This window comes from Pseudomonas abyssi (genome assembly GCF_002307495.1).
Taxonomy (GTDB): domain Bacteria; phylum Pseudomonadota; class Gammaproteobacteria; order Pseudomonadales; family Pseudomonadaceae; genus Halopseudomonas; species Halopseudomonas abyssi.
In genome coordinates, this window is the sequence record NZ_NTMR01000002.1 from 280722 (window position 1) to 337929 (window position 57208).

Below are 57208 nucleotides of genomic sequence, written 5' to 3' on the forward strand. Positions count from 1 at the left end.
AGCGCCGAGAGCAGCCCAAGCCGCGAATGCGGGGGATACCCCGAACCGGGGATAATCCCTCAGGCTTCGTTGTCCATGGGTGAGTTGGCGAAGACAAACCGCTATACTTGCCGGCTCAGCGACCACCGACAGACATTCCATGGCCGATTTTGACTACATAGCCTCTGCCCGCCGCACCATCAGCATGGAACGCGACGCCGTCGATTCCCTGCTGCAGCGCCTGGGTGCCCCCTTCAGTACCGCCTGTGACACCCTGCTCGCCTGCCGCGGCCGCGTAGTGGTGACCGGCATGGGCAAATCCGGCCATGTCGGGCGCAAGCTGGCCGCCACGCTGGCCAGTACCGGCACACCGGCATTCTTTGTTCACCCCGGTGAAGCCAGCCACGGCGACATGGGGATGATTACCGCCGAGGACGTGGTCATTGCGCTGTCCAACTCCGGCAATACCGCCGAAGTGGTCACCCTGCTGCCCTTGATCAAGCGTCTGGGCGCGCCCTTGATCAGCCTGACCGGCAATGCCGAGTCAACCCTGGCGCTGGCCGCCGTGGCCAATCTGGACACCGGCGTCGAGCAGGAAGCCTGCCCGCTCAACCTGGCCCCCACGTCCAGCACCACCACCGCCCTGGTCATGGGCGATGCACTTGCCATCGCCCTGCTTGAGGCCCGCGGCTTCAGCGCCGAAGACTTTGCCTTCTCGCACCCCGGTGGCAGCCTCGGCCGCCGCCTGTTGCTGCTGGTCGACGACATCATGCACAGTGGCGACAGCATGCCGCTGGTACGCCCGGACGTGCCGCTGCGCGACGCGCTGCTGGAGATGACCCGCAAGGGCCTGGGCCTGACCGGCATTGAGGACGAGCAGGGCGAGCTGGTTGGCATCTTTACCGACGGCGACCTGCGCCGCACCCTGGATCAAAACATCGACTTTCAGCGTGTCAGCATCGGCGAACTGATGACCCGTGGCAGCAAGACTGCCCGTGCCGGCATGCTGGCCGCCGAAGCCCTGAAGATAATGGAAGACGCGCGCATCAACGGCCTGTTTGTGATCGACAGCAACGGCCGCCCGGTGGGCGCCCTGAATATGCATGACCTGCTGCGCGCGGGGGTAGTGTGAGCCAGAACATGGACAAACTGCATGAACGTGCCCGGGCAATCCGCCTGGCCATCTTTGACGTTGACGGCGTACTGACCGACGGCCGTCTGTATTTCATGCCCGATGGCACCGAGTTCAAGTCTTTCAATACCCTCGACGGCCACGGTATCAAGATGCTGATGGCCTCAGGCGTGGAGACAGCCATCATCAGCGGGCGCAAATCGCCGCTGGTCGAGCGCCGCGCCGCCAACCTGGGCATCAAGCACCTGATCCAGGGCCGCGAGGACAAACTCACCGCACTGAACGAGCTGCGCCAGATCATCCCGGTTGAGATGCATCAGATCGCGCACCTGGGCGACGACCTGCCAGACCTGCCGGTCATGCGTCGGGTCGGCCTGGGGATGGCCGTCGCCAGCGCCGATGGTTTTGTGCGCGAACACGCCCACGGCGTTACCCGTGCCGTCGGCGGCGCAGGTGCCGCGCGCGAGTTCTGCGAGCTGATCATGCACGCCCAGGGCACGCTCGAACAGGCACAGGCAGCCTACCTGTGAAGCTGGGGCTGCCGCGCTACCTGACCCTTGGCCTGCTGCTGGCTGCCGGCGCCGCGCTGGCGCTGGCCGTGGGCTACTGGAACATCAGCCCGGGCAGCTTTGCGCCGGCGGACGTCGAGCAAAGCAACGCCCGCCCCGACTTTTATATCGACAACGCACGCATCCAGATGCTGGACGAGCAAGGCAAGATTGCCTACCAGTTGACCGCCGCACATGCGGTGCACCAGATCGAAGACGGCAGCACCCGTCTGCAGCAGCCTGAACTGCTGTTCTTCCGCGGCGAGAACCCGACGCCCTGGCTACTCAAAGCCGACCAGGGACTGGTTACGCAAAAGGGAGACCGGGTAGACCTCGAAACCGACGTACTGCTGCAACAACAACCCGATGGTCAGCCGCAGCGACAGCTGACCACCTCGGCGCTCACCCTGTATCCACGTCGTGACTACGCCGAAACCGATCAACGCGTTAGAATCGAGGCCGCTCGCAGTGTGACCACTGCCGAGGGCATGCAACTATTTCTCAATGACGGCCGCTTGCAGCTGCTGTCCACAGTAAGAGGCCAATATGAGGTGCGTTAACTCCCTCCTTGCCCTGACCCTGCTGGCTGGCTGCGCCACCCACGCCCTCGCGCTGCCGAGCGACAGCAGTCAGCCGATTCGTATCCAGGCTGACTCAGCCACCCTGGACGACAAGCGCAACACCGCCGTATATACCGGCAACGTGATCATCACCCAGGGCAGCATGCGCCTGACTGGCGGTCGCGTCACGCTGAGCACCAATGCCAACGGCGAGCTGAACAGCATGGTCACCCACGGCAGCCCGGCGACCTATCAGCAGACACCGGAAGCAGAAAAGCCACCGGTCAAGGCGCGCGCGCAAACCATCGAGTATCACGCTGATCGCGAGACCATCATCCTGATTCAGGAGGCCTTTCTGGAGCAGTCAGGCAATACCTTCCAGGGCGACTATGTCAGCTATGACATACCGCGCCAAGTGGTCGATGCCGGCCGTGGCGGCGAAAGCGCCAACGGCGGCCAGAGCGGCGGCGGACGCATCGAGATCGTCATCCAGCCGCGCAGCCGTGGCAACGACAGCAGCAACGAAGAGCCGGCCACACCATGACCACCCTGCACGCCCAACACCTGGCCAAGGCCTACAAGGCACGCAAGGTCGTGCGCGACGTGTCAGTCTCCATCGACAGCGGCCAGGTGGTCGGCCTGCTTGGCCCTAACGGCGCCGGCAAGACTACCTGTTTCTACATGATTGTCGGGCTGGTCAAGGCAGACCAGGGCACGGTCACCATCAACGGTAAAGACGTCACCCGTCTGCCCATGCACGGTCGCGCCCGCGAGGGCATCGGCTACCTCCCGCAGGAAGCCTCGATCTTTCGCAAGCTGACGGTGGCCGACAACATCATGGCCATCCTCGAAACCCGCAAGGACCTGAACCGCCAGGCCCGAGAAGGCAAGCTGGAATCGCTGCTGCGCGAATTTCACATTCACCACCTGAGCGACAGCCTCGGCATGAGCCTGTCCGGTGGCGAGCGACGGCGCGCCGAGATCGCCCGCGCCCTGGCCACCGACCCCAGCTTTATCCTGCTCGACGAGCCCTTTGCGGGCGTCGACCCGATCTCCGTCGGCGACATCAAACAGATCATCCAGCACCTCAAGGACAAGGGCATCGGCGTACTGATCACCGATCACAATGTGCGCGAAACCCTGGATATCTGTGACAAGGCGTACATCGTCAACGATGGCCACATCATCGCCGAAGGGGATGCCGAGACCGTGCTGGCTGACCAGACGGTGAAAGATGTATACCTGGGCCATGCCTTCCGGCTATAAAAGCCCCCGTATTTCAGGCATGCTACCGGCAAATGGACATCAGCATGTCCAAACCAACGGTTTGAACCAGCGCACAAGGTATTTCGCAACACAATGAAACCCTCGCTCGTCCTCAAGATGGGGCAGCAGCTGACCATGACACCTCAGCTGCAGCAGGCCATCCGACTGCTTCAGCTGTCCAGTCTCGACCTCCAGCAGGAGGTACAGGAGGCCTTGGAAGCCAACCCCATGCTGGAAATGGCCGATGAGGGTGACGACGACTACAGCAGCAACGCCAGCGCCGATAGCGGCGACGATGATGCACCGGCGGTGACTCTGCCCGAGCCGGTCTCGATGGACTCCATCGACCAGCACACCCAGGGTGATCAGGAAGGCAACTGGAACGAAGCCATCCCCAACGAGCTGCCGGTCGACACCCAGTGGGAAGACGTTTACCAGACCTCCGCCAGCTCCCTGCCCAGCCAGGATGACGAAGACTGGGACTACACCTCGCGCACTGGCACCGGCGAGACGCTGCAGAGCCACCTGGAGTGGCAGCTCAATCTGCTGCCCATGTCCGAGACCGACTACCAGATCGCTACCGCGCTGATCGACGGCATCAACGCCGACGGTTACCTCGAAGAGTCACTCGAGGATATCCTCGCCTCCCTGCCCGAAGAGCTGGAAGCCGAGCTCGATGAAGTGGAGATGGTGCTGCACCGCATCCAGCAGTTCGAACCGGTTGGTGTAGGCGCCCGTGACCTGCGCGAATGCCTGTTGCTGCAGATCCGCCAGCTGCCGGACGACACACCGATGCTGGAGCAAGCTACCCGGGTGATCCGCGATCATCTGGAACTGCTCGGCAACCGCGACTTCACCCAGCTGATGCGCCGCAGCAAGCTGAAGGAAGAGCAGCTCAGAGACGCCATCAGCCTGATCCAGACACTCAACCCCCGCCCCGGCTCGGAAATCGCCTCGGGCGAGGCGGAGTACGTCATTCCCGACGTCATCGTGCGCCGCGACAGCCACCGCTGGGTGGTCGAGCTGAACCAGGACGCGGTACCCAAGGTGCGCGTCAACGGTCACTATGCGTCCATGGTCCGCCGCGCCGACTCCAGCGAAGACAACACCTACCTGCGCAACAATTTGCAGGAGGCGCGCTGGTTCATCAAAAGCCTGCAAAGCCGCAACGAAACCCTGATGAAGGTGGCCACCCAGATCGTCGAGCACCAGCGCGGCTTTCTGGAGCACGGCGAAGAAGCCATGAAACCACTGGTGCTGCATGACATTGCCGAGGCCGTCGGCATGCATGAGTCGACCATCTCGCGGGTCACCACGCAAAAGTACATGCACACTCCGCGCGGTATCTTTGAGCTCAAGTACTTCTTCTCCAGTCACGTCGGGACCAGCGAAGGTGGAGAATTCTCCTCCACAGCAATCCGCGCACTGATCAAAAAGCTGGTTGCAGCAGAAAACCCAAAGAAACCATTGAGTGACAGCAAGATCGCTGGTTTACTGGAAGAGCAGGGCATCGAAGTGGCCCGCCGGACCATCGCAAAGTACCGCGAGTCGCTCAATATCGCGCCATCGAGCGAACGCAAGAGACTGGTCTAGCGCCTGCCGACCGGTTGTCGGTCAAGGCAAAGATCCAGTTCAGGGATCATGCAGTGGCACCACCGGGTGACGGAAGATCACCCTGCAACAACAAGCCAATCAGGAGACGCCGTATGCAACTGAACATTAGCGGTCACCAACTCGACATCACTGACGCACTGCGCGATTACGTCACTGAGAAAATGGCCCGTCTGGAGCGGCATTTCGACAAGATCACCAACGTCCAGGTCACCCTCGAAGTTGAGAAACTCCGGCAAAAGGCCGAAGCCACACTGCACATCGCCGGTGGCGAGGTAGTAGCCCTGGCTGAGCACACCGATATGTACGCCGCCATCGACATGCTGACCGACAAGCTTGATCGCCAACTGATCAAGCACAAGGAAAAGCACATTGACCGCCAACAAGGCGCAAACGTCCGATAACACTGCGCCAACATGCAAATTGACCATATCCTGACCCCTGAACGCACCTTCTCCGGCGTTCAGGGGGGATCCAAAAAACGTGTGCTGGAGCTGATCGGCAAACTGGTTGCCCAGCACACCAACCTGGATCCTGACGCCATCTATGAAAACCTGATTGCCCGCGAGAAGCTCGGCTCAACCGGCTTCGGCAACGGCATCGCCATTCCCCACTGTCGTCTCGAAGACTGTCACCAGGCCATCGGCGCGCTGTTGCAGCTGGACGGCAAGATTGACTTCGATGCCCTGGACGGCCAGCCCGTGGACCTGATCTTCGTCCTGCTGGTCCCCCAAGAGGCCACTGAACAACATTTGCAGATCCTCAAGATGCTGGCCGGCAAGCTGGACCGGGCCGATCTCCGCGACGCCCTGCGTGCTGCGCCGGACGCCGACGCGCTGTACCACGTCATGGTCAACGACGGCGACGGAGGCTGACCATGCGCTTGATTGTCGTCAGCGGCCGTTCCGGCTCGGGTAAAAGTACCGCCCTGCACCTGCTGGAAGACAACGGTTTCTACTGCATCGACAATCTTCCCGCCGGCCTGCTACCGGAGTTGGCCCGCCAGGCCAGCCTCAATGACTTCAGCGTGCCCGACGTTGCTATCAGCATCGATGCCCGTAACCTGCCCAACGACCTGGCGCGCTTCCCTCAGCTGCTGAAGGAAGTACGCGATGCCGGTGTGCAGTGCGACATCCTGTTTCTCGCGGCCAGAGACGAAGTGCTGATCAAGCGCTTTTCCGAAACCCGCCGCAAGCATCCGCTGACCGACGACCAGCTGTCATTGGGCGAGGCACTGGCTCAGGAACTGAAAATACTTGAGCCGATCATCGATTTGGCCACGCTCAAGGTCGATACCAGCCACCTCAACCTTTACCAGCTGCGCGACCAGCTGAAGCAGCGCCTGCTGGGTGCCCAGGGTAGTCAGCCGTCGGTGCTGATTCAGTCCTTCGGTTTCAAACGAGGGGTACCGACCGACGCCGACCTGGTGTTCGATGTACGCTGCCTGCCCAACCCCTACTGGATGCCTGATCTGCGCGCCTACTCTGGCCGCGACCAGCCCGTGCGCGACTATCTGGCCGCTCAGCCCGAGGTCGAGGACATGTTTCAGGATATCGTCTACTATCTGCGCAAGTGGCTGCCGCGCTATGCTGCCAGCGAGCGCAGCTACATGACGATCGCTGTTGGTTGCACCGGCGGCCATCACCGCTCTGTCTATATTGCCGAGCGCCTGGTCGAGGCCCTCGGCCGCACAACACCGAACCTTCTGATCCGTCACCGCGACCTGCCCTGATGCCCAACACCCGCGTCCTCATCATCAACAAGCTCGGCTTGCACGCCCGCGCCGCCGCCAAATTTGTTGGCGTTGCCAATCAATATGGTTGCAAGGTCGGCATCGGGCTGGATGAGAACGATCAGGTGGACGGCAAAAGTATCATGCAGGTAATGATGCTGGCCGCCAGCAAAGGCACCGAGGTCTGTATCAGCTGCGAGGGCGACCAGGCCGACGAAGCCATGGCCGCCCTGCTGGCGCTGATCAACGATTATTTCGGGGAAGGGGAATAGGGCAAACGGCAAACGGCAAACGGCAAACGGCAAACGGCAAACGGCAAACGTAATCAGAGTGTGTTCGGCGGCTAGGCCGTCAAGTGCTTCTCAGTTTTTTTGCTGCCATGCGCAGCCAAAAGAAAACCCGCGCAACTCAAAGCCCCGCGGGTTTTACTTGCAGCTTGAAGCTTGCGGCTAGACAGTAGGGGGCGCTACGCGCCCCCTACTGTCATCCCATCCACCAACCAACTACCCGTCAGATAGTTACCGCGGCGCTCGACGTCGGAGCCGACGCAGCGCAGATTGGCGTACATGTCGCGCAGGTTACCGGCAATGGTGACTTCGCTGACCGGGTACTGGATTTCGCCGTTCTCGACCCAGAAGCCACCGGCGCCGCGGGAGTAATCGCCGGTGACGCCATTCACGCCCTGCCCCATCAACTCGGTCACCAGCAGGCCGGTGCCCATTTCCTTGAGCAGCACATCCAGGTCGCCAGCATTGCTGCTGACCTGCAGGTTGTGTACGCCACCCGCGTTGGCGGTACTGGGCAAGCCCAGCTTGCGACCGGAGTAGGTGCTCAATAGCCAGCTGGTCAGGCGGCCCTGATCGATAAACGCCTGTTCACGGGTTTGCAGTCCATCGCCATCAAAGGCTGAGCTACCCAGCCCCTGAAGAAGATAGGGCGTTTCGTGCATGCGCATCCAGTCAGGGAAGACCGGCTGCCCCATGGCATCCAGCAGGAAAGTAGACTCACGATAGACTGCGCCGCCGGAGATGGCGCCAAACAAATGACCAACCAGACCGGCGGCCTGATCGGCGGCGAACAGCACTGGCACCTTGGCGGTTTTCACCGAGCGTGGCTGCAGACGCGCGAGCGTGCGCTGGGCGGCTTTATGACCGACCGACTGCTCGCTGGCCAGCCGCTCGGGCACGCGATCCACGGCATACCAGTAGTCGCGCTGCATGCCCTGCTCTGACGAGGCAATGAGAATGGCGGCACTGCTGTGTCGGCTGCTCAACGCGCTACCGATGAAGCCATGACTGTTGCCGTATACCCGACAGCCCTGCTGAGTGCTGATCTGCGCGCTGTCGCTTACCAGGCGCGGATCGACATCCAGCGCCGCCGCTTCCAGCCGCAATGCACGCTCGATGGCGTCCTCGGCGCTCAGCTGCCAAGGGTGGAACAGATCCAGATCGGGCAGCTCGGCAGCCATCAGCTCGGCATCCGCCAGCCCGGCGCAGGGATCCTCGCTCGCGTGGCGGGCAATCACCAGGGCCGTCTCCACCGCCTTGATAATGGCTTCATCCGAGGTATCGGAGGTGCTCACGCTGCCCTTGCGCTGGCCCGCATAGAGTGTGATGGCAAAGCCCTGATCGCGATTGAACTCGACCGTTTCCACTTCACGGTTGCGCACACTGACCGATAGGCCGGTGTTCTGACTGACGCCGACTTCGCTGGCAGTCGCCCCCTGGCGCCGAGCTTCCTCGACAATAAAGGCCACCCGCTGCTCCAGCATCTCGCGCAGCGCCTGCGGACTTTCGGCTACGCTGGTTGTATTCGCGCTCATATCACCTCCAAAACAGAGGGCCATTGTAGCGAGCTTACCGGCAGACGCCACCACGCATTGGTCTCGCAACACCACAAAGGAGTATCATGTGCGGCCCGAAAGCCAGCTGTGCGGCACCGCCGACAGGAACACCATGACCGAATTTCACGAAGACGACGCGCTCGAACCCGAAGACGAGGGTAAAAGCAAAACCCAGATAAAGCGGGAAATGGATGCCCTGCAGGATCTGGGCAAGCGCCTGATCGCCCTCAAACCCGACCAGTTGGCCAAGCTGGAACTGACCGACAAGCTGCGTCTGGCGCTGGCCGAAGCACATCGGCATACCGCCCGGGGCGCACTCAAGCGTCACATGAGCTACGTCGGCAAGCTCATGCGTGACCAGGATGTGGAGCGTATCCAGCAATACGTTGATCTGCTCGACAGCGGCAGCCAGGCGCACAATCAGCACTTCCACCAGATTGAGCGCTGGCGTGACCGCCTGCTGACCGGCCGTGCGGACGAGCTGGAATTATTCATGCTCGCCTATCCCGACGCCGATCGTCAGCATCTGCGCCAACTGGTACGCCAGGCCAATCGAGAAGCCGAACAGAACAAGCCGCCAGCCGCAGCCCGCAAGCTGTTCAAGGCCATTCGCCTGCTGGCTGACGACGCTAAGGGGCTCTGAAGCGGCCGGTACTGGATCACAGCTCAGGGACACGCGCCCCACTCATCTTGGCGCTACGCGCCGACCGCTGCTAGGTTTTAACTTTAACCTGCAGAGGATGATGCTACGTGAGCCTTGCCCTTGATCTGCCGCGACTCGAGACCACCCTGCGCTTGCCGGCTCAGGATGAACTGCAAAACCTTCTGCAGGGCCTGCTGCAGCCAACCGCCCGCATCGACTCAAAGTACTTTTACGATGACCGTGGCTGCGCGCTGTTCACCAACATCTGTCGCCTCGACGAGTATTATCCGACACGCACCGAGGCACAGATTTTCTCTGATTACCGCGAGGCTATCAGCGCGCAACTGCCGGACGCCCCGCAGTGGGTTGATCTCGGCTGCGGCGACTGCAGCAAGACGCAGCAGTGGCTGAATGCCGTGCAGCCGGCGCGCGTGATCGGCGTCGACATCGCCGGAGAGTTTCTGCACAGCTCCATGGCCGCCGTCGCCAGGGAGAACCCGGATATCGAGTGTGTCGGTGTGGTCTGCGACTTCACCCAACAGCTTGAGCTGGAGCATGTGCTAGCCGAGCGCCCGGGTCACCCCCCGGTCTTCTTCTACCCCGGGTCGTCCATCGGCAATTTCGAGCCCCGCGATGCCATGCGCTTTCTCAGGCGCATACGCGCCCACTGCGGGGAACACGGACGCCTGCTGATTGGCGCCGACCTGCTCAAGCCTCGCGACATACTGGAGGCCGCCTACGACGATGCCAGCGGCGTCACTGCCGCGTTCAACCTGAATATTCTCAACGTCGTCAACCGAGAGCTGGATGCCGATTTCCAACCCGAGCTGTTCCGTCATCATGTCCGCTTCGACGAAGCCCATCGGCGCATCGAGATGCAGCTGGTTGCCCGCGAGCGGCACAGTGTGCGACTGGCCCGCCACACCCGCCGCTACTTTGGCGCCGGCGAGCACATAGTGACGGAGTACTCCCATAAATACAGTGTCGACGAATTTCGCGCCCTGCTCGCCGCCAGTGGGATGCGCTGCAGCCACTACTGGACCGACCCGCAAAACTGGTTCGGCGTTTTCCTGGCGGAACCGGCATGAACCGTTTGGCCCAGCAAGCGGCGAGCGGCGGCCTGCCATTCGACTACGCTCAGGTGCGTGCACGGTCGCTGGACCTGATTCGCGGACTCAGTGCCGAGGATTGCCAACTGCAATCCATGGCCGACGCCAGCCCGTTGAAATGGCATCTGGCGCATACCACCTGGTTTTTTGAAACCTTTGTGCTCGCCGCATTACCGCAGCCGCCCAAGGTGATCGATCCAAGCTACACAGTGCTGTTCAACTCCTACTACGTGGGCATTGGCGAACGTCATTTGCGCGCCGAGCGTGGCCTGCTATCACGGCCAACCCTGGAGGAGGTGCTCTCCTACCGCAAGCAGATTGACCAGCAGCTGCAGCAGGTGCTGGCTGACACACCGCAAGACAGCGCCCTCGCTAGCCTGGTGACCCTCGGCCTACAGCATGAACAGCAGCATCAGGAGCTAATGCTGACCGACCTGAAGCACCACTTTTCCTGCAATCCGCTGCAGCCCGCCTGGCGAGCAGCAGCGCCTGAACAGGCGTGCGCTGCGGGCATCGCTCAAGCATCTGCCTATCGAGCCATACCGGGCGGGCTGTGTGAAATAGGCGCGTACGACGACGGCTTCAGCTATGACAACGAAGGCCCGCGTCATCGGGTCTGGCTGGAACCCTTCCTACTCGGCGAGCGCAACGTCAGCAATGGCGACTTTATCGCCTTTATCGCGGACGGCGGGTACCAACGCCCCGAACTGTGGCTGTCCGACGGCTGGGAGTGGGTCAGCCAGCGGCAGGCACAGGCTCCCCTCTACTGGCAGCAGGATGCCGATCAACACTGGCTTGCCTTCACCCTGGCGGGCTTGCACCCGCTAAACCGCGACGCGCCCGTGTGTCATATCAACCTGTACGAAGCGGACGCCTATGCGCGCTGGGCAGGTGCGCGACTGCCAACCGAAGCCGAGTGGGAGCATGCGGCACGCGCCGAGCCCAACCTTGCCGGGCTGTTCGGCGAGGTCTGGCAATGGACCAACAGCGCCTATTTACCGTACCCCGGCTACCAGCCGGCCGCTGGTGCCGTGGGCGAGTATAACGGCAAATTCATGATCAACCAGATGGTCCTGCGCGGCAGTTCCTGTGCCACCCCGGCGGGTCACAGCAGACCCTCCTACCGCAATTTCTTCCCGCCCGCGGCGCAGTGGCAATTCAGCGGACTGCGCCTGGCGCGCAATCTTTGAACCTCAGACATTAAAAAAGGCCGCCCCGTTACCGGGGCGGCCTTCTTACTGGCACTAACGCGTCGCTGAATCAGTAGCCCAGCGCGAAGTTGTCAGCATCCATGTCCATCAGGTTGTCCGCACCGGACAGGATCGCCTCAACGTGAGTGCGAACGCGCGGCAGGATGCGCTGATAGTAGAAACGGGCAGTCTGCAGCTTGGCCTTGTAGAAGCCCTCTTCCGCGGTACCGGCAGCCAGCTTCTCGGCAGCAAGACGTGCCATGTCAGCCCAGAAGTAGGCCAGGCAGGCGTAACCGCTGTACATCAGATAGTCCACAGACGCAGCGCCGACCATTTCGCGGTCTTTCATCGCGGCCATGCCGATCTTCATGGTCAGCTCGCCCCACTCCTTGTTCAGCGCAGCCAGCGGTGCGACAAACTCAGAGATGGCTTCGTTGCCCTCGTTGTTCTGGCAGAACTTGTGCACGATCTTGGTGAAGCCCTTCAGCGCTTCGCCCTGGGTCATCAGAACCTTGCGACCCAGCAGGTCGAGGGCCTGAATACCGGTGGTGCCTTCGTACAGCATGGAGATACGAGCGTCACGCACGTTCTGCTCCATGCCCCACTCGGCGATAAAGCCGTGGCCACCGTAGATCTGTACACCGTGGTTGGCCGCTTCAAAACCGACTTCGGTCATGAACGCCTTGGCGATCGGCGTCAGGAACGCCAGCATGGCGTCAGCCTGCTTCTTCTGCTCGGCATCCTGGCTGTTCTTCAGAATGTCGACCTGCTTGGCAGTGAAGTACACCATGGCGCGGTTGCCTTCGGTGAACGCCTTCATGGTCAGCAGCATGCGACGCACGTCCGGATGAACGATGATCGGATCAGCCGGCTTTTCCGGTGCCTTGTTGCCGGTCAGCGAACGCATCTGCAGACGCTCACGGGCGTACTGGATACCGCCCTGGAAGGCGATTTCGCTGTGTGCCAGACCCTGCAGTGCAGTACCCAGACGCGCAGTGTTCATGAAAGTGAACATGGCGTTCAGACCCTTGTTCGGCTCGCCGATCAGGTAGCCGGTAGCACCGTCGAAGTTCATCACGCAGGTCGCGTTGCCGTGGATGCCCATCTTGTGCTCGAGCGAGCCACAGGTGACACCGTTGCGCTCACCCTTCTCGCCATCGGCGTTCACCAGGAACTTGGGCACGATGAACAGGGAAATGCCCTTGGTGCCGGCCGGTGCATCGGGCAGGCGAGCCAGCACGATGTGGATGATGTTCTCCGACATGTCGTGCTCGCCGGAAGAGATGAAAATCTTGGTGCCAGACACCTGGTAAGTACCATCAGCCTGCGGCTCGGCCTTGGTGCGCAGCATGCCCAGGTCGGTACCACAGTGCGGCTCGGTCAGACACATGGTGCCAGTCCATTCGCCAGAGACCAGCTTGGGCAGGTAGGTGTGCTTCTGCTCGTCGGTACCGTGGGCATCCAGAGTGTTCATGCAGCCATGGGACAGGCCCGGGTACATGCCCCAGGACCAGTTGGCCTGACCAACCATCTCGCTGATGGCCAGACCCAGCGACTCGGGCAGACCCTGACCGCCGTGATCCACGTTGTGGGCCAGGCTCGGCCAGCCGCCTTCAACGTACTGCTGGTAGGCTTCCTTGAAGCCGGTCGGGGTAGTCACACCCTCAGGGCTCCAGGTACAGCCTTCGGTGTCACCCACGCGGTTCAGCGGGGCAATCACCTGCTCACAGAATTTAGCGCCTTCTTCCAGAATGGCATTGACCATATCCGGCGTGGCTTCTTCGCAGCCGGGCAGGCTCTGATAGTGTTCTTCATAACCCAGAAGTTCATCGCGGACGAAGCGAATGTCACGCAGGGGAGCCTTGTATTCGGGCATGGTACTGGACCTCAAGTGTTGTATCAGTATGCACGGGCAGCCGAGGCTGCGGTTGTGGTGGCTGCGCGGCAGCCGATTCAAACAGACGTTTGAAACATACGTTTACGCCAAGGCGTTGTCAACCCCGGCATGAATGCCAAGACATCATTGAAATTGAGAGTAGCAGGAGGTAGTCAGGCAGAGGCCTGAAGTGACGGAGCGCCGGAATCAGCAGCAATATTGCGATACAAACTAAGGTCGGCGACGGCAGCCTCTGCGCCCTCGCTGTCAGCGCTGGACTGATCATCCACCGGGTCTTGGTCACCCGCGCGGGATGCAGCCGCAGGCCGTTCACCCTCGTCGGTCTCGGCGGTGGCCAGCTCAACCCGGGCCTGAGCAATCAGCTGTGCGGCCTGGGCAGCAATGGCGCGATCAGCTGAAGAGGGTTCAGCCGGTGCCAGGGCGGCGCGACGCACCTGCTCCATTTTGTCGATAGTCGCCTGCGGATCACCCGCCACAGGCGACGTAGAGATAGGTACCTCGCCACCCACGGCGTACTGCCGCCCGTCCGGGCCTCGTTCGTAGGTATAGCTGGCGGTGCCAGCGTACTGCCCGCCAACGGCAACGTGCGCCTGTTCGTGCGCCCGCACCTCTCGGTCGCGGGCAGCCAACTCGGCAATCTCCTGCTGCTCAATCAGCGCCAGCTCGGCTTCAGCCTTGCTCAGCTGCTCGCGCTTGCTTTGCTCGGCAGCCGCCGCCTGCTCGCCCTCGGTACCGGGTGCGGCAGCGGAATCTGACTCGTCAACAGGTGGGAAACGCGTGGCCGCCTGGCCGGGGGGCATTGGCTCGCTGATCGAAATGCTACGAGCCGTGAACGTGGTCAGCGCCGAAGGCTGGTATGCGGGGGGCAGACTGCTACCGACACTGACCATGACAGGTGTCCGGGGGGTGGCCTAGACAGTAACGTCCAGCAAGGTGCCAAGCACCTCGTCAGCGGTGTCGATTACCGACGCGCCAACTTCTGCTTCCTGACGGCCCTGCTGCAGCTCAACCAGGCTGTCGACCAGATTGACCGGACGATTGGTTTCTACAGCCGTAGAGGCTGCTGCCTGGCCGGTAGCCGGCTGGGCAGGTTGGGCCGCATTGAGCGCGGGATCAGCGGACAGCCCGGCGCTGGCGATCTCGGAAGCCGCCGCATTGATACGGTTCTGACCCTGGCGTACCGAGGTCAGACCAGATGAGATAAGGTCAAGGGTAGGCATGGGCACCACCTCTCACATTAGGTTTCCCGTCATTCAAGCACAAATGGGCAAACGGCCCAACACCGCTGGTCGCATCAGACCAGTGGCGACACCTCCAGATGGGCCGCCACGGCCGCTGCGTCAGCCTTTGCCAACCGGGGCACCACGCCCAGACAGGGCGCCTGGATCCGTTGCCGCAGAGTCGCCAGGTTCTCGGCCTGCCGGTCCATATCCGGATCAACATGGTTGGCCACCCAGCCGGCCAGCTGCAGCCCGTCTGCTGCAATCGCGCGGCAACTGAGCAGCGCGTGATTGATGCACCCCAGACGCATGCCGACCACCAGAACCACCGGCAGTTTCAGCGCTATTGCCACCTCACTGAGCAGTTCCTGGTCGTTGAGCGGCACACACCAGCCACCGGCTCCTTCGACCAGGGTCAGATCCGCCTGTCGGTCAAACACCTGCCGGCAGGCGCCCGCCAGCGCCTGCGCCGTCAGCGGTACATTTTCCTCACGCGCAGCGATATGCGGCGCGATAGCGGCTTCCAACGTCACCGGGTTAATCAGATCGTAGGCCAGCGGTGGTTCGCACTCGGCCTGCAGCGCCAGGGCATCTTCATTGCGCAGCCCGTCGGGAGTGCGCTCGCAGCCCGCTGCTACCGGTTTGACGCCCGCGGTCGTCAGGCCGCGCAGGCGCGCGGCGTGCAGCAGGCCGGCGGCCACAGTAGTCTTGCCAATCTCGGTATCGGTACCAGTAATGAAGTACTGCTTGCTCATGACGAATTACCTACTTGTGCAGAATGATCTGGGCCACCTGATAGGTCGCCGGCAAACCGGCAACCTGACGATAGGTTTCATAGGCGGCAGTCAAGGCCCTCAGGCGCGCGCGTCCGGTCAAGCCGCCTGGACGACCGGCATTCAGATTATGGGCGCCGAGGGCCTTCAGCTCATGGGTCAAGGCACTGAGCTGCGGGTAATGCAGCACATGGGTTTCCACTTCACAGTGCCAACGCGCAAAACCGGCTTCCGCCAGCACGGCCTGCAGCTGCGCCAGCGGCATGAAACGATTGACATGGACATAGCCGTCCACCTGCTCCCAGGCACCACGCAACTCGCCAAGCGTGCCCTCGACCAGCGTGTTGAAGGCCATGCAGCCACCCGGCAACAAGACTCTTCTGGCCTCACTCAGCGCACGCCCAAGATCAGGGCACCACTGCAACGCCAAACTGGAAAACAGCAGGTGTTGTGAGTCGCCCCGCAACGGCAGCGCCTCTGCATCGGCAGCAATCCAGGCCGCGCGTTCGGGCCCCTTGGTGCGCGCAAAACACAGCATGCCCTCGGCGATGTCCAGCCCCAGCACCGGGCGCTCAAATCGAGCGTTCAGGGCTCGGGTGAAGTAGCCCGTACCGCAGCCAAGATCGACCAGCGAGTGCGGCTGCAGATCATCTGGCAGGCGCGCCAGCAGGTTGCTGCCGACCTGCCGCTGCAGCTCGGCCACCTGGTCGTAGGTGCTGGCTGCGCGACTGAAGGAGGCAGCAACCGCCCGCTTGTCGATGGCAACGGCGTTCATTGCCGCTCCAGCCAGTTGCCGATCTCGCCGGCCAGCCAGATGGGAGCCTCCAGCGGCAGCGCGTGACTGGCCTGGGGCAGCACACAGATCTCGGCTTGCTCGTTTAGCTGCGCCAGCGCCTGCGCTGCACCGGCCGGCACCAGCGCATCGGCGCCGGCGAGACAGTGCAGCACCGGCTGCTGGCAGCGCTGCAGCGCAACACGGTTGTCCAGCACACCCAACAGCGCGAGATGGTTGACCCGCTGCAGCGGGTCCAGACCACTCCAAACCAGTTGCCGACTCAGCTCGCGCGCGCGGTCAGCGCCTTGGGTGACCAGCAGACCAAAACGCCTGAGTGCACGTTCGGGCTGCTCTCGGGCATCGCTGATAAACCCCTTGAAGGTCTCCGGCGCCATCGCTTCGGGCCAGCCCTCGCGCGCGGAAAAACAGGCATTGCTGGCAATGGTCACCACGCCCGGGAAGCGCTCGGGAAAGCGTCGCTGCAGCTGCACCGCCAGCACGCCACCCAGCGACCAGCCACCCAGCCAGCCAGCCGGCAAGGCTTCGGCCAACGCAGTCAGGTCTGGCTCCAGGGTCGACATCTGCAAGCCGGGCGGCAGCTCTGCTACCTGAATGTTCAGCGCGGGTAGGCGCTCCTGCAGGGCCTGCTGCAAAGGCAGCAAATTATTCGCCGCCAGTGCCCAGCCAGGCAGCAGGGTAAAATTACTCATGAATCAGCTCCTGTTGCGCCTGCGCCAGTGTCTCAAGCAGACGATCAACCTGTTGTTCGGTATGGATGGCACTCAGCGTTACCCGCAAGCGCGCGGTCCCCTTGGGCACCGTGGGCGGGCGAATCGCGGTGACCAGTATGCCGCGTTGCCGCAGCGCCGCCGAGAGCGCCAGGGCACGTTTACTGCTGCCGACCAGAATCGGCTGAATCGGCGTCGGGCTGTCCATCAGCTCCAGCCCCAACGCCTCAACGCCTGCGCGAAAGCGGCGTATCAGGGCAGCAAGGTGGCCGCGGCGCCAGCGCTCGTCACGCAGTAAACGCAAACTGGTAAGCGTGGCATGCGCCACAGCCGGCGGCTGGCTGGTGGTGTAGATGTAGGGTCGGGCAAACTGGATCAGGGTTTCGATCAGCTCGTCGCTGCCGGCGACAAAGGCCCCTGCCGTGCCAAAGGCCTTGCCGAGAGTCCCCACCAGCACCGGCACCTGCTCCATCGACAGGCCAAAATGCTCGACGATGCCGCCACCCTGCTCGCCCAGGCAGCCAAAGCCATGGGCATCATCGACCATCACCCAGGCCCCGGCACTGGCGGCCTCGGCGCACACGGCCGGCAGATCGGCCAGGTCGCCATCCATGCTGAACACGCCGTCCGTCACTACCAGCGTATTGCCCTGCGCCTTGCCCAGACGACTACGCAGGCTCGCCGCATCATTGTGCAGGTAGCGCGAGAAACGCGCGCCGGCAAGCAACCCGGCATCCAGGAGCGACGCATGATTGAGCCGGTCCTGCAGGACGGTATCGCCCTGCCCTACCAGCGCCGTCACGGCGCCCATATTGGCCATGTACCCACTGGACAGCAGCAAGGCCCGAGGCCGGCCGGTAAACTCGGCCAGCGCCTCTTCCAGCGCATGGTGGGCGCCACTGTGGCCGGTCACCAGGTGCGATGCACCACCGCCCGTGCCCCAGCGCCGCACGCCCTCGACAAAGGCATCATTGACGCGCGGATCGTTGGCCAGGCCGAGATAGTCATTGCTGCAAAAGCTCAGCAATCGCTCGCCATCGACCAGCACCTCGACGCCCTGCGGCGTTTGCAGCAGCGGACGCTGACGATACAGGTGCGCAGCACGGCGCTCGGCGAGGCGGGAGGAGAGATTGAAGGACATCAGAAAGCTCCAAGCGACAAGCAGCAAGCTTCAAGCCACAGCAGACCAGCTTGCGGCTTGCAGCTTATGGCTTGAGGCTGCCGTCGTCAGACGGCCGAATAAAACAGTTTGCTATCGCGCTGCTCAATAAGCGCCTGTTCGATCGCCGCCTGGTGCACTTCGTCGGCGTGCTCTTCCCGGGCCTCGGGCTGAATGCCGAGGCGCTCGAACAGACGCATGTCCTTGTCCGCCTGCGGATTGCCGGTGGTCAGCAGTTTCTCACCGTAGAAGATGGAGTTGGCACCGGCCAGAAAGGCCAGGGCCTGCATCTGCTCGTTCATTTGTTCGCGGCCGGCGGACAGGCGCACATGGGACTCGGGCATCATGATGCGGGCCACTGCGAGCATGCGAATAAAGTCGAAGGGGTCCACGTCCTCTTCTTCGGCCAGGGGCGTGCCCTTGACCTTCACCAGCATGTTGATCGGCACGCTCTCCGGGTGCTCCGGCAGGTTGGCCAGCTGAATCAGCAGGCCCGCACGGTCCTCCAGGGACTCGCCCATACCCAGAATGCCGCCAGAGCAGATTTTCATCCCGGCGTCGCGCACGTAGGCCAGCGTTTGCAGACGCTCGCTGTAGGTGCGAGTGGTGATGATGTTGCCGTAAAACTCGGGCGAGGTATCCAGGTTATGGTTGTAGTAATCCAGTCCGGCCTGCGCCAGCGCCTCCGTCTGCTCCTGGGTGAGCTTGCCCAGCGTCATGCAGGTTTCCAGGCCAAGCGCCTTGACGCCCTCGACCATCTTCAGCACGTACGGCATATCCTTGGCAGACGGATGCTTCCAGGCCGCGCCCATGCAAAAGCGGGTGGAACCAATAGCTTTGGCGTCTGCTGCGGCCTGGAGCACCTTTTCCACTTCCATCAGTTTTTCTTTGTCCAGGCCGGTGTTGTAATGGCCCGATTGCGGACAGTACTTGCAGTCCTCCGGGCAGGCACCGGTCTTGATGGACAGCAGGGTCGAAACCTGCACACGGTTAGGGTCGAAATACTGGCGGTGTACGCTCTGGGCCTGAAACAGCAAGTCGTTGAACGGCAGCTTGAACAGCGCCAGCACCTCGGCCGGGGTCCAATCGTGGCGGGTCACGGAAGCGATCATGGGTATTGTCCCTGTTATCTGTCTGAGAACCGCGTGGCGGTCCTAGGGTCTGTTGACGTTTCGTTCACCCGCCTGCCGGAGGCCATTTTTCGGCCAGGCGAGGCGGAGGGAGCGCAGTGTGGTCATTCCACATAAGCGACCGACAACGCAGCATGGCCGAAAAATGGCCCCGGCCCTGCGGGTTGCGCCTGTAAAGCCGCCACTCGTCGTCGCTCGTCGCTCACGTGGAATGACCACGCTACGCTTCTCGCTCCTTGATTGGCGGCTTTACAGGCAGCAACAGGCGGATGAACGAAACATCAACAGACCCTAACTCTGCAGGGAATCATAACGGCAGCACGGAGGCTGTCAACCATTGAAAAACACACCGGTTTACATATGGATAAAAAACAACCTATCAGACACCTGCCTGCTCTGCCTGGCATCGCCGGATGGGACACAGGACGATATTTGCCACGCCTGCCTGGCTGACCTGCCCTGGCAGCATGCCTGCTGTGCACGCTGCGCAATGCCGCTGCCACACGCCAGCGCTCGCTGCGGTCGTTGCCTGGCCAAACCACCAGCCTTCTGTCACGCGGTAGTGCCACTGCTCTACCGCTTTCCGCTGGATGCGCTGATCACTGCGTTTAAATATCACCGCCACAACCGTTATGGTCTGCTGCTGGCTCGCTTGTTGGCAGATTATCTGGAGCAGCACCTCGCGGAACCCGGGGCCCTGGTACCTGAGCTGCTGCTGCCCATCCCGATGCACCCTAAAAGACAGGCGCAGCGTGGCTACAACCAGGCATTTGAGCTGACGCGCGACCTTGCCAATGCATTGCAACTGCCCTGTCGCGCCGGCCTGCTGCAGCGAGTGCGTCAGACGGCCCCCCAGGAAGGACTGGATGCCGCCGCACGTCGGCGCAATCTGCGTGGCGCCTTCGCCTGTCCGCAGCCCGAGCAGGTGGAGGGTCGCCACCTGGCGCTGATCGACGATGTGATGACCACCGGCGCCACCCTCAACGAAGCCAGCCGCACCTTGCTGGCAGCCGGCGCAGCCTCAGTGCAGGTCTGGTGTGTTGCGCGCACACCCTGAGCGGTACTGCGCGGGCGGCCCGGCTCCTGCTACCCTTGTCGGCTCAAACGCCAATATCGAGCCCCCACCATGTCCAGCCACCCGTTTTCCACCCTCACCCCCGACACCGTGCTGGACGCGGTCGAGTCGCTTGGCTATCTGTCCGACGCCCGCATCCTGACGCTGAATAGCTATGAAAACCGGGTATTCCAGGTTGGCATCGAAGACGCTCAACCGCTGATCGCCAAATTCTATCGCCCGGGTCGCTGGAGCGACGCCGCCATCATCGAGGAGCACACTTTCAGTCTGGAGCTGGCCGAGCGGGATATTCCGGTAATCGCGCCGGAGCAGATTGACGGCCAAACGCTGTTCGAGCATGCCGGCTTTCGTTTCAGTCTGTTCCGTCGCTTTGGCGGCCATGCGCCCGAACTGGACGACCCGGACCACCTGCTGATGCTCGGCCGCCTGGTCGGCCGCCTGCACGCGGTCGGTTCCATGCATCCGTTCAAGCATCGCCCGACGCTGGATTGGCAGAGTTTCGGGCGCGACAGTGTGGACTTCCTGCGCAGTGCAGAGGTGGTTCCCAGCAGCCTGCAGCCGGCCTATTTTTCCGTTGCCGAAGATCTGCTGCAGGTTGTCAATGAACGGCTGCAGGCCTACCCGGCCAAGCAGATCCGCCTGCACGGCGACCTGCACGTCGGCAACCTGCTGTGGCGCGACGACAGCCTGTATATGGTCGACCTGGATGACTGCCGCATGGGGCCGGCGGTGCAGGATCTGTGGATGATGCTGTCGGGGGAACGCGACCAGCGACAGGCCCAGCTGTCCGAGCTGATTGACGGCTACAACGAGTTCCACGACTTCAATCCGGCCGAACTCGCTCTGGTTGAGCCGCTGCGCAGCCTGCGCCTGGTGCACTACAGCGCCTGGTTGGCTCGGCGCTGGGACGACCCGGCGTTTCCGATGCACTTCCCCTGGTTTGCCCAGGAGCGCTACTGGGCCGACCAGATTCTGACCCTGCGCGAGCAGCGCGCCGCATTGGATGAGCCGGCGCTTCGGCTCTTCTGATCTGCGCCTATCAAGCCCATCAATGGCCGTTCCCTGACTGTAAACGACTCAATACACTGCCCCGCGATGACTTCTGAGGTGACCGACATGTCCGAACTGCTGATTGACCAACGTAACCTGGCATTTGAACTCTACGAAGTGCTGGACGCCGAGGCGCTGACCCAGCGCCCGCGCTTTGCCGATCACAACCGCGAAACCTTTGACGCGGCCATCGGCACGGCCCGTACCATCGCGGAAAAACTGTTCGCACCGCACAACCGCAAGAATGACGAGAACGAGCCGAAGTACGTCAATGGCGCGGCGGAGCTGATCCCGGAGGTCAAACCGGCGGTCGATGCCTTCCTTGAAGCGGGCTTTCTGAACGCCACCCGCACCTTCGAGCAGGGCGGCATGCAGATGCCGAATCTGCTGTCCCAAGCGTGCTTCGCCCATTTCCAGTCAGCCAACGCCGGCACCTCGTCCTACGCCATGCTGACCATGGGCGCGGCCAATCTGATCGAGAGCTTCGGCACCGAGGAGCAGAAAGAGCGCTACCTGCAGCCGATGATCGAAGGCCGTTTCTTCGGCACCATGGCACTGACCGAGCCCCATGCGGGCTCCTCGCTGTCCGACATTCGCACCAAGGCCGAGCCTGCCGGTGACGGCAGCTATCGTCTGAAGGGCAACAAGATTTTCATCTCCGCTGGCGACCACCCGCTGTCCGAGAACATAGTGCACATGGTGCTTGCCAAGCTGCCCGACGCACCGCCCGGGGTCAAAGGCATCTCGCTGTTCATCGTGCCCAAGTTCCTGGTCAACGACGACGGCAGCCTGGGCGAGCGCAACGACGTCACCCTGGCTGGCCTGTTCCACAAGATGGGCTGGCGCGGCACGACGTCCACCGCGCTGAACTTCGGCGACAAGGACAACTGCGTCGGCTATCTGGTCGGCAAGCCGCACCAAGGGCTGTCCTACATGTTCCAGATGATGAACGAAGCGCGCATCGGCGTTGGCATGGGCGCGGTGATGCTCGGCTACGCCGGTTACCTGTACTCGCTGAACTACGCCCGCGAGCGCCCGCAGGGTCGCCTGCCCGACGGCAAGAACCCGAGCGCGCCGCAGGTATCGATCATCGAGCATGCCGACGTCAAGCGCATGCTGCTGGCACAGAAAGCCTACGTTGAAGGCGCCTTTGACCTCGGCCTGTACGCCTCTCGCCTGTTCGACGACACCGAAACCCTGGAAACCGAAGAGCAGCGCAAGACCGCACTCGAGCTGCTGGATCTGCTGACTCCGATCGTCAAGGCCTGGCCGTCCGACTACTGCCTCAAGGCCAACGAACTGGCGATCCAGATCCTCGGCGGCCACGGCTATACCCGTGAGTACCCGGTTGAGCAGTTCTATCGCGACAACCGGCTGAACCCGATCCACGAGGGCACCAACGGCATCCAGTCGCTCGACCTGCTGGCCCGCAAGGTGACCATGAACGGCGGCGCCGCGCTCAAGCAGCTGTCCAGCCTGATCCAGGACTGCTGCAAGCGCGCAGGTGAGTACAGCGAGCTGAATGACCTGCGCGAACCGCTGGAAAAACTGCACGCGCATATCGGCAAAGTGACCCTGGCACTGCTGGGTGATATGGGCCAGGGCAAGGTCAACGAAGCACTGGCCAACTCCGCACTGTACCTCAAGGCGTTCGGCCACATGGTGATCGGCTGGCGCTGGCTGGAGCAGGCGATCAAGGCTCAGCAGGGTCTGGCCGGCGGCAACGACGCAGACGCCGCGTTCTATCAGGGTAAACTGCAGGCCGCCCGCTACTTCCTGCGCTGGGAAGTGCCGTCCTGCCACCATGATCTGGAGGTGCTGGAAAGCCGCGACCTGACCTGCTTCGACATGCAGGACAGCTGGTTCTGATCAGCGCGTGACCGCCCTGCCGTTCGCGGCATCCCAACAGGCCACCTTCGGGTGGCCTGTTGCGTTTATGGAACCGCTGGCCGGCCATGTGGTCGGCTTTCCAATCCCCGCCGGGACAGCTAACCTTGGGAAGCGCTGACGCACTGCGCTTTCTCTACCTTGTCAGGAACCCCCTTATGCTGCGTTTTTCCGTGCTGTTGTGCTGGCTGCTGTTGTCCTCCTGGGCGCTGGCCCAGCAGACACCCTCAGCAGACGAGCTCGACAAGCGCATTGAGGAGATCAACGCCAACATCGAGAGCGTCAACAACAGCAGTCTGCCGGAGGCAGAAAAGCGCGAACTCAGTGAAACCTACCAAAACACCCTGAGTTTCGCCCGTCAGACCCAGCAGACCGTGCAGGAGCAAGCCGCCCTGCAGGAACAACTGGCCGATGCGCCGCGGCAAACGCAATCCATTCGCGCCGAGTTCAACCGCCTGTCCAAGGCCGACGGCAATGCCAGCCGTGAGCAACTGGAACGTCAGGAACTGGGCCAGCTGGAAACCCGACTGAGCGAGCAGGTCAGTCAGATGTTTACCTGGCAAAACGAGCTGACCGCCGTTAACGGCCAGCTCATCTCCGCGCAGACCCGCCCCGAACGCACCCAGGCCAACGTCTCGGAAAACCAGCGGCGCACCCAGCAGCTGAACGAGCAACTGCGCAGTCTGCAACGCCAATCCCCCAGCCAGGTGACCCGCGCGCGCATCGACCTGCTACAGGCCGAGCTCGACTATCTGACGGCGGACAGCGAACTGATGCGCCAGCGCCTGGCAGGCAACAGCGCACTGCAGGATCTGGCCAGCCAGCAAAAGAACCTGCTGAACCTACAGATTCGGCGGATTGAGGACGAGATACGCCTGCTGCAAAGCGTCGTCAACGAAAAACGACAATCCGCCTCGGAGAAGACGGTCAGCGAGGCCACCCTGCCCGAGGAGCTGGGGCAGAACAAGGTGCTGCAGGCCCAGAGCAGCATCAACCGCCAGTTGAGCGAGGAGCTGCTCGATGCCACCCGTCAGATCGGCATTCTGACGCGCGACAATATCGAGACCAAACAGCAGACCGAGCACCTGACCCAAATCGACAAGGCGCTGGAACAGCAGATTGAAGTACTCGAAGGCAGCCTGCTGCTGTCACGTATTCTGCACCAGCAGAAAAGTGAGCTGCCCCGGGTAGAGACGGACAAGAATCTGGCCGATCAGATTGCCGACCTGCGGTTGCGTCAGTTTGAACTGAACCAGCTCATCCAAAGCCTTGCCAACCCTGACGCCTACCTCAACGACTTGCTGCTGAAACTGCCGGTACGTCAACGCGACACCCTGCGCCCGGCACTGGAGCAGATGGTCAACGCGCGGGTCAACCTGGTCGAGCAGTTGAACAACAACATCAATACGCTGATCAATCTGGGCATCACCCTGCAGATAAACCAGCGCCAGCTGCAGCAACTGAGCAGTGACCTGCGCCGTACCATCGACGATCAACTGTTCTGGGTTGCCAGCAGCCGCCCGATCGACAAGGCCTGGCTGTTGGAGCTGCCGGCAAACGCTGCCAATCAGTTCAATCGGCTGGACCTGCCTCAACAGGCCCGTAACCTGCTGAGCAACCTGAAGAACCATCTGATCTGGTGTCTGATCGGGCTGGTCGCGCTGGCGATCCACCTGTGGCGCCGGCCCATGCTGCTGCGGCGCATCAACACCCTACACGACGAGGTCGGGCACTTTCGCCGTGACACGCCCTGGCATACCCCGCTGGCGTTACTGCTGACGGCTATTCGGGTATGCAACGTGCCGGTGCTGCTGGCCGCCATCGGGCTGGTCATCCAGCTCGACAACGAACGCGGCATGCCCATCCTCAGCGGTGCCCTGTTCAACCTGTCACTGGCCTGGTTTGCCCTGCATCTGATGTACCGGGTGTTTGACCCACGCGGCATCGCAACGCGCCACTTCCATTGGGACGTCGATCTGGTCCAGCGCCTGCGCCGGCTGGTGCGCAACCTGGCCTGGGTGTTGTTGCCACTGGTGCTGGTGCTGGGCCTGCACGGCAGTATGCCGGAGTATGTCGGCAGTGACGCACTGGGGCGCTCGGGCATGCTGGTTGGCATGGCGGCGCTGGCCTTTCTGCTCGGCCGCTTCATGCTGCGCAGCGAGCCGCTGTACAGCTCGCGCATTGTTCACTACCTGGCCAGTGCGCTGCTTATTCTCACCCCGCTGGCGCTGGCGGGCCTGACGCTCTGGGGCTACCACTACACCGCCGTCAAGCTGGCCGAGCGCTTTATCGACAGTCTGTATCTGATCGTGCTGTGGATGCTGGTGGAAGGTACCGTGGTACGTAACCTCAACGTTGCCGGTCGGCGCCTGGCGTATCAGCGCGCCGTGGCCAAGCGCGAAGCGGCTCAGGCGCGCGAGGGCCAGCAGGAGACCGAGGTGGCGGTCGAGATTCCGGAAATGAACCTGCAGCAGATCAACCAGCAGTCCCTGCGCCTGGCCAAGCTGACGCTGCTGATCCTGTTTGCCATCGCGCTCTATTTCACCTGGGCCGACCTGATCAGCGCCACCTCCTATCTGGAGTCGGTCACCCTCTGGCACTACGAAGGCTCCGGGCTGAATGCCGGCGAGGCGGTGCCCATCAGCGTCGGCGACATCCTTGGCGCCCTGGTTACGGTCATTCTGACCCTGACGCTGGCTCGCAACCTGCCGGGCCTGCTGGAAATACTGGTGCTCTCGCGTCTGGAGCTGCGCCAGGGCAGCAGCTATGCCATCACCACTCTGCTCAGCTACGTGATCGTCGGCTTTGGCCTAGTGTCGTCACTGTCGACCCTCGGCGTCAGCTGGGACAAGCTGCAGTGGCTGGTCGCCGCGCTCGGTGTTGGTCTGGGTTTTGGCTTGCAGGAAATCTTTGCCAACTTCATCTCCGGCCTGATCATTCTGTTCGAGCGACCGGTGCGTATTGGCGATGTGGTCACCATTGGCCCGCTGTCGGGCACCATCAACCGCATCCGCATTCGCGCGACCACTATCACCGACTTTGACCGCAAGGAAATCATCGTCCCGAACAAGAACTTCGTAACCGAGCAGATCATCAACTGGTCGCTGCAGGACACCATTACCCGGGTCATCATCAAGGTCGGCGTTGCCTACGGCTCGGATGTCGCCTTGGTGCGCAAGCTGTTGATGCAGATTGCCCAGAACAACCCCCGCGTGCTCAAAGATCCGGAACCGCTGGTGTTCTTCCTCAACTTCGCCGAGAGCACCCTTGACCACGAGCTGCGCATTCACGTCAAGGAACTGGTGGACCGCAACCTGGCGATTGACGAGATCAACCGCGAGATTGAACGCCTGTTCAAGGAAAACGGCATCGAAATCGCCTTCCGTCAGCTGGACGTCAACCTGCGCAGCAGCAAGGGGCTGGAGAAACTGGTGCAAAGCTATCGCATTGACGAAAAAGGCAGCGCCAGCGTCGCTGCCGAACCGGCGCGCCCGGCGGCCGCGCAAGACCCGATTACCCCCGGTGACCAGGGTGACGGCGCCGGTGGTGCAGACGACTTGTCACCGCGCTGAGCAGCACCAGCCGGCGCTTGCCGGCGCTTGCCGGCGCGTCGCAGCGCTGGGCAGAATAGCGCCTCTGCAACCCTGAGAGTGCTGCCATGCCCAAAGCCGCGGACCTGAAAAAAGGCCATATCGTTCAGCTCAACAGCCAGCCGTATATCGTTAGCCAGATCGAGGTCAAAAGCCCGTCCTCGCGCAGCGGCACCACACTGTACAAGGTACGTTTCAATCACGTGCAGACCAAGCAGAAGCTCGACCAGAGCTTTACCGGCGACGACGTGCTGAGCTTTATCGACTTCCAGAAGCGCCCGGTGCAATTTCTCTATCTGGACGCCGACGGCTACACCTTTATGGATAACGAAGACTTCGCCCAGTTCACCCTGACCGCCGACCAACTGGAAGATCAGTTGCCTTACCTGCACGACGGCATCGAGGGCCTGTACGGCCTGCTGGTCGAAGGCAACCTGGTCGGCATCGAGCTGCCGGCAGTGGTGGAAATGGCCATCGAACAAACCCCACCCGCCATCAAGGGCTCGTCCGCCAGCGCGCGCACCAAGACCGCGCGCTTTGCCACCGGCCTGGAAATCCAGATCCCCGAGTATCTGGAAACCGGCGAGGTGCTGCGTATCAACACCGAGTCCGGCAAGTTCATGTCCCGCGCCTGAGCGCCCCAAAGCACCGCGGCCTCGCGGTGCAGCGGTTGCACTGACCCACACACTGAAACAGAATACGACGAATTTTCATTTAAAAAGGACGCTGGCGCGCCCCTCATGAACGTCAAACTCTGGTTTCTGATCCACAAGTGGAGCAGCCTGGTCTGTACCCTCTTCCTGTTGATGCTGTGCATTACCGGGCTGCCGCTGATCTTTCATCATGAGCTGGAGCATTTGCTGGAAGATGAGGTCGAGGCCCCGGCCATGCCAACCGACACCCCGATGGCCAGCCTTGATGTGCTCAGCGAGCGCGCGCGCAGCGCCCGTCCAGGCGATGTTATTCGCTTCATGTTCTGGGACGACGAAGACCACCCGAATCAAACCTTTGTGTCCCTGGCGCCAACTCAAGACGCCAAGGCCGAGGAGGCCCGCACGCTGGTGCTGGACTCTCGGACCGGCGCCCTGCTGGACGAGCCCGGCCCGCCCGGCGGCTTTCTGTACATCATGTTCAAGCTGCACGTAGACCTGTTCGCCGGCCTGCCCGGCATGCTGTTTCTGGGATTCATGGGGCTGCTGTTTGTTGTCGCTATTATCTCCGGCGTGGTGCTCTACGCTCCCTTCATGCGCAAACTGGACTTTGGCACCGTGCGCCGTGAGCGCAGCAGCCGCTTGCAGTGGCTCGACCTGCACAACCTGCTCGGCGTGGTCACGCTGGTCTGGGCCTTGGTCGTAGGGCTGACCGGCGCAATCAACACGCTCAGTCCAATCGTTGTCGGGCTATGGCAGCAGGGTCAGCTGGCGGCAATGACCGCCGACTACGCCGAGCGCCCGGCACCAGAGCAGATCGGCTCGGTACAACAGGCGTTGGATACTGCCAGCGCCAGCGCTGAAGGCATGCACCTGAGCCTGATAGCCTGGCCCGGCAGCCAGTTCAGCAGCCCGCACCACTACGGCGTGTTCTTTCGCGGCGATACCCCGTTAACCTCCAGACTGCTGCAACCGGTGTTGGTGGACGCCAGTGCCGGCCACGCGCTTGAGCCTGAAGCCCTGCCCTGGTACGTGCAGACCCTGCTGCTATCGCAGCCGCTGCACTTTGGCGATTACGGCGGCATGCCGCTGAAAGTCATTTGGGCACTGCTGGATATCATCACTATTGTGGTCCTGATCTCCGGCCTCTATCTGTGGCTGGGGCGTCGCACTAGCGCCGCCCGACGGGTAGAGGAGATCAACAACGGCGGACAGGAGGCGCAACCATGAGCCGCTCTCCCCGAACGCTCTGGCAGGTTTTTCGCGCCCCCCTGCTGCTGGCGGTACTCAGCATGATTGGCCTGGTAGCTGCGCTGATCGGTGACGGCCTGCTGGACCTGCTGTCCTGGCTTGCCCTGGGCAGCACGCTGCTGGTGATTGCGTGGTACTGGAGCAGGCCCAGCGGTTAAACTGGCCGCTTTGACCGACGTCCAAGGAGTTCCCATGTCGCCGCATATCATTGAACCCGTCAGCCCCGCCAGTCGCGCCGTCATCTGGCTGCACGGCCTTGGCGCCGACTGCTACGACTTTGTCCCCGTCGTCGAGGCGTTGCAGCTGCCGGACAACCACGGCATTCGCTTTATCTTCCCGCAGGCGCCAACCCGCCCGGTCACCATCAACGGCGGCTTCCCGATGCCCAGCTGGTACGACATCCTCGGCGTGTCGCCCGCCCGCGCCATCAATCAGGCGCAGCTGGATGAGTCCATCGCCCTGGTACGCCAGCTGATTGATGAGCAATGCGCCCAGGGCATCGCGCTGGAGAATATCGTATTGGCCGGGTTCTCCCAGGGCGGTGCGGTCGTGCTGTGCACCGCAGTCAGCAGCCAATTGCCACTGGCTGGCGTCATGGCGCTGTCGACCTACGGGCCAGATCTGGACAAACTGCTGCAAGATTATCCGGTACTGCAACCGCTGTCCGTGTTCCATGCCCATGGCCGCTTTGACGAGGTGCTGCCTCTGAGCATGGGTCGGCAGGCGCATGACCTAATGCAGGCCGCCGGGCACCAGACCCGCTGGCATGAGTATGCGATGGCGCACGAGGTCTGCATGCCGGAGATTGCCGACATTCGCCAATGGCTGGTCGAACGACTAGGGCTCTAAGCGCGGCAGCACGGCACACCCCGGCCCCTGCTGTTCAAAAAACAACCGCAAGGCTTCGCTATCGCACGGCCTTGCATTACACTGCCTGATCTTCAATTTCCATGTAGTCGAGACATGCCTGTGCTCAAAGCACTGAAAAAGCTGATCAGCAAACCAGAAGAGCCGGCCCAGAAGCCGGTCGAGCAGACACCCCGTCAGGCCCCCGCCAGCGCTGCGGCAAAGCCGGACCATGCACCAACCCAGGCCCGCAAGCCGCGCCAGACAGAGCGCCAGCGACCGGCCAAGCCCAAGCCAGCGCCAGCGCCAGTGCCAGCCAAGCCCTGGAGCATCAACGACTTTCAGGTGCCCCCTGCCGAGGGCAAGAGTCGCTTTCACGACTTTCCGCTGCCAGACAGCCTGATGCGCGCCATTCAGGATCAGGGCTTCAGCTACTGCACGCCGATTCAGGCTGCCGTGCTGGGCAGCACCCTGCGCGGGCACGACGCCATCGGCCGTGCCCAGACCGGCACCGGCAAGACCGCTGCCTTCCTGGTCTCCACCGTCACCCAGCTGCTGGAAACACCGCCACCGGATGAGCGTTTCATGGGCGAGCCACGCGCGCTGATCATCGCGCCCACGCGTGAACTGGTGATGCAGATTGCCAGTGACGCCGAAGGGCTCACCAAACACTGTCCGCTGAACGTCATGACCTTCGTCGGCGGCATGGACCTGGACAAGCAGCTCAAGCAGCTCGAACAGCGCTACTGCGACATTCTGGTCGCCACCCCCGGCCGCCTGCTGGACTTCTGCAACCGCGGCGAAGTGCATCTGGACCTGCTGGAAGTGCTGGTGCTGGACGAAGCCGACCGCATGCTCGACATGGGCTTTATTCCGCAGGTACGCCAGATCATCCGCCAAACCCCGCGCAAGGGCGACCGCCAGACGCTGCTGTTCTCCGCCACCTTCAGCGACGACGTGATGAACCTGGCGCGCCAATGGACAGAGAACCCGGCCGTGGTCGAGATCGAGCCCGAGCGCCCGGCCTCCGAGAACGTCACCCAGAAGGTCTACGCCGTCAGCAGCGCCGACAAGTACAAGGTGCTCTACAACCTGGTCACCCAGCTGGAACTCGACCGCGTCATGGTCTTCGCCAACCGCAAGGACGAAGTGCGCCGTGTACAGGAGCGCCTGATGCGCGACGGTATCAATGCCGCGCAGCTGTCCGGCGACGTGCCCCAGCAAAAGCGCGTACGTACCTTGGAAAACTTCAAGAGCGGCAAGCTGCAGGTGCTGGTCGCGACTGATGTCGCCGGACGCGGCATCCATATCGACGGCATCAGCCACGTGGTGAACTACACCCTGCCGGAAGACCCGGAAGACTACGTACACCGCATCGGCCGCACCGGCCGCGCCGGCGCCAAGGGCACATCCATCAGCCTCGCGGGTGAAGACGACGCCTTTCAGGTGCCGCCTATTGAGGAGCTGCTGGGCAACAAGCTGGAGTGCATTCCGCCGGAGGAACGTTTCCTCAAGCCGGTGCCCAAGCGCCAGCAGAGCGCCGAGGAAAAGGCCGCCACCGACGCCAATGAAGCCGAACAGGCCGCAGCAGCCGCTGCCGCCCGCCGCCGCTCCGCGGGCAGCAACAGCCGCCGTGGTGGCGGTCGTCCCCAAGGGCGTCACTGACCCAGCCGTAGGGACACAGCATGCTGTGTCCGCATGCCCCCTTTGCGGACGCGACATGTCGCGTCCCTACGCGTAGCATCGGCACTACCCGCAGCTAGAAAACCTGACCATTCAGGCAAAAAAACGGCCACTTTCCAGTGACCGGGCTAATGACTATATCCTGCCTTTTTACCCCCTGCCCAGCCCCTTTGGTCAATTTCAGGCTTTTTTTGCCTCAGCGGTTTTTCACGCTTGTGAAGGTCATTCTGTTTACGTTATACGTCGAACAACCGGCCCACGCTGTGGGGTGATCCCTTGATACCCGACGGTGCTGCGAGCCGGTCCAGTGGACTGCCAGGCGCAGCCAATGCTGCCTGATACAGTCGCGTCACCGGCACTGCGAGGTACAGCATATGGAAGCGTGCGGACCGACCGAGCACACCTTCTACGTCCTTGATACCAACGTCCTGATTCACGACCCCAACGCCCTGCTCAACTTTGAAGAGCACCACGTCATCATTCCGATGACCGTTCTGGAAGAACTCGACAAGCTAAAATCCGGCAAATCCAGCACCGCAGCAGACTGTCGTCAGGCCATCCGGCTAATCGACAAGACCCTCGGTGACGCACCACCCGATCAGGTAGAACAGGGCGTGCCCATCGAGCGTGGCAAGCTCGGTCCCAACGGCACCCTCGCCATTCTCATGGACAAGGCCCCCATCCCCGCTCACTGCCTGCCCAACGACCTCAACGACAACAAGATCATCAACCAGCTCTGCCAACTGCAGTCACGCTACCCCGACGGCCGTATCGTGCTGGTGTCCAAGGACATCAACATGCGCCTGAAGGCGCGCGCCTGCGGGATCGACGCCGAGGACTACCACACCGACCAGTTGCTGGACGATATTTCCCTGCTGGCCCGTGGTTACCACGAAATCGAAGGCTCGTTCTGGGAGCGGGTGGCCAAGGTCGAAACCCGTCAGCTGACCGGCCAGACCGTGCACGAAGTGCAGCTGACCGACAACCTTCCGGCGTTGCACCTGAACGACTTCATCATCGACGATCAGGGCTTTATCGGCTGGGTCAAGGGCATCAACGGCAGCAACCTGACCATCCGCGACCTCCATCAGGAACCCATGCTGCATCAGGAGTGCTGGGGGTTGCGCCCGCGCGACGTCTTCCAGGCACTGGCCATGTACGCCCTGATGGACCCGGACATCCACCTGGTCAACCTGACCGGCGCCGCCGGCTCGGGCAAAACCATTCTGGCGCTGGCCGCCGCCATCGAGCAGACCATGGTCAGCAAAACCTACCGCCGGATTATCGCCACCCGCAGCACCCAGGGGCTGGACGAAGACATCGGCTTTTTGCCCGGTACCGAAAAGGAGAAGATGGAGCCCTGGCTCGGCGCGATCACCGACAACCTGGAAGCCCTGCACATGGATGACGAGAGCACCCACGGCAGCGTGGAGTACATCCTCGACCGCGTTCCGCTGCAGTTCAAATCCCTGAACTACATCCGTGGCCGCAGCTTCCAGCAGAGCTTCATCCTGATCGATGAAAGCCAGAACCTGACCCCGCACCAGATCAAGACCATCATCACCCGCGCCGGCAACGGCTCAAAGGTGATCTGCCTGGGCAACCTCGCGCAGATCGATACCCCTTACCTGAACGCCACAAGCTCAGGCCTGACCTATCTGACCGAATGCTTCAAAGACTTTCCCCACGGCGTACACATCCACCTGCAGGGCGTACCGCGCTCGGCACTGGCTGAATACGCAGAAACGCACCTCTGACCGGCCGGCCTTTGGCCGGCAGCTGCAAGCCCCAAGCTTCAAGCTGCAAGAAAACCCGCGTGATGGGACATCGCGCGGTTTTTTCCATAAACAGAGCGACCTCAAAGCACCCGATGGTTCATCCCCGTTTCGCTTTTGGCTTTTGGCTTGCGGCTTGTAGCTTGTAGCTTGTAGCTTGCAGCTGCGAAGCCGCAAAGCGGCGGAGCCCAATAGCCCCTCTCTATACAACCCATTACCCATCGCGCCGCCGGTTTCCGTCATAATGCGCGCTCCACGCTGACAGGAGTACGCCCATGCTGATGGTGATTTCCCCCGCCAAGACCCTTGATTACGACACCCCGCCGGTGATCGAGCAAAGCACCCAGCCGCGCTTTGTAGAGCACAGCGTCGAACTGATCGAGGTGCTGCGTGAAAAATCGCCGCAGGAGATTGCCAAGCTGATGTCGCTGTCGGACAAGCTCGCCAGTCTCAACGTCGCGCGCTACGGCAGCTGGGAGCGCGAGAGTACGCCACAGAACGCCAAGCAAGCGCTGCTGGCGTTCAAGGGCGATGTGTACACCGGCCTCAATGCCGAAGACTTCAGCACTGATGACTTTGCCTTTGCCCAGCAGCACCTGCGCATGCTGTCGGGCCTGTACGGCCTGCTGCGCCCGCTGGACCTGATGCAGCCCTACCGGCTGGAAATGGGCACCAAGCTGGTCAATCCGCGCGGCAAGGATCTGTACACCTTCTGGGGCGAGCGCATCAGCCAGTGGCTGAATGAAGACCTGGAAGCCCAGGGTGATCAGGTACTGCTCAACCTCGCCTCGCAGGAATACTTCGGCGCGGTCAAACCCAAGGCACTGAACGCCCGCGTCATTGATACCGTGTTCAAGGATCAGAAAAACGGGCAATACAAGATCATCAGCTTCTACGCCAAGAAGGCCCGCGGCCTGATGGCGCGCTACGTGATCAAGGAACGGCTGCAGGACCCGGAAGGCCTGAAGGATTTCAATCTGGACGGATATCGCTTTGACGCCGTCAGCAGCAGCGAGAACCAGCTGGTGTTCCTGCGCGACGAGCAGGCCTGAGCAGTCAACAAACAACAACCCCGGCTCAAGCCGGGGTTGTTGTTTCAGCCGGTTGATCCACCCGCTGCTCGCGGAAAGCCAGGTAATGCTCCAGCACCAGCTCCGGCGCCTCCACCTGCGGGTAATGACCGATATGAGGCAACAGCACCGTGTCCGGATCAGGGATCAACTGGCGGTAGCGTTCTACCATGTGTGCGCCAGACACCGGGTCCACCGCGCCATCAATCACCCGCAACGGCAAGCGCGTCGCCTGCATCGCCGCTACCCAGCGGTCACGGTGCACGCGACGATCGGCCATGTAACGAATCAGCAGGTGCATGATCCTGGGCCCCTGATTGAACTCGATCATGCGCCAGAAGGCATCAAGCTCGTGTTCATCCGGTTGCGTCTGCGGACCGAAGATATTGCCAAAGGTACGTGCCATTCGCTCGCGGTTGTAGCGTCTGCCGATCAGCGACCCAATCGGGCTCATCAACAGCTTTTGCAGCAGCACCGGATGATGGGTTTCCGGAAACAGCCCGCCATTGAGGAAGCACATCGAGCGCAAAAAGCCCGCGCCGCCCTCATGCCGCGCCAGCAGCTCCTGTGCAACGCTGTCGCCGTAATCATGCGCCAGCACGTGATAGTCAGCGATCTGCAGGTGCGCCATCAGCGCCTGCTGCAGGTCTGCCTGATCAATCAGGTCATAGGGGTAGCTGCGCGGTTTGTCAGAGAAGGCAAAGCCGATCATGTCCAGCGCTATCACCCGGTAGCGCTTGGCCAGCGCGTCCCAGAGGTAGTGCCAGTCCCATGACCCGGACGGGAAGCCGTGGATCAGCAGGAGCGGCTCACCCGCCCCTGCTTCCCACCAGCGGATCTGATGGCCGCGGTAACTGAAAACCCGCCCCTGGGCGACCCAGTCGTCCAGGGGATTGCCGGTATCAGCCATGATTCAGGCGTCGTAACCCGGATTCACCCGATCCAGCTTGCGCAGCAGTGCCGGCCAGGCGATGCCGGCACCGGCACCGTTGGTTGCCTTCTTCATGGAGGCGGCCGCACCGTCCAGCACCGCTTGTGGAATCGGGATCAGCTCTGCGTTCTGGGCCTGTGCACGCACCTGGATTTCACAGCAGCGCTGCAGCGTGTACATGGTCAGGAAGGCGTCTGCTACGGATTTACCACAGGTCAGCAGACCGTGGTTGCGCAGCACCAGGTTGTTGGCACAGCCCAGATCGGCCTGCAGGCGCGGCTTCTCTTCTTCGTTCAGCGCGACGCCTTCGTAGTCGTGGTAGGCCAGGCTGCTGAGGACAAAGATGGACTGCTGGGAAATCGGCAGAATGCCGTCTTTCTGGGTGGATACCGCGATACCGGCGGCGGTGTGGGTGTGCATCACACAGTTGGCGTCATGACGCACTTCGTGAATGGCGCTGTGAATGGTGAAGCCAGCCGGGTTGACGTCATAGGGGGACTCTTCAACTTTGTTGCCTTGCAGGTCGATCTTGACCAGGTTAGACGCGGTCACCTCTTCAAACATCAGCCCGTAGGGATTGATCAGGAAGTGCTCGGTGCCCGGGATCTTCGCAGAGATGTGGGTAAACACCAGATCGTCCCAACCATACATTGCAATCAACCGATAGGAAGCCGCCAGTTCGACACGGACTTTCCACTCTTCGGCACTGACCTTGTTTTTCAGGCTGATCTCGGACAGCGAATGCACTGCGTTCATCGGGGTAACCCTCTATTGTTGGAATAATGTAATTGACCCAAAGGGTCTGCTGACGCTACAGGACATCCCCACTGCGCTGCGGCATACTGTGGGGCGTTCGGTATGAGGGGAGTCTAGACCGTGACGGCAAAGCGGACTGTCAAACAAATTACAGTGTCCGAGATGGGCAACAGCCCGATGCTGGCCAAACTGCTGCAGAAGAACCGCTGGTTTGGCGAGCTGCCACAGGATGTGCTCGATGAGCTGCTGGCCCTTGGGCGCGTGCGCGCACTGCAGGATGGCGAGTTTGTCTACGCCAAGGATGACCAGCCAGACGGCCTGTATGGCGTCATCAGCGGTAGCGCGCGCATCAGCAATATTGGTCAGGACGGACGCGAGGCGGTACTGGCGATCCTCAGCCCCGGCAGCTGGTTTGGTGAGATATCGCTGTTCGACGGCTTGCCGCGCTCCCATGACACCGTCGCCAGTGGACCGACCGAGTTGCTGATGATCCCCCGCACCGGCTTTCACCAGATGCTGGAGCGCCGTCCCGAGCTGTATCCGCTGTTCATGCGCCTGCTGTGCCGGCGCATACGTATCTCGTTCGCCATGCTCGAAGACAGTGCCCTGCTACCGCTGTCCTCTCGCCTGGCCAAGCGCCTGCTGATGCATGCCCACAACTACGGGCAGACTGACGACGACGGTCGTCGGCCCTGTGTCCAGCTATCGCAGGAATCGCTCGGTCAAATGCTCAACAGCTCGCGTCAGAGCATCAACAAACTGTTGAAACAACTGGAAGCCCTGGGCTGGCTGCAGATTCAGTATGGCCAGATTCTGCTGCTGGACGAGGACGCCCTGACGCAACTGGCCAGCGGCGCCCCCTTGCCACGTGGAACCCGAATAGCGCCCTAGCCGCGCAAGGCAGCAATAAAGTCCTGCAACCAGGGCTCAGCGTCGGTGTCCGGGGTAACAGTTTCACTGGCGTCTAGGCGCAACATCGGCAGCGCCTCGCTACCCTGCAGCTCCAGCAGCAGCTCGCGCATCTGCTCTCCGCCCTGACAGAAGGTATCGCCGTAAGCTGTATCGCCCAACGCAATCACCCCGAAAGGCACACCGGTAAACAGCGGAAAACGGTCGCGCATGGAGTGGAACAGCGGCGCCAGACTGTCAGGCAACTCACCCATGCCGGTGGTCGAGCAGCACACCAGCAGCGCTTCAGGCGCCAACGCCAGCAACGCGTCCAGCTCCAGCGGGCGCAGGCGGCTCACCGTCAGGCCCGCTGCCTGACACATCCCCTGCGCTTCGTCTGCCACCAGGTCCGCTGTACCGAATACTGACCCACTGATGATCACCAGATGCATGCCTACTCCCGCTGTTATTGAACTGGCCGGCCATTATGCCGCAAGGCAAGGGTTCAGGTCGCCTGATAGCTGGACAGCAGACGACGCTGCTATAAAATGTGGCCAGAATCCATTACGCAGGTGTCGAATGATCAACGCCAAGCTGCTGCAACTCGTCGTCAATGCGTCCAACGACGGCATCGTGGTCGCCGAACAGGAAGGCGACGATAATATCCTCATCTACGTCAACCCGGCATTCGAGGCGCTGACCGGCTACTGCGCTGATGAAATTCTCTATCAGGACTGCCGTTTTCTGCAGACTGATGACCGCGATCAGGAAGCGCTTCAGCAACTGCGCGACGCCATCAAGGCGCACCAGCCGTGCCGGGTAACCCTGCGCAACTACCGCAAGGACGGCAGCCTGTTCTGGAACGAACTGTCAGTCACGCCGGTGCTCAACGACGCTGACCAGTTAACTTACTTCATTGGCATTCAAAAGGATGTCACTGCCGAGGTAGAGGCTCGCCAGCGGGCGCTGGCATTGGAAGAAGAGCTGACCGCGCTGCGCAACGCTCAGACGCCAGGCTAGACGATGGCAACGCAGGTCGTTTTTCAACGGCCTGCCAGCGCTTCACGCTCAAGCGTCAAAACGCCCAGCCAGCAGTTGACGAGCCCGATCCATCAGGGCCTGGCCGACCTCGCCGAGTCGCGAAATTCCCAGCGCAGCGAGCTCATCCTCCTGCAACGCGCAGCAACTACCGGCCATGGCGACCGGACAGGCCGCCCCCTGATTCAGGCGCGGCAAGGACTGGCTCAGCAGACGCCGGTCCAGCGCCTGATCACTGAACAGCACCACCGCCGCCGTGGTGCTGTGCTCGACCAGCGGCAGCAGGCTGCCCACATCAGGTGCGTCGCCGAGCAGCAGCAGATTGACGCCGATCTCACGCAGCAGCACGGCCACCATCAGCATGTCGAGCTCGGCCTCACGCCCCTGCAGATTGACCAGCAGCAGGGTCACGTGTCCTGGCTCCAGGTAGCCCGCTCGCTGCGCTAGGCGCCCTCGCAGGAAACTGTCGAGCAGTGCAGCGGATGCCGACCCGCCAATCTGACGGCGGTGCAGCGGCCGCAGCACAGACACCAGGGCAGTCACCAGCGGGACTTCCGTCAGCAACTGCGCATACAGCCGCTCCAGCAACAGCGGATCGCCCTGCAACAGCGCCTGGTCCAATCGCTGTTGCCAGAAGTCGTAACGTGAGAAGACGCCATCATCCAGCGGCGCCTCTGCCTCGTCGACGTCCCCCCGATCCAGAATGCCGGCCACCTTGCTGACCGGGACACCACGCGCAATCCACTGGGTAACGCTGCGCACACGCTCGATATCCTGCAACGAGTACAGGCGGTGACCGCCATCGGTACGATGCGGGACCAACAGCCCGTAGCGCCGCTCCCAGGCGCGCAGGGTGATCGGGTTCACGCCGGTCAGGCGCGACACCTCGCGAATGGGGTACAGCGTCTGACGCGCCGCTTCAGGAGTCTGGTTCATGATCGGGATCCATAGCAGGCCGTAGCCAACACTAAAAACCTGTACAGTGTACAACAATGTTATACATTAATGTTATACATTAGTGGCGACAGCGAGCGCGGCTCGGCGTGCTACCATTGCGCCCTTTTTATTCACAACCGACGGCATTCCAGCGACTCACAGCATGCAGGCAGTCAGGCAAGGCACACCGCACAGCAACCAGAATGGGTCTACCATCGTCATCACCGGCGGTGCGCAGCGCGTCGGATTGTACTGCGCCGAGCGCCTGGCTGCCGACGGTTTTCAGGTACTTATCACCTGCCGGCGTCTGCGCGATGAGTGGCAGCAGCACCCGCTGGCACCGGGCATCGTGCCGATGCTGGCCGATTTTTCGACCGTGCCGGGCATCACACAGTTCATCGACGACCTGAAAGAACGCGCACCGGCGTTGCGGGCGATCATCCACAACGCCTCATTGTGGCTGGACGATGCCGCCGGTGCCGACGCTCTGCAGCAGATGTTCATGGTGCACATGCAGGCGCCCTACCTGATCAACCAGCAGTGCCGTGAGCTGTTCCCCGCTGGCGCACCGGCCGACATCATCCACCTCACCGATGACGTCACCCGCAAGGGCAGCGCCAGGCATATCGGTTACTGCGCGAGCAAAGCCGGGCTGGAGGCGCTGTCGCGCTCCTTCGCCGCGCGGCTGGCACCCCAGATCAAGGTCAACGCCATCGCACCGGCGCTGATCATGTTCAACCCCGAAGACGATGCCGACTACCGCAAGCGTGCGCTAGCCAAATCCGCGCTGGGCATGGAGCCCGGGCCGGAGGTCGTCTACCAGTCCATTCGCTATCTGATGGACAACCCCTATATCACCGGAAGCTGCCTGCCATTGAACGGCGGCCGGCACCTCAAGTAAGCCCACGAGATACTGCCATGAGCCTGGAAAATCTGACCAACAACTACCGCGAGATCCTCACCAACCTGGGTGAGCAGCCGCAGCGCGACGGCCTCAAGGGCACTCCCGAACGCGCCGCCAAAGCCATGCAGTTTCTCTGCCGCGGCTACACCCAGTCACTGGATGAGATCGTCAACGGCGCGCTGTTTGACTCCGACAACGACGAGATGGTGATCGTCAAGGACATCGAGCTGTACTCGCTGTGCGAGCACCACATGCTGCCGTTTATCGGCAAGGCGCACGTTGCCTATATTCCTACCGGCAAGGTCATCGGCCTGTCCAAGGTCGCGCGTATCGTCGACATGTTCGCCCGCCGCCTGCAGATACAGGAAAACCTCACCCGCCAGATCGCTGAGGCGATTCAGCAGGTCACCAACGCCGCCGGTGTCGCCGTGGTGATCGAGGCCAAGCACATGTGCATGATGATGCGCGGCGTCGAGAAGCAAAACTCGTCGATGCACAGCTCGGTGATGCTCGGCGCCTTCCGCGAGTCGGTCAACACCCGCCAGGAATTCCTGCAACTGATCAGCCGGAGCAACTGACCATGAGCCAGCTTGCTCCGGGCCTGGCGCGCATCCGCATCAAGAATTTGCGCCTGCGTACCTTTATCGGTATCAAGGAAGAGGAAATCCTCAACCAACAGGACATCCTGATCAACGCCACCATTCTCTATCCGGCGGACGACGCTGTGAGTGTCAACCAGATTGAACAGGCGCTGAACTACCGCACCATCACCAAGGCCATGATTCGGCATGTCGAGGAGAATCGTTTCGCCCTGCTGGAGCGTCTGACCCAGGAGCTGCTCGACATCGTCATGCAACACCAACAGGTGCACTATGCCGAGGTCGAAGTAGACAAGCCGCATGCCCTGCGCTTTGCCGAGTCCGTTTCCATCACCCTCAGCGCCGCGCGCCACTGAGGCTGATTGACAATACCCGGTAGCCAATTATCCTTGCGCTCAGAGTCGGCGCGCGGCTACCGCGCGCCATGCCCCACAACAGACGCATGAAGGAAAGCCGATCATGACCAAGCAAGAGCGTCTTGAACTGGAAGCTGCGGCCTTCCGCAACCTGGTCAGCCACCTGCGCAGTCGCAAGGATGTGCAGAACATCGACCTGATGACGCTGGCCGGTTTCTGCCGCAACTGCCTGTCCAAATGGTACAAGGCCGCAGCCGATGACATGGACATCGAGCTGAGCATGGACGAAGCCCGCGAAGCGGTCTACGGCATGCCCTACGCCGAGTGGAAGGCTAAATATCAGACCGAAGCGACCCCGCAGCAGCAAGCCGCCTTCGACAAGGCACAGAAACAGGACAAAGCATGACCGCCGAGCAGTTCATCGCCCGCCTGGGCAACCCGGAACACCAATTCGCCGAAACGCTGGCGTTTATCGACTCGACCTACGAACACCAGCCAACGGCCTTCGATAACGGCCCGGTACACAACAGTGCCGAGCAGAATCAGGGCTCATGCAAGGTGCTGGCGATGTCGCTGGACCTGGGCCTGAGCGATGAACAGGCACTGCAGTGCTTTGCCGAGCACTACCGCTCGGTACTGGCGACACCCGAGGGCAGCGACCACGGCAATATCCGCGCACTGATGAAGGGCGGTCTGAGCAAGGTCAGCTTTGCCGGCAGCCCGCTCACCCGACGTCAGGGCTGACCCCATGGCCGTCAAGCAGCTAAGGCCAGTCGGTGATTTCCCACCCACCGGTATTTTCCGCCGCCTGTTCGCCGCTGGTTACGACCTGTTGCTGCTGCTGGCCGCATTGATGGTCACCACCCTGCTCTACCTCGGCGCCCACATCCTGATCAGCGGCGAGCCCGCCGCACATCAGCAAGCAGAAGAGGGTGCCTATGTCGGCGACCCAATCCTCACGCTTATCGTGCTGGTGGTGACCGTCGCCTTCTACACCTGGTTCTGGACCAAGAAAGGTCAATCGCTGGGCATGCAGGCCTGGCGCATTCGCCTGCAACAGCCTGACGGGCAAACCATTACCGGACGTCAGGCGCTGATTCGTCTGGCCGTCGCACAGGCGTCCTGGCTATGCGCCGGCCTGGGCTTTCTCTGGCAGCTGTGGGACCGCCAAGCCCGCACCTGGCACGATATCGCCTCCGGCACACAACTGGTCACTTTGCCGAAGGGCACCTTCAAGGACTGACCAGCCCATACCCAAAACAGGGTACTGTCTCATCCAGTACCCTTTTCAGGGTACGACGCGCGCCAACAGGCTATCCAGAATCCCTTGGGCTACCACGCACATCAAGGGACCTTCTGCATGCATACTTCAAAAAAATGGCCACTGGCCCTCGCAATCTCTTCCGCCCTGACGCTGACTGCCTGCCTCGGCGGCGGCGGCGGTGGAGGCGGGAGCGACGGCGGCGGGAACGCTGGCGCCAGTACCACCCGCTACTCGCTGACCGTGGGCACCCCGACGACCACGGCCGCGACCGCTCTATCTGCGCAGGAGCGCATCGCCCAGGCGATCATCGACTTCCTGATCACCCCGGCACTGGCCGATACTTTTGATGACCTCGACCCATCCACCTTCCGTGTCATCACCATCGAGGCCGACGGGACCCTGGTCGAGCTCGGCCCTGACGAGTTCACTGCCGAAGCCGATGACGAGAGTGACGGCTATATACTCGAGCTGCCCTTCGCTTCGCGTATCAACAGCTATATCGAAATCCCCCTGCCGGCGGGCATCAGCTACACCACGCCAACCACGCGAAGCGACCTGTTCGCCAACCCGCTGACGACGTTTGTCACCCAGCAAATCGCCAGCCGTACCGCCCAGTTCGACGAACTGACGCTGGACGAGGTGGATCAGATTATCGAAGCCGTGCTGGAGATGGCCAACGACCCGGCGGTGCAGGCAGAGTTGGAACAAGCCATCAATAGCAGCGCCAGCACCGAACAACTGCTCGACCAGGTCGGCGCCAGACTATCGGCCTCCATAGAACAGCAGTTCGACGACAAGGCCGCTCCCTCGCTCGACAGCAGCGCGGCCAACCAGGCTTCTGGCGGTTACTACAGCGAAAACATGACCGTTGGCGGCTACGCCGACCAGGGCGCCGGCATCCTGCTGGGCGGCAATCGCAGCAGCGCGATCGAGCTGGATATCACGGGCGACACCGGCACATTCAACGTACCGGCCAACACCTTCAAGGAAATGGAGATCGTGGTAGGTGTGGGCGCTTACAGCAACACTTACTCCCGGGCCTGGATCGACGACGAGGCCGACAGCGGCAGCTTCAGCGCCGATGCCCGCGGCATTCTGTTTGCCGAAAGCGAAGCGCTGGAAGACTACGAAAAAGGCAGCGACGACGTCGATAGCTGCGAAACCCAAACCGCCGACTGCCGTGACCGCGAGTACAGCAGCGCCTTGCGCTTCACCGCCGCCGGCCCGGCCAGCGCCCCGCTGGACGTGATGATCGGCTCCGAGTTTTACACCCGCGAGGTGCGCGACGACGCCAACTCCCCGCAGCTTCAGGTGCTCAACCAGACCCTGGATGTCATGCTGCGCCGCGCCAGCCAGATGCCCACGGTTGACGGCCGGTACGGCGTCATCGAACTGCTGTTTGAAGGCGGCGACACTGATCTTGATATCTATGTGTACAACAATCTGCTCGATATCGACGGCACGCAGGGTAGTTACTGCGAGCAGGGTCGCCGCAACCTGGAGATTTATCCGCAGAAAGGAAAATATGAGTTCGATCGCTTCAACTACCAAGCCTGCCAGGGCGATGAAGGCTGGGACTGGGATGACCCGAATGTCGGCGAGAGTGGCAGCTTTCCGCTCAGCGTCGCCAGCGACGGCAAACTGGTACTGGATGAAGAACTGCAGGGCTATGCCTCACCGGATGGCCGCACCTTGCTGCTGGGGCTTGAAGCCACCGAGGTACTCGACGGCGCCATTGAAGAAAACGACGGAGAGCAGCACTTTCGTCAGATGCTGCTGGCGGTCAAGCCCGCCAGCAGCAGCAATCTGGCCAACCGCACCTATCGCCTGATGGCGATCGGTCTGTACGCCGAATCGGGTCTGGTTGAGCCAACCCGCCTGAACGCGGGCAGCCTGCGCTTTGACGCTGAGGGCAACGCCGAAATGACCGCTGCCTGGCACTGGCAGCAGGTGACCGAGTCCGGTTTTGCCGACGCCAGCGTCAATGAGCAGTTCACCCTGGCATTCGATACCGACATCAACGAGGGCGCGCTGCAGCTGCAAGCGGTGCAGGGCAACAACGATGGTGGTGTGCTGACCTTCACCGCCGACGGCTACGTCCAGGAAGGCGAACGCCTGATCGTGCTCGGCGCCAGTGGCGAAAACTCGGATGGGGGCGACTTCACCGGCATGATGATCGGGGTGTGCACCAACTGCGACGAGTAATCGCTTTCTCGCAGAATCCAGAGCGCCCGGCACCCTGCCGGGCGCTCTGCCAATAGGCGAGCCTCTGTAGCCGTCACGCCCCCCTGCCAGCAAATAGCGCCCGGCAAAACAGCATGTAAAACGGCCACCGCGCCTGGCATACCGCTAGTTGATCAGCCCCATGCGGATGGCTTCCTGCACCGCCTGCGCCCGGCTGCTGATACCCAGCTTGGCGTAGATATTCTTGATGTGCTTGGCGGCCGTGTGATAGCTCACACCCAGCATGTCCGCCGCTTCCGCCGTCTTGTAACCGTTGCCGATCACCAGTAGAAACTCCTGCTCCCGTGCACTCAGGCGCTCGACATTGTCCACCTCGGGCAGCCCACGCCGCTGCAGCTCGGTCGCGCCGTCCTGCGGCGCTTGCTGGAAGTAGCCCAGCATCCGCTGGGCGATCTGCGGTGACAGCGGAGGCACGCCCTTGACGATCCCCAGTAGCGCGCTGGCAATCTGCTCCTGCGGATCCTCCTTCAGCAGGTAGCCGTTAGCCCCGGCCTGCAGCGCAGGAAACAGGTGCATGTCGTCGTCGTACATGGTGGCGACCACCAGTTGCGCTTCCGGGTGCTGCTGGCGACATTGGCGAATGAAGTCCACCCCGGAGCCGTCTGGCAATTGCAGGTCAACCAGACACAGCTCCGGCGCCCGCTCATGCAGCGCCTGGCAGGCACTGCGCAGAGTGCCGCAGAAGCGGACATCCGCATCCGGCCAGGCCAGGCGCGTTGCGTCGGCCAGCCAGCGCTGGGCATCCTTGAGGTCTTCCAGAATCAGTATGTGTTTCATGTCTGCTGTCCGCCTCCCAACGGAATCTCACAGCGCATGGCCAGCCCGCCTTCCAGCGGACTCCACCATACGATCTCCCCTCCCAGTTCCTCGCTGCGCTGTCGCATGCCGCGCAAGCCGACCCCGTCGCCGTCCAGACGCGCGGCCTGCAGGCCGCCGCCATCGTCCCGGTACTCCAGGATCAAACACTCGCCGGCAAGCCAGAGGCGCACGTGCACGGTTGCAGCCGCTCCGTGCTTGAAGGTGTTGGAGCAAGCCTCACGCAGAATGCGCGACAGGTTACGCTCGATTCGCGGGCTCAACAGCCAGCTGCGCGCCGCCGGGTCCAACTGCATGTCCAGCGCAAGGCCAAACAGCCGGCAACGCTCACGCGCCTCGGCCTGCCAGCGCGCATAGCTTTGCTGCAACTGCACAGCCCCTTTCTGCAACCCCTGAATCACCTCGCGCAACTCGCGCAGGCAGTCACGCGCCAGCTGCTGCAGCTCGTCGCTACCCTGCGCGCGGTAAACCACCGACAGCAGCCGCGCGCCCACATCATCATGCAGGTCACGCGCTACCCGCTGGCGCTCACTGATCACGCCGGTCTGATAGGAGTGGTGGTACTGCTGGGCATAGCTGAACAGGGTCAGTGCCTGCTGACAGAAATCCAGGTCCTTGCGATCAAACAGGCGCCGCCCGCCCGCGGCGTAACTGAGAACCTGTGCCGGCCCCTCGTCGACCGCCGGCACAGCAAGACGCAAGCCGTTGTCCCGGATCTCTGGCTGACCGACCACCTCGTCAGCCTCCTCAATGCGCAGCGGGTCATATATTTCCTGCAGCGCCTTGCGCCACTGCGCCGGGATCGGCCGCTGGTACTCAAATGCCTGCTGCAGGATACGTGGCAGGCGCTGATGCAGTGCACCGCGCGGGTTATCAGGCGCCAGCCAGAGCAAAAAGCCCTGGCGAATCGGCAAATACACCCAGCCGACCACCGCCAGCGAAACCAGCAGGCCCATGCTGGTTTCCAGATCCAGCAGCAGAATCAGAAAGGCGTCCAGCACAATAAACAGCACGCCAAAGGCAAACCAGAACCAGGCCAGCAGGATCCAGCGATCCAGATCGAACAACCGATAGCGTACGATCCCCAGGGCAATGCCCAGATAGGTCAGCACAAAAAATGCCCAGGCGTGGGTCTGATGGGCAACCGAGGGATAACCGATCACCTGCGGAAAGACGACCAGCAACAGGTAACCGAAGGCACCGGCAAACCAGGCGGCCAGCAGCCATTTCAGCCGCGCGCGGGCCACCGGCTCATAGCGGGTCCAGCGCCATTGAATGCAGGCAAACAGGATATCCACGGCAAACCACGCCAGTAGCGGATAACGGGCAGCAATATCCAGATTCGGCCACCACTGCAACCAGTTGGCGGCCAGCGTGGCCAGCACCACCGGCAGCATAAAGCGTTCAAAGGGAAAGCGGCCCAGCCGCAGCGGGTAGTACCAGAACAACGCCGTACCCGTACCGGCGAACAGCATGGCGCCGGCCTGATTGGCCCGCGAGAGCAACAGGAACCAGTCTGGCGCCAGGGTCAGTTCCCGCGTGGTGTAGACGGCGCTGGCGATGATGGCCACAGCAATGGCCAATCCCGCCAGGGCATAAAGCAAGGGGCCACGCTCGGTCTGCACGAACGCCCAGGCAGCCACGCCCATCAGCAGCACCGCCAGGCCGCATACCACCTGATACCAGAACAGCAACGGCAACTGGATCAGCCCGCGCGCCCCCTCCGGCTGCAGACTTACCCAGCGCGCAGGGGCAGGCGGACCACTGTCGACAGCGAGTGGCTGCACCCGCAACTGCACGTCCTGGCCATGCAGGATGTCCCACAGCTGGGCGTGACGTTCGAAGAAACGGTTATAAACGGCGAATTCGCGGGCGTCGTCGGGTTCCGCCACCGCGTCCCAGCTTTCCAGCGACAGCGTGCCGGTACTGCTGCGCAGCGCCAGCAGCACTTCACCCTTGTGCACCTGACCAGCAACGGGCCCGTCGGCGTCGACCCGGCTGATACGCACTCCTTCTGGCGAGGGCACCGCAGTGAATCCCAGCCACGGCTGACCGGAGGCCACATGCAGAGCCAGAAAGAACAACAGCAGCGCTACCGCCAGGCCGGCGGAGAGCACGCGAAAAGGCGGTGTTTCCTTGAACATCGGACGGAGCAATCCTGCTTACCTGTCGAACATCAGCAAGGCAAGCATGCCCTAGCAGGGGCGACGGGTCACCCCTTCAAGCGGAAAATGCTGGCAAAAAGCCTTATCAGCCGGCGCGCCGCATCAACCAGGCGCCCAGCGCCAGCAACAGCGCGATGGGCAGCAACACCGCAATCAACGGCGAAAAACCAAACACCAGACTGGACGGCCCCAGCAGGTCCTGAACGATCTGGAATACAAACCCGACCAGCACCCCGGTGAACAGCCGCTGGCCCATGGTGACCGAGCGCAGCGGACCAAAAATAAAGGACACCGCCACAAACACCAGCACCGCCGTGGCCAAGGGCTGGAAGAGTTTTTTCCAGAAGGCCAGCCAGTAGCTCTGGTTGTTCAGGCCCTGCTCGGCCAGGTATTTCTGATAGCGCCAGATACCGGTCAACGGCAAGGCATCAGCCTCCAGCAACACCACCTGCAACAACTCGGGTGACAGGTGCACGTCCCAGCGCTCCTGCAGGTTCACGGTCACCGAGCTTGCGCCGGTATCGGCAAAATGCGTCGAACGCACATCTTCCATCAGCCAGTCGTCCTCTTGCACGGCTGCGCGGCTGGCAAAACTGGCCTCCAGCAGACGTCGCTGGTCATCAAAGCGGTAGCGGGTGATGCCGTAGAGCACTCCGTTGGGCTGCACCGCGTTGATGTGCAGAAAGTCATTGCCTTCGCGGTGCCATAGCCCCTTGGACTTCAGCGCCTCGTCACTGCCCTCGGCGATCGCCTTGCGGCTTTCCGCCAGGTTGGCGGTATAGGGCGCGATGTACTCGCCAATCCCCACGCCCAGCACCATTAACAGCAGCAAGGGTTTCATTACCGCCAGGGTGATCCGCGCAATGGACACGCCCGAGGCGCGCATGATGGTCAACTCCGAGTTGCTGGCCAGGGTGCCCAGGCCCACCAGGCAGCCGACCAGCGCCGCCAGCGGCAACAACTCGTGCACCCGTGCCGGCAACGACAGCAGGGTGTAGACCAGCGCCTGCAAGGGGCCGTAGCCCCCTTCCACGTCGTCCAGTTCGTTGATGTAGGAGAACAGCAGATCCAGCCCCAGGATCACCGCCAGAACCGCCAGAATGCCCAGCAGCACCGCACTACCGATGTGTCGATCAAGCCGCCGCATGCTGACCTCCCTTGGCCTGACGCGGCGCAAACAGCGCATCGCGATTGAGCACCACGCCAATCAGCAAAAACAGCCCGTGCACCCACCACAGCCCCAGCGCTGGCGGCAGCTTGCCCGACTCGATCCAGCCGCGAGCGCTGATCAACAGCGCCAGATAGGCCATATACAGCAGGATCGCCGGCAGCAGCTTGAGGAAGCGCCCCTGACGCGGATTGACCCGCGCCAGCGGCACCGCAAAGAAGGCCACAATCGGCACCAACAGCGGAATCGCGATGCGCCACTGCAGCTCGGCGCGCTCGTCCAGCCCGCGCTCACTCAGCAACTGAGCGGTCGACATAGCCTCGCGATCACTGACCTCGGTCTGCACTTCGGGCTTGGGCAACAGGACACCGTAGGTATCGTAGGAAATGGTTCTGAAGGCGGGCGAGCCAGGCTGGCCCTCGTAACGGAACCCCTGATTAAGCACCAGATAACGACTGCCGTCCGCATTCAGCTCCTGGGTGCCGGATTCGGCCACCAGCACCCCGAGCACCGCATCTTCGCCGTCGCCGCGGCGCTCGGTAATAAACACATCCTGCAACTCGGTGCGGTCTTCGGACAGACCACCGGCGTAGGTCACCCGCTGACCACTGCCCAGCGCCTGAAAGCGTCCGGCCGCCAGGGTGTCAAATTCGGTCAGCGCATCCTGCTGGTTCAACAGCTGCTGGGTTTTCAGCACGCCACCCGGCGCCACCCAGAAACTCAGCAGCGCCACCAGCAACGCAACCAGTAAGGCCGGCCCCTGGGTGTAGCCAATCAGCTTGCGATCACTCATACCCGTGGCAGACAGCACGGTCATCTCGCTGTCGAGGTACAGCCGCCCGTAAGCCAGCAAAATACCGAGAAACAGCCCTAGCGGCAGAATCAGCACCATAAAGCCCGGCAGCCGATAGGCCATGATGACAAACAGCACAGACGCATCCAGCTGACCGGCAGCGGCCTGCGCCAGATACTTGATGAAGCGGCCACTCATAATGATCAGCAGCAGTACACCGCTGACCGCAGTCAGTGTCCACAGCACTTCACGGCTGAGATAACGGAAAACAATCACGAAACAGGTCCTTGGCTCCGGGGTCTTTAAGGGCCGGCGCGAATAGGCCAGAATGCGGGGCAGACATGTCTGCCAGCAGCAGCCCGACAGACACCCGCGGGAATTTGCCCGTATTATCAGTCAATCATCTCGATTTGTCTTGGGGAGCACCATGGAGTTCAACGTTAAGCACGGCGCACTGGAAACCATCAAATGTGGCTGGCTGGTCGTCACCGTCAGCGAAGGCAAGGCCCTGACCGGCCCGGCAGCCGAGCTGGACAAGGCCTGCGGCGGCCAACTGGGCACCGCTCTGAAGAACGGTGACCTCTCCGGCAAGAGCGGCAGCAGCCTGACCCTGTTTGCCCTGCCCGGTGTCGCCGCCCAGCGTGTACTGCTGCTAGGCAGCGGCAAGGACGAGCCCCTGAGTGACCGTGCCTGGCGCAAACTGGCGCAACAGGCGCTGAGAACCATCAAGGCCGGCCCGGCTGGTGATGCCGTGTTCGCGCTGTCTGGCACCGTGAAGAACCGCGACCTGGCCGGCCAGGCGCGACTGCTGGTCGAAGCCTGCCACGACGTGCTCTACACCTTTGATCAATTCAAGAGCAAGAAAGCCGACAAGCCAAAGCTGAAGAAGATCAACCTGTGGAGCGCCGACAAGGCCGATGCCACCGCGCTCAAGCGCGCCATCGCCGAGGGCACTGCCATCAGCGATGGCATGGCGCTGACCCGTGATCTGGGCAACCTGCCCGGCAACGTCTGCACACCGACCTACCTCGCCAACCAGGCCAAGGCGCTGGCCAAGGCGCACAAGGGCCTTGAGGTGGAAGTGCTCGATGAGAAGGCCATGAAAGCCCTCGGCATGGGCGCCCTGCTGGCGGTCAGCGCCGGCAGCGCCGAGCCGGCCAAGCTGATCCGCATCAGCTACAACGGCGGCAAGGCCAAGGACAAGCCGCACGTGCTGGTCGGCAAGGGCATCACCTTCGATACCGGTGGCATCAGCATCAAACCAGCCGCGACCATGGACGAGATGAAATATGACATGTGCGGCGCCGCGACCGTCTTCGGCGTGCTCAAGGCGGTGGTCAGCCTGCAGCTGCCGATCAACGTAACCGGTCTGATTGCCTCGGCCGAGAACATGCCCAGCGGCACCGCGACCCGTCCGGGCGACATCGTCACCAGCATGTCCGGCCAGACCATCGAAATCCTCAACACCGATGCCGAAGGCCGGCTGGTACTCTGTGACGCACTGACCTACGCCGAGCGCTTCAAACCCGCCAGCGTCGTCGACATTGCCACCCTGACCGGCGCCTGCATCGTCGCCCTGGGCAGCAATGCGTCCGGCCTGATGGGTAACAACGATGAGCTGATCAACCAACTGCTGACCGCCGGTACCGAGGCAGGCGATCGCGCCTGGCAACTGCCGCTGTTCGACGAGTATCAGGAGCAGCTGGACAGCCCCTTTGCCGACATGGCCAACATCGGCGGCCCCAAGGCCGGCACCATCACCGCCGGCTGCTTCCTGTCGCGCTACACCAAGGCCTACCCCTGGGCGCACCTGGACATCGCCGGCACCGCCTGGATCAGCGGCGGCAAGGACAAAGGCGCCACCGGCCGCCCGGTTCCGCTGTTGATGCAATATCTGCTTGATCAGGCCAAGGCCTGATCAAGCAGCCACAAGCTGCAAGCGACAAGCCTCAAGCCTGATCGGTGAGAAGGTTTTAACTTGCAGCTTGCGGCTTGAAGCTTGAAACTACCTTTATGACCCGCATCGATTTTTACCTGCTCTCCAGCGACCAGCCGCAAACGCGGCTGGCGTATGCCTGCCGCCTGGCGCACAAGGCCTGGCAGAAAGGGCACCGCGTTTACCTGCACTGCGCGTCCGAGCAAATGTGTCAGGAGCTGGACGCACTCTTGTGGTCGTTTCGGCGTGATGCCTTTGTGCCTCACGTCATCCTTGGCGAGGGCCCGGAGGAAGCAGTGAGTTGCGGCAATGGCGAGCAGCCGGGCAGTCACGCCGACCTGCTGATCAACCTGTCAGAACAGACGCCTGGCTTTTTCAGCCGTTTTCAGCGCATGGCGGAAATTGTCGTCGAAGATGACAGCGTGCGCTTGCCGGCGCGCGAGCGCTTCCGTTTTTACCGGGAGCGGGGCTATCCTCTACACTCCCATCAAATACGGACAGCGGGATGACCCATGAAGCAGCGCGACCCTTCGGAGCCCTCACGACTGCTGGAAGACCTGGAATCCATCCGCACCCTGCTTGATGAGCATCCCGAGCCTGAGGTGGGTGACGACGGCCAACTCGACATCCCGCTGCTGCAGGACGTCATCCTCAACCCTGACGAGCCGCCGCTGAGCGCCGTCGGACACCCTGCCCCGCCGCTGACCAGCGGTATGGCCAGCAGATCACCCAACCCGTTTCTGCCCTACGCTTCACTGGCCAAACTGGCCGAAGAGCGCATGCAGCTGGACCAGATCATGGCCCAGCAGAGCCCCCTCTCTGCCGTCCCCAGCTCGCCGCGCGAAGCTCGCCTGGAAGCACGCCTGCAGGCCGAGGCACAGTTGCTGCTGCAGGAGGTCATCGACGATCTGATGCCGACCATCGAAGACGAGCTGCGCAAGCGCATGCAGGGCAAGCTGCAGCAACTGGTGCGTGAACAGCTGAAATAACCCCTGCGGGCTGGGCCATCCCCCCTCCTGACCGCTATAATGGCGGTTTTCTCTGCGCCTACTTCGCCTGCGGCCACTCGAGCCGCGCGACCGCGCTGATCGCCCATCGTCAACCGGATAGCCAGCACACCCATGGACAAGACTTACCAGCCCCACGCCATCGAAACTTCCTGGTACCAGACCTGGGAGCAGAACAACTACTTTGCCCCCCAGGGCTCGGGCGAGTCCTACACCATTGCCCTGCCGCCGCCGAACGTCACCGGCAGCCTGCACATGGGCCACGGCTTCAACAACGCGATCATGGATGCGCTGATCCGCTTCCGCCGCATGCAGGGTCGCAACACCCTGTGGCAACCGGGCACCGACCACGCCGGTATCGCCACCCAGATGGTGGTCGAGCGCCAACTGGCCGCACAGGGCGTCAACCGCCACGACCTGGGCCGCGAGAAGTTTCTCGAAAAAGTCTGGGAATGGAAGGAAGAGTCCGGCGGAAACATTACTCGCCAGATTCGTCGTCTGGGCAGCTCGGTCGACTGGAGCCGCGAGCGCTTCACCATGGACGACGGCCTGTCAGAGGCGGTCAAGGAAGCCTTCGTGCGCCTGCATGAGGACGGTCTGATCTACCGCGGCAAGCGCCTGGTCAACTGGGACCCGAAACTGCACACCGCGATTTCCGATCTGGAAGTAGAGAACCACGACGAGCAGGGCTCGCTGTGGAACCTGCGCTACCCGCTGGCTGACGGCGCCACCACCGCCGACGGCAAGGATTATCTGATCGTTGCCACCACGCGCCCGGAAACCATGCTGGGTGACAGCGCGGTGGCAGTAAACCCGGAAGACGAGCGTTATCAGGCGCTGATTGGCAAGTTCGTCGAGCTGCCGCTGGTCGGCCGCCGCATCCCGATCATTGCCGATGATTACTGCGACCCGGAGTTCGGCACCGGCTGCGTGAAGATGACCCCGGCCCACGACTTCAACGACTACGAAGTCGGCAAGCGCCACAGCCTGCCGCTGATCAACGTCCTCGACCAGAACGCCGCCGTCCTGGCCCGCGCCCAGGTGTTCAACATCGACGGCAGCGTCAACAACGAGATCGACGCCACCCTGCCCGAGGCCTACGCCGGCATGGACCGCTTCGAGGCGCGCAAGAAGATCGTCGAGGACTTCGACGCCCTCGGCCTGCTCGAAAAGATCGAACCCCATGCGCTCAAGGTGCCCAAGGGCGACCGCTCCGGCGTGGTCATCGAGCCGTGGCTGACCGACCAGTGGTACGTCTCCACCAAGCCGCTGGCCGAGCCGGCGATTGCTGCGGTTGAAGACGGCCGCATCCAGTTCGTGCCCAAGCAATACGAAAACATGTACTTCAGCTGGATGCGCGACATTCAGGACTGGTGTATCTCCCGTCAGCTGTGGTGGGGCCACCGCATCCCGGCCTGGTACGACGAAGCCGGTAACGTCTACGTTGGCCGCGATGAAGAAGAAGCCTATCGCAAGGCGCTGGAAAGCAACGACCGCGAAGCAGAAGCAGAGCTGCCAACCTTGGAGGAGCTCAAGAATGCCGCCGTCTCCTGCGGCCTGGGTGTACTGCGCCAGGATGAAGACGTGCTCGACACCTGGTTCAGCTCGGGCCTGTGGACCTTCTCCACCCTCGGCTGGCCGGAACAGACCGAAGCGCTGAAAACCTTCCACCCGACCGACGTGCTGGTGACCGGCTTCGACATCATCTTCTTCTGGGTCGCGCGCATGATCATGCTGACCATGCACCTGATGAAGCATGACGACGGCACCGCGCAGATCCCGTTCAAGACGGTCTACGTGCACGGTCTGGTGCGCGACGGTCAGGGCCAGAAGATGTCCAAGTCCAAGGGCAACGTGCTCGACCCGCTGGACATCATCGACGGCATCGACCTCGAATCACTGGTACAGAAACGCACCAGCGGCATGATGCAGCCCAAGCTGGCGGCCAAGATAGAAAAGCAGACCCGCGCCGAATTCCCGGACGGTATCGCCGCCTACGGTACCGACGCGCTGCGCTTCACCAACTGCTCGCTGGCCTCCACCGGCCGTGACATCAAGTTCGACATGGGCCGCGTCGAGGGCTACCGCAACTTCTGCAACAAGATCTGGAACGCCGCGCGTTACGTGATGATGCAGTGTGAAGACAAGGACTGCGGCGCCGCTGGCGAAACCGTCGAGCTGACCCTGGCTGACCGCTGGATCATCTCCCAGCTGCAGCGCACTGAAGCCGAAGTCACCCGTCAGCTGGACCAGTTCCGCTTCGACCTGGCCGCCAACGCACTCTATGAGTTCATCTGGAACCAGTACTGCGACTGGTATCTGGAACTGTCCAAGCCGGTGCTGTGGGACGAAAATGCTCCGGCCGAGCGCCAGCGCGGTACCCGCCGCACCCTGGTTCGGGTACTGGAAACCGCGCTGCGTCTGGCGCACCCGTTCATGCCCTTCATCACCGAAGAGATCTGGCAGCGCATCGCGCCCATGGCCGGCAAGCAGGGTGACACCATCATGCTGCAACCCTGGCCGGTTGCCGCCGAGGACCGCATCGACAGCGCCGCCGAGGGCGACATCGAGTGGCTCAAGGCGCTGATTCTGGGCGTGCGTAACATCCGCGGCGAAATGAACGTGGCTCCGGGCAAGGCACTGGATGTGCTGCTGCGCAAGACCACCGCCGAAGACCTGCGTCGTCTGGGCGACAACGAGACCTTCCTGAAGAAACTGGCCAAGCTGGAGTCGATCCGCGTCCTTGGCGACGACGAGGAGGCGCCTCTGGCCGCCACCGCGCTAGTCGGTGAGCTGGAAGTGCTGGTCCCCATGGCCGGTCTGATCGACAAGACTGCCGAGCTGGCGCGCCTGGACAAGGAAATCGGCCGCCTGGAAGGCGAAGTCAAGCGCGTAGGCGGCAAGCTGTCCAACCCGGGCTTTGTCGACAAGGCACCGCCGGCAGTGATCGACAAGGAGCGCGCCAAGCTGGCCGAGGCAGAAAAGGCACTGACCCAGCTGAGCGAGCAGCGCGCTCATATCGCCAGCCTGTAAGCGCGGGGCAAGCGCATGGGCGTGGACCTGGGGATAGTACTCGCACTGCTGCTGGCCAGCGTGGTGCTGTTTATCCTCAACAAACCACGGATGGATGTGGTTGCCCTGCTGGTCATCCTCGCCCTGCCGCTCAGCGGCATCCTCACTCTGGAGGAGACCCTGAGCGGCTTCAGCGACCCCAGCGTGCTGCTGATCGCAGCGCTGTTCGTGATCGGTCAGGGCCTGGTCAGTACCGGCATCGCCTACCAGTTGGGCGACTGGATCATCCAGCGCTCGGGCAACAGCGAAACCCGCCTGTTGATTCTGCTGATGCTGACCGTCGCCGGCCTCGGTGCGGTCATGAGTTCCACCGGCGTGGTCGCCATTTTCATCCCCATCGTGCTGAGCATTGCCAATCGTCTGGGCAGCTCGCCCGCGCGCCTGCTGATGCCGATGAGTGTCGCCGGCCTGACCAGCGGCATGCTGACGCTGGTCGCGACCGCTCCCAACATGGTGGTGCACAGTGAGCTGGTGCGCAGCGGTGATGACGGTTTCGGTTTTTTCAGCATCACCCCCATCGGCTTGACCGTATTGGCAGTCGGCATCGGCTACATGCTGCTGACCCGGCGCTGGCTGGATCGCCGCCCAGCAGGCAAGCCGGCGCCGCCAAGACAAACCATGGCGGCCCTGGCAGCGCGCTACCGCCTGACCGACCGTGAGCGGCGCTTGCGTGTGCGGCCTGATTCCCCACTGGCCAACCAGCCGTTGAATGCACTGTCGCTGCGTTCCGAATACGGCATCAATGTCATTGCACTGGAGCGCCCGCAACGGCTTCGCACCCTGCTGCTGGTCGCCACCGGCAACAACATGGTGCAGGCCGGGGATATCCTGCTGGTCGATCTGGCCAGCCCGGCGATTGCGCTGGTCGGCGTCTATCAGCAACTGGGTCTGCAAGCCGAGCCGCTGAGTGACTCCTACTACAACCGCCACGCCCATCAGCTGGGGCTAGCCGAGGTGACGCTGCCGCCGGAGTCTGCGCTGCTGGGCAAGACCGTGCAGGGGCTGGGCTTTCGCAGCGAATATCAGCTCAACGTGGTCGGCCTGCGGCGTCAGGGTCAGGCGCTGGATGGCCTGCTGATCGACGAGCGCCTGAAATCCAGCGATACCCTGCTGGTCGCCGGCAGCTGGAAGGCCATCAACCGCCTGCACGGCCTGAACCGAGATGTGCTGCTGCTCAGCGTGCCGGCGGAGGTGGACGAAGTCGCCCCGACCAAACGCAAGGCGCCCTACGCCCTGCTGAGTCTCGGCGTGATGATCGCGCTGATGGTCAGCGGCGTGGTCCCCAACCTGCTCGCGGCACTGATCGGCTGCCTGCTGATGGGCGCGTTTCGCTGTATCGACATGGACAGCGCCTGGCGCTCCATCCACTGGCCCAGCCTGCTGCTGATCGTCGGCATGCTGCCCTTTGCCCTGGCCCTGCAGAAAACCGGCGGTATCGACCTGGCCGTCAACGGCCTGCTGCAGCTGCTCGGCGAGGCCGGGCCACGCGCCCTGATCGCCGCGCTGTTTGCCCTGACGGCGGTGATCGGCCTGTTTATCTCCAACACGGCTACCGCCGTACTCATGGCCCCGGTGGCCATCGCAACCGCGCAGGCGCTGGACATGTCCCCCATGCCGTTCGCCATCACCGTTGCGGTAGCCGCCTCCGCCGCTTTCATGACGCCGGTATCCTCACCGGTCAACACCCTGGTGCTGGCCCCCGGCGGCTACCGATTCATCGATTTTGTGCGCGTTGGTGTGCCACTGACGCTGCTGGTCATGATGACCAGCGTGATATTGATACCCTGGCTATTTCCGCTCTAGCCGCGGATTTGCTAACGTTCGGCCTCTGACGCCGGCCAGCCTGGAAAGCCCTTATGCCCATCGACAACAGCATCGTTCACCAGATACACAAGAAGCCCGACGGCCAACCCGCCAGCCTGACCCTGCGCGAGGCCGAGCTGGCCAGCTCGCAGGCGCTGGAGCAACTGCTGGCCGGCTTGATCGAGGCCTACAACAGCAAGCCCAACAAGGCCTGGGGCTATTTCCATGAGGAAAGCGGCGCCTACCCGTTCAGCGGCTGGCTGCAGCAGCTGATCGACCAGGAGCTGGACTTTGTCCGCTTCTCCACTCAGGCCACCGAGCACCTGAAGACCTTGATGGAAGGCTCCAACCTGGCCCTCG

The 57208-nt window shown here is 62.3% G+C and carries 56 protein-coding genes (1 of these 56 running past the window's edge); 39 read left to right on the plus strand and 17 right to left on the minus strand.

Annotated elements, in window-relative coordinates:
• Nucleotides 1-139: 139 nt before the first annotated feature.
• From CNQ84_RS01560 to CNQ84_RS01605, 10 genes are all read left to right on the plus strand, one after another.
• Nucleotides 140-1111 carry a KpsF/GutQ family sugar-phosphate isomerase gene (locus tag CNQ84_RS01560; RefSeq protein WP_096003155.1) on the plus strand — a complete coding sequence of 324 codons (972 nt, stop codon included), beginning with the start codon at nucleotides 140-142 and terminating at the stop codon, nucleotides 1109-1111.
• An 8-nt stretch (nucleotides 1112-1119) separates the two neighbouring features.
• Nucleotides 1120-1641 carry a KdsC family phosphatase gene (locus CNQ84_RS01565; RefSeq protein ID WP_096003156.1) on the plus strand — a complete coding sequence of 174 codons (522 nt, stop codon included), beginning with the start codon at nucleotides 1120-1122 and terminating at the stop codon, nucleotides 1639-1641.
• On the plus strand, nucleotides 1638-2219 hold the full coding sequence (gene lptC, locus CNQ84_RS01570; protein ID WP_165771199.1) for an LPS export ABC transporter periplasmic protein LptC: 582 nt from the start codon (nucleotides 1638-1640) through the stop codon (nucleotides 2217-2219). Before CNQ84_RS01565 ends, lptC begins: the two co-directional genes overlap by 4 nt.
• Nucleotides 2206-2763, plus strand: a complete 558-nt coding sequence (gene lptA, locus CNQ84_RS01575; protein ID WP_096003158.1) for a lipopolysaccharide transport periplasmic protein LptA — start codon at nucleotides 2206-2208, stop codon at nucleotides 2761-2763. The genes lptC and lptA overlap by 14 nt, the downstream gene beginning before the upstream one ends.
• Nucleotides 2760-3485 (plus strand): LPS export ABC transporter ATP-binding protein, encoded by a 726-nt coding sequence (lptB, locus tag CNQ84_RS01580; protein WP_096003159.1) that lies wholly within the window; start codon nucleotides 2760-2762, stop codon nucleotides 3483-3485. The genes lptA and lptB overlap by 4 nt, the downstream gene beginning before the upstream one ends.
• A gap of 93 nt (nucleotides 3486-3578) precedes the next feature.
• Nucleotides 3579-5078, plus strand: coding sequence for an RNA polymerase factor sigma-54 (locus CNQ84_RS01585; RefSeq protein WP_096003160.1), 1500 nt, complete (start codon nucleotides 3579-3581; stop codon nucleotides 5076-5078).
• 113 nt (nucleotides 5079-5191) lie between these two features.
• Nucleotides 5192-5500 (plus strand): ribosome hibernation promoting factor, encoded by a 309-nt coding sequence (gene hpf / locus CNQ84_RS01590; RefSeq protein ID WP_083728964.1) that lies wholly within the window; start codon nucleotides 5192-5194, stop codon nucleotides 5498-5500.
• A 12-nt stretch (nucleotides 5501-5512) separates the two neighbouring features.
• Nucleotides 5513-5971, plus strand: a complete 459-nt coding sequence (gene ptsN / locus CNQ84_RS01595; protein ID WP_096003161.1) for a PTS IIA-like nitrogen regulatory protein PtsN — start codon at nucleotides 5513-5515, stop codon at nucleotides 5969-5971.
• 2 nt (nucleotides 5972-5973) lie between these two features.
• On the plus strand, nucleotides 5974-6828 hold the full coding sequence (gene rapZ / locus CNQ84_RS01600; protein ID WP_096003162.1) for an RNase adapter RapZ: 855 nt from the start codon (nucleotides 5974-5976) through the stop codon (nucleotides 6826-6828).
• Entirely contained in the window at nucleotides 6828-7100 is a 273-nt protein-coding gene (locus CNQ84_RS01605) for an HPr family phosphocarrier protein (RefSeq protein ID WP_096003163.1), read from the plus strand. Before rapZ ends, CNQ84_RS01605 begins: the two co-directional genes overlap by 1 nt.
• Nucleotides 7101-7294: 194 nt before the next feature.
• Here the strand turns inward: CNQ84_RS01605 and pmbA are convergent, their stop codons facing one another.
• Nucleotides 7295-8650, minus strand: coding sequence for a metalloprotease PmbA (gene pmbA, locus CNQ84_RS01610; protein WP_096003164.1), 1356 nt, complete (start codon nucleotides 8648-8650; stop codon nucleotides 7295-7297).
• A 133-nt stretch (nucleotides 8651-8783) separates the two neighbouring features.
• Here pmbA and yjgA point away from each other — a divergent pair, with 133 nt between their 5' ends.
• The 3 genes from yjgA (at nucleotide 8784) to egtB (ending at nucleotide 11613) form a co-directional block, all read left to right on the plus strand.
• A complete protein-coding gene (gene yjgA / locus CNQ84_RS01615; protein ID WP_096003349.1) occupies nucleotides 8784-9314 on the plus strand; it encodes a ribosome biogenesis factor YjgA in 531 nt (176 codons plus the stop codon).
• A gap of 107 nt (nucleotides 9315-9421) precedes the next feature.
• The gene (egtD, locus tag CNQ84_RS01620; RefSeq protein ID WP_096003165.1) at nucleotides 9422-10402 is read left to right on the plus strand and encodes an L-histidine N(alpha)-methyltransferase; all 981 of its coding nucleotides are present in this window, start codon (nucleotides 9422-9424) and stop codon (nucleotides 10400-10402) included.
• On the plus strand, nucleotides 10399-11613 hold the full coding sequence (gene egtB / locus CNQ84_RS01625; RefSeq protein ID WP_096003166.1) for an ergothioneine biosynthesis protein EgtB: 1215 nt from the start codon (nucleotides 10399-10401) through the stop codon (nucleotides 11611-11613). The genes egtD and egtB overlap by 4 nt, the downstream gene beginning before the upstream one ends.
• Nucleotides 11614-11683: 70 nt before the next feature.
• On the opposite strand, the gene CNQ84_RS01630 is transcribed toward egtB, so the two are convergent.
• From CNQ84_RS01630 to bioB, 8 genes are all read right to left on the minus strand, one after another.
• A complete protein-coding gene (locus tag CNQ84_RS01630) occupies nucleotides 11684-13489 on the minus strand; it encodes a phenylacyl-CoA dehydrogenase (RefSeq protein ID WP_096003167.1) in 1806 nt (601 codons plus the stop codon).
• 173 nt (nucleotides 13490-13662) lie between these two features.
• The gene (locus CNQ84_RS01635; protein ID WP_096003350.1) at nucleotides 13663-14310 is read right to left on the minus strand and encodes a putative metalloprotease CJM1_0395 family protein; all 648 of its coding nucleotides are present in this window, start codon (nucleotides 14308-14310) and stop codon (nucleotides 13663-13665) included.
• 111 nt (nucleotides 14311-14421) lie between these two features.
• The gene (locus CNQ84_RS01640) at nucleotides 14422-14730 is read right to left on the minus strand and encodes a hypothetical protein (protein WP_096003168.1); all 309 of its coding nucleotides are present in this window, start codon (nucleotides 14728-14730) and stop codon (nucleotides 14422-14424) included.
• A 74-nt stretch (nucleotides 14731-14804) separates the two neighbouring features.
• The gene (gene bioD / locus CNQ84_RS01645; RefSeq protein WP_096003169.1) at nucleotides 14805-15485 is read right to left on the minus strand and encodes a dethiobiotin synthase; all 681 of its coding nucleotides are present in this window, start codon (nucleotides 15483-15485) and stop codon (nucleotides 14805-14807) included.
• 10 nt (nucleotides 15486-15495) lie between these two features.
• Nucleotides 15496-16278 (minus strand): malonyl-ACP O-methyltransferase BioC, encoded by a 783-nt coding sequence (bioC, locus tag CNQ84_RS01650; protein WP_096003170.1) that lies wholly within the window; start codon nucleotides 16276-16278, stop codon nucleotides 15496-15498.
• Complete coding sequence (locus CNQ84_RS01655; protein ID WP_065335789.1) at nucleotides 16275-16988, minus strand: alpha/beta fold hydrolase; 714 nt, start codon at nucleotides 16986-16988, stop codon at nucleotides 16275-16277. The genes bioC and CNQ84_RS01655 overlap by 4 nt, the downstream gene beginning before the upstream one ends.
• Nucleotides 16981-18147, minus strand: a complete 1167-nt coding sequence (gene bioF / locus CNQ84_RS01660) for an 8-amino-7-oxononanoate synthase (RefSeq protein ID WP_096003171.1) — start codon at nucleotides 18145-18147, stop codon at nucleotides 16981-16983. The genes CNQ84_RS01655 and bioF overlap by 8 nt, the downstream gene beginning before the upstream one ends.
• Nucleotides 18148-18233: 86 nt before the next feature.
• Nucleotides 18234-19283 (minus strand): biotin synthase BioB, encoded by a 1050-nt coding sequence (gene bioB / locus CNQ84_RS01665; protein ID WP_096003172.1) that lies wholly within the window; start codon nucleotides 19281-19283, stop codon nucleotides 18234-18236.
• Nucleotides 19284-19632: 349 nt separating this feature from the next.
• Here bioB and CNQ84_RS01670 point away from each other — a divergent pair, with 349 nt between their 5' ends.
• From CNQ84_RS01670 to yaaA, 11 genes are all read left to right on the plus strand, one after another.
• Nucleotides 19633-20352 (plus strand): ComFC family protein, encoded by a 720-nt coding sequence (locus tag CNQ84_RS01670; RefSeq protein ID WP_096003173.1) that lies wholly within the window; start codon nucleotides 19633-19635, stop codon nucleotides 20350-20352.
• Nucleotides 20353-20421: 69 nt separating this feature from the next.
• Nucleotides 20422-21399, plus strand: a complete 978-nt coding sequence (locus CNQ84_RS01675) for a serine/threonine protein kinase (RefSeq protein WP_096003174.1) — start codon at nucleotides 20422-20424, stop codon at nucleotides 21397-21399.
• Nucleotides 21400-21486: 87 nt separating this feature from the next.
• Complete coding sequence (locus CNQ84_RS01680; protein WP_096003175.1) at nucleotides 21487-23289, plus strand: acyl-CoA dehydrogenase; 1803 nt, start codon at nucleotides 21487-21489, stop codon at nucleotides 23287-23289.
• 176 nt (nucleotides 23290-23465) lie between these two features.
• Entirely contained in the window at nucleotides 23466-26879 is a 3414-nt protein-coding gene (gene mscK / locus CNQ84_RS01685) for a mechanosensitive channel MscK (protein ID WP_165771200.1), read from the plus strand.
• Between the two features lie 86 nt (nucleotides 26880-26965).
• A complete protein-coding gene (gene efpL, locus CNQ84_RS01690) occupies nucleotides 26966-27532 on the plus strand; it encodes an elongation factor P-like protein EfpL (RefSeq protein ID WP_096003177.1) in 567 nt (188 codons plus the stop codon).
• Between the two features lie 105 nt (nucleotides 27533-27637).
• Nucleotides 27638-28777 (plus strand): PepSY-associated TM helix domain-containing protein, encoded by a 1140-nt coding sequence (locus CNQ84_RS01695; RefSeq protein WP_096003178.1) that lies wholly within the window; start codon nucleotides 27638-27640, stop codon nucleotides 28775-28777.
• Nucleotides 28774-28956 (plus strand): hypothetical protein, encoded by a 183-nt coding sequence (locus CNQ84_RS01700; RefSeq protein WP_096003179.1) that lies wholly within the window; start codon nucleotides 28774-28776, stop codon nucleotides 28954-28956. Before CNQ84_RS01695 ends, CNQ84_RS01700 begins: the two co-directional genes overlap by 4 nt.
• Before the next feature lie 34 nt (nucleotides 28957-28990).
• Entirely contained in the window at nucleotides 28991-29647 is a 657-nt protein-coding gene (locus CNQ84_RS01705; protein ID WP_096003180.1) for an alpha/beta hydrolase, read from the plus strand.
• 120 nt (nucleotides 29648-29767) lie between these two features.
• Entirely contained in the window at nucleotides 29768-31309 is a 1542-nt protein-coding gene (rhlB, locus tag CNQ84_RS01710; protein ID WP_245841209.1) for an ATP-dependent RNA helicase RhlB, read from the plus strand.
• Between the two features lie 392 nt (nucleotides 31310-31701).
• Complete coding sequence (locus tag CNQ84_RS01715; RefSeq protein ID WP_096003182.1) at nucleotides 31702-33084, plus strand: PhoH family protein; 1383 nt, start codon at nucleotides 31702-31704, stop codon at nucleotides 33082-33084.
• Between the two features lie 293 nt (nucleotides 33085-33377).
• Complete coding sequence (gene yaaA, locus CNQ84_RS01720) at nucleotides 33378-34154, plus strand: peroxide stress protein YaaA (protein WP_096003183.1); 777 nt, start codon at nucleotides 33378-33380, stop codon at nucleotides 34152-34154.
• Between the two features lie 25 nt (nucleotides 34155-34179).
• Here the strand turns inward: yaaA and CNQ84_RS01725 are convergent, their stop codons facing one another.
• A complete protein-coding gene (locus CNQ84_RS01725; protein WP_096003184.1) occupies nucleotides 34180-35082 on the minus strand; it encodes an alpha/beta fold hydrolase in 903 nt (300 codons plus the stop codon).
• A gap of 3 nt (nucleotides 35083-35085) precedes the next feature.
• On the minus strand, nucleotides 35086-35859 hold the full coding sequence (locus CNQ84_RS01730; protein ID WP_096003185.1) for a class II aldolase/adducin family protein: 774 nt from the start codon (nucleotides 35857-35859) through the stop codon (nucleotides 35086-35088).
• 162 nt (nucleotides 35860-36021) lie between these two features.
• Here CNQ84_RS01730 and CNQ84_RS01735 point away from each other — a divergent pair, with 162 nt between their 5' ends.
• The gene (locus tag CNQ84_RS01735) at nucleotides 36022-36750 is read left to right on the plus strand and encodes a Crp/Fnr family transcriptional regulator (protein WP_096003186.1); all 729 of its coding nucleotides are present in this window, start codon (nucleotides 36022-36024) and stop codon (nucleotides 36748-36750) included.
• Here CNQ84_RS01735 and CNQ84_RS01740 read toward each other — a convergent pair.
• Nucleotides 36747-37199, minus strand: a complete 453-nt coding sequence (locus tag CNQ84_RS01740; protein WP_096003187.1) for a flavodoxin domain-containing protein — start codon at nucleotides 37197-37199, stop codon at nucleotides 36747-36749. The genes CNQ84_RS01735 and CNQ84_RS01740 overlap by 4 nt on opposite strands.
• Before the next feature lie 127 nt (nucleotides 37200-37326).
• Here CNQ84_RS01740 and CNQ84_RS01745 point away from each other — a divergent pair, with 127 nt between their 5' ends.
• Nucleotides 37327-37767 (plus strand): PAS domain-containing protein, encoded by a 441-nt coding sequence (locus CNQ84_RS01745; RefSeq protein WP_096003188.1) that lies wholly within the window; start codon nucleotides 37327-37329, stop codon nucleotides 37765-37767.
• Between the two features lie 48 nt (nucleotides 37768-37815).
• On the opposite strand, the gene CNQ84_RS01750 is transcribed toward CNQ84_RS01745, so the two are convergent.
• Nucleotides 37816-38721, minus strand: coding sequence for a MerR family transcriptional regulator (locus tag CNQ84_RS01750; protein WP_096003189.1), 906 nt, complete (start codon nucleotides 38719-38721; stop codon nucleotides 37816-37818).
• 163 nt (nucleotides 38722-38884) lie between these two features.
• Here CNQ84_RS01750 and folM point away from each other — a divergent pair, with 163 nt between their 5' ends.
• The 7 genes from folM (at nucleotide 38885) to CNQ84_RS01785 (ending at nucleotide 44049) form a co-directional block, all read left to right on the plus strand.
• Nucleotides 38885-39622, plus strand: coding sequence for a dihydromonapterin reductase (gene folM / locus CNQ84_RS01755; protein WP_096003190.1), 738 nt, complete (start codon nucleotides 38885-38887; stop codon nucleotides 39620-39622).
• Nucleotides 39623-39639: 17 nt separating this feature from the next.
• Nucleotides 39640-40203 (plus strand): GTP cyclohydrolase I FolE, encoded by a 564-nt coding sequence (gene folE, locus CNQ84_RS01760; protein ID WP_096003191.1) that lies wholly within the window; start codon nucleotides 39640-39642, stop codon nucleotides 40201-40203.
• Between the two features lie 2 nt (nucleotides 40204-40205).
• Nucleotides 40206-40580, plus strand: a complete 375-nt coding sequence (folX, locus tag CNQ84_RS01765; protein WP_096003192.1) for a dihydroneopterin triphosphate 2'-epimerase — start codon at nucleotides 40206-40208, stop codon at nucleotides 40578-40580.
• Between the two features lie 103 nt (nucleotides 40581-40683).
• The gene (locus CNQ84_RS01770) at nucleotides 40684-40986 is read left to right on the plus strand and encodes a DUF1244 domain-containing protein (protein WP_096003193.1); all 303 of its coding nucleotides are present in this window, start codon (nucleotides 40684-40686) and stop codon (nucleotides 40984-40986) included.
• Nucleotides 40983-41324, plus strand: coding sequence for a HopJ type III effector protein (locus CNQ84_RS01775; protein WP_096003194.1), 342 nt, complete (start codon nucleotides 40983-40985; stop codon nucleotides 41322-41324). Before CNQ84_RS01770 ends, CNQ84_RS01775 begins: the two co-directional genes overlap by 4 nt.
• Nucleotides 41325-41328: 4 nt before the next feature.
• A complete protein-coding gene (locus CNQ84_RS01780) occupies nucleotides 41329-41823 on the plus strand; it encodes an RDD family protein (protein ID WP_096003195.1) in 495 nt (164 codons plus the stop codon).
• A 117-nt stretch (nucleotides 41824-41940) separates the two neighbouring features.
• Nucleotides 41941-44049: a hypothetical protein gene (locus tag CNQ84_RS01785; protein ID WP_096003196.1), complete on the plus strand. Its 2109-nt coding sequence runs from the start codon at nucleotides 41941-41943 to the stop codon at nucleotides 44047-44049.
• Nucleotides 44050-44193: 144 nt separating this feature from the next.
• On the opposite strand, the gene CNQ84_RS01790 is transcribed toward CNQ84_RS01785, so the two are convergent.
• The 4 genes from CNQ84_RS01790 to lptF all read right to left on the minus strand — a co-directional run bounded on the left by CNQ84_RS01790 (nucleotide 44194) and on the right by lptF (nucleotide 49306).
• Nucleotides 44194-44865 carry a response regulator transcription factor gene (locus CNQ84_RS01790; protein WP_096003197.1) on the minus strand — a complete coding sequence of 224 codons (672 nt, stop codon included), beginning with the start codon at nucleotides 44863-44865 and terminating at the stop codon, nucleotides 44194-44196.
• On the minus strand, nucleotides 44862-47048 hold the full coding sequence (locus CNQ84_RS01795; RefSeq protein ID WP_096003198.1) for a sensor histidine kinase: 2187 nt from the start codon (nucleotides 47046-47048) through the stop codon (nucleotides 44862-44864). Before CNQ84_RS01795 ends, CNQ84_RS01790 begins: the two co-directional genes overlap by 4 nt.
• A gap of 106 nt (nucleotides 47049-47154) precedes the next feature.
• A complete protein-coding gene (gene lptG, locus CNQ84_RS01800; RefSeq protein WP_096003199.1) occupies nucleotides 47155-48216 on the minus strand; it encodes an LPS export ABC transporter permease LptG in 1062 nt (353 codons plus the stop codon).
• Entirely contained in the window at nucleotides 48203-49306 is a 1104-nt protein-coding gene (lptF, locus tag CNQ84_RS01805) for an LPS export ABC transporter permease LptF (RefSeq protein WP_096003200.1), read from the minus strand. Before lptF ends, lptG begins: the two co-directional genes overlap by 14 nt.
• 151 nt (nucleotides 49307-49457) lie before the next feature.
• Here lptF and CNQ84_RS01810 point away from each other — a divergent pair, with 151 nt between their 5' ends.
• The 6 genes from CNQ84_RS01810 to yejK form a co-directional block, all read left to right on the plus strand.
• A complete protein-coding gene (locus CNQ84_RS01810; protein WP_096003201.1) occupies nucleotides 49458-50948 on the plus strand; it encodes a leucyl aminopeptidase in 1491 nt (496 codons plus the stop codon).
• 95 nt (nucleotides 50949-51043) lie between these two features.
• Nucleotides 51044-51475, plus strand: coding sequence for a DNA polymerase III subunit chi (locus CNQ84_RS01815; protein WP_096003202.1), 432 nt, complete (start codon nucleotides 51044-51046; stop codon nucleotides 51473-51475).
• A 3-nt stretch (nucleotides 51476-51478) separates the two neighbouring features.
• Complete coding sequence (locus CNQ84_RS01820; RefSeq protein ID WP_096003203.1) at nucleotides 51479-51955, plus strand: hypothetical protein; 477 nt, start codon at nucleotides 51479-51481, stop codon at nucleotides 51953-51955.
• A 132-nt stretch (nucleotides 51956-52087) separates the two neighbouring features.
• Nucleotides 52088-55006, plus strand: coding sequence for a valine--tRNA ligase (locus CNQ84_RS01825; protein WP_096003204.1), 2919 nt, complete (start codon nucleotides 52088-52090; stop codon nucleotides 55004-55006).
• Nucleotides 55007-55021: 15 nt separating this feature from the next.
• Nucleotides 55022-56848, plus strand: a complete 1827-nt coding sequence (locus CNQ84_RS01830) for an SLC13 family permease (RefSeq protein ID WP_096003205.1) — start codon at nucleotides 55022-55024, stop codon at nucleotides 56846-56848.
• 53 nt (nucleotides 56849-56901) lie between these two features.
• A protein-coding gene (gene yejK, locus CNQ84_RS01835) for a nucleoid-associated protein YejK (RefSeq protein ID WP_096003206.1) crosses the window boundary here: on the plus strand, nucleotides 56902-57208 show its start. The gene runs 701 nt beyond the window's last position; 307 of the gene's 1008 nt are visible here — the first part of the coding sequence; the start codon lies at nucleotides 56902-56904; the stop codon falls past the right edge of the window.

Coding starts and splice junctions, on each gene's coding strand:
- CNQ84_RS01560 (WP_096003155.1), top strand. CDS start 140: ATGGCCGATTTTGACTACATAGCCTCTGCCCGCCGCACCATCAGCATG.
- CNQ84_RS01565 (WP_096003156.1), top strand. CDS start 1,120: ATGGACAAACTGCATGAACGTGCCCGGGCAATCCGCCTGGCCATCTTT.
- lptA (WP_096003158.1), top strand. CDS start 2,206: ATGAGGTGCGTTAACTCCCTCCTTGCCCTGACCCTGCTGGCTGGCTGC.
- lptB (WP_096003159.1), top strand. CDS start 2,760: ATGACCACCCTGCACGCCCAACACCTGGCCAAGGCCTACAAGGCACGC.
- CNQ84_RS01585 (WP_096003160.1), top strand. CDS start 3,579: ATGAAACCCTCGCTCGTCCTCAAGATGGGGCAGCAGCTGACCATGACA.
- hpf (WP_083728964.1), top strand. CDS start 5,192: ATGCAACTGAACATTAGCGGTCACCAACTCGACATCACTGACGCACTG.
- ptsN (WP_096003161.1), top strand. CDS start 5,513: ATGCAAATTGACCATATCCTGACCCCTGAACGCACCTTCTCCGGCGTT.
- rapZ (WP_096003162.1), top strand. CDS start 5,974: ATGCGCTTGATTGTCGTCAGCGGCCGTTCCGGCTCGGGTAAAAGTACC.
- CNQ84_RS01605 (WP_096003163.1), top strand. CDS start 6,828: ATGCCCAACACCCGCGTCCTCATCATCAACAAGCTCGGCTTGCACGCC.
- pmbA (WP_096003164.1), bottom strand. CDS start 8,650: ATGAGCGCGAATACAACCAGCGTAGCCGAAAGTCCGCAGGCGCTGCGC.
- yjgA (WP_096003349.1), top strand. CDS start 8,784: ATGACCGAATTTCACGAAGACGACGCGCTCGAACCCGAAGACGAGGGT.
- egtB (WP_096003166.1), top strand. CDS start 10,399: ATGAACCGTTTGGCCCAGCAAGCGGCGAGCGGCGGCCTGCCATTCGAC.
- CNQ84_RS01630 (WP_096003167.1), bottom strand. CDS start 13,489: ATGCCCGAATACAAGGCTCCCCTGCGTGACATTCGCTTCGTCCGCGAT.
- CNQ84_RS01635 (WP_096003350.1), bottom strand. CDS start 14,310: ATGCCCCCCGGCCAGGCGGCCACGCGTTTCCCACCTGTTGACGAGTCA.
- CNQ84_RS01640 (WP_096003168.1), bottom strand. CDS start 14,730: ATGCCTACCCTTGACCTTATCTCATCTGGTCTGACCTCGGTACGCCAG.
- bioD (WP_096003169.1), bottom strand. CDS start 15,485: ATGAGCAAGCAGTACTTCATTACTGGTACCGATACCGAGATTGGCAAG.
- bioC (WP_096003170.1), bottom strand. CDS start 16,278: ATGAACGCCGTTGCCATCGACAAGCGGGCGGTTGCTGCCTCCTTCAGT.
- CNQ84_RS01655 (WP_065335789.1), bottom strand. CDS start 16,988: ATGAGTAATTTTACCCTGCTGCCTGGCTGGGCACTGGCGGCGAATAAT.
- bioF (WP_096003171.1), bottom strand. CDS start 18,147: ATGTCCTTCAATCTCTCCTCCCGCCTCGCCGAGCGCCGTGCTGCGCAC.
- CNQ84_RS01675 (WP_096003174.1), top strand. CDS start 20,422: ATGTCCAGCCACCCGTTTTCCACCCTCACCCCCGACACCGTGCTGGAC.
- CNQ84_RS01680 (WP_096003175.1), top strand. CDS start 21,487: ATGTCCGAACTGCTGATTGACCAACGTAACCTGGCATTTGAACTCTAC.
- mscK (WP_165771200.1), top strand. CDS start 23,466: ATGCTGCGTTTTTCCGTGCTGTTGTGCTGGCTGCTGTTGTCCTCCTGG.
- efpL (WP_096003177.1), top strand. CDS start 26,966: ATGCCCAAAGCCGCGGACCTGAAAAAAGGCCATATCGTTCAGCTCAAC.
- CNQ84_RS01695 (WP_096003178.1), top strand. CDS start 27,638: ATGAACGTCAAACTCTGGTTTCTGATCCACAAGTGGAGCAGCCTGGTC.
- CNQ84_RS01700 (WP_096003179.1), top strand. CDS start 28,774: ATGAGCCGCTCTCCCCGAACGCTCTGGCAGGTTTTTCGCGCCCCCCTG.
- CNQ84_RS01705 (WP_096003180.1), top strand. CDS start 28,991: ATGTCGCCGCATATCATTGAACCCGTCAGCCCCGCCAGTCGCGCCGTC.
- CNQ84_RS01715 (WP_096003182.1), top strand. CDS start 31,702: ATGGAAGCGTGCGGACCGACCGAGCACACCTTCTACGTCCTTGATACC.
- yaaA (WP_096003183.1), top strand. CDS start 33,378: ATGCTGATGGTGATTTCCCCCGCCAAGACCCTTGATTACGACACCCCG.
- CNQ84_RS01725 (WP_096003184.1), bottom strand. CDS start 35,082: ATGGCTGATACCGGCAATCCCCTGGACGACTGGGTCGCCCAGGGGCGG.
- CNQ84_RS01730 (WP_096003185.1), bottom strand. CDS start 35,859: ATGAACGCAGTGCATTCGCTGTCCGAGATCAGCCTGAAAAACAAGGTC.
- CNQ84_RS01735 (WP_096003186.1), top strand. CDS start 36,022: ATGGGCAACAGCCCGATGCTGGCCAAACTGCTGCAGAAGAACCGCTGG.
- CNQ84_RS01740 (WP_096003187.1), bottom strand. CDS start 37,199: ATGCATCTGGTGATCATCAGTGGGTCAGTATTCGGTACAGCGGACCTG.
- CNQ84_RS01745 (WP_096003188.1), top strand. CDS start 37,327: ATGATCAACGCCAAGCTGCTGCAACTCGTCGTCAATGCGTCCAACGAC.
- CNQ84_RS01750 (WP_096003189.1), bottom strand. CDS start 38,721: ATGAACCAGACTCCTGAAGCGGCGCGTCAGACGCTGTACCCCATTCGC.
- folM (WP_096003190.1), top strand. CDS start 38,885: ATGCAGGCAGTCAGGCAAGGCACACCGCACAGCAACCAGAATGGGTCT.
- folE (WP_096003191.1), top strand. CDS start 39,640: ATGAGCCTGGAAAATCTGACCAACAACTACCGCGAGATCCTCACCAAC.
- folX (WP_096003192.1), top strand. CDS start 40,206: ATGAGCCAGCTTGCTCCGGGCCTGGCGCGCATCCGCATCAAGAATTTG.
- CNQ84_RS01770 (WP_096003193.1), top strand. CDS start 40,684: ATGACCAAGCAAGAGCGTCTTGAACTGGAAGCTGCGGCCTTCCGCAAC.
- CNQ84_RS01775 (WP_096003194.1), top strand. CDS start 40,983: ATGACCGCCGAGCAGTTCATCGCCCGCCTGGGCAACCCGGAACACCAA.
- CNQ84_RS01780 (WP_096003195.1), top strand. CDS start 41,329: ATGGCCGTCAAGCAGCTAAGGCCAGTCGGTGATTTCCCACCCACCGGT.
- CNQ84_RS01785 (WP_096003196.1), top strand. CDS start 41,941: ATGCATACTTCAAAAAAATGGCCACTGGCCCTCGCAATCTCTTCCGCC.
- CNQ84_RS01790 (WP_096003197.1), bottom strand. CDS start 44,865: ATGAAACACATACTGATTCTGGAAGACCTCAAGGATGCCCAGCGCTGG.
- CNQ84_RS01795 (WP_096003198.1), bottom strand. CDS start 47,048: ATGTTCAAGGAAACACCGCCTTTTCGCGTGCTCTCCGCCGGCCTGGCG.
- lptG (WP_096003199.1), bottom strand. CDS start 48,216: ATGCGGCGGCTTGATCGACACATCGGTAGTGCGGTGCTGCTGGGCATT.
- CNQ84_RS01810 (WP_096003201.1), top strand. CDS start 49,458: ATGGAGTTCAACGTTAAGCACGGCGCACTGGAAACCATCAAATGTGGC.
- CNQ84_RS01815 (WP_096003202.1), top strand. CDS start 51,044: ATGACCCGCATCGATTTTTACCTGCTCTCCAGCGACCAGCCGCAAACG.
- CNQ84_RS01820 (WP_096003203.1), top strand. CDS start 51,479: ATGAAGCAGCGCGACCCTTCGGAGCCCTCACGACTGCTGGAAGACCTG.
- CNQ84_RS01825 (WP_096003204.1), top strand. CDS start 52,088: ATGGACAAGACTTACCAGCCCCACGCCATCGAAACTTCCTGGTACCAG.
- CNQ84_RS01830 (WP_096003205.1), top strand. CDS start 55,022: ATGGGCGTGGACCTGGGGATAGTACTCGCACTGCTGCTGGCCAGCGTG.